47 protein-coding genes (2 of these 47 cut by a window edge) are annotated in these 57,671 nt (G+C 54.8%); 34 read left to right on the top strand and 13 right to left on the bottom strand.

Going from position 1 to position 57,671, the window contains the following annotated elements:
* The 8 genes from JIN85_RS07805 to rseP form a co-directional block, all read left to right on the top strand.
* Nucleotides 1-406, top strand: the 3' portion of a protein-coding gene (locus JIN85_RS07805; protein ID WP_200269343.1) for an SDR family NAD(P)-dependent oxidoreductase. 320 nt of this gene lie to the left of the window's left edge; 406 of the gene's 726 nt are visible here — the last part of the coding sequence; the start codon falls outside the window, past its left edge; it ends in the stop codon at nt 404-406.
* A complete protein-coding gene (locus JIN85_RS07800) occupies nt 406-1,173 on the top strand; it encodes a carboxylesterase family protein (protein WP_200269341.1) in 768 nt (255 codons plus the stop codon). Before JIN85_RS07805 ends, JIN85_RS07800 begins: the two co-directional genes overlap by 1 nt.
* Entirely contained in the window at nt 1,149-2,192 is a 1,044-nt protein-coding gene (locus tag JIN85_RS07795) for a glycoside hydrolase family 5 protein (protein WP_200269339.1), read from the top strand. The genes JIN85_RS07800 and JIN85_RS07795 overlap by 25 nt, the downstream gene beginning before the upstream one ends.
* Nucleotides 2,161-3,693, top strand: a complete 1,533-nt coding sequence (locus JIN85_RS07790) for an NfeD family protein (RefSeq protein WP_200269337.1) — start codon at nt 2,161-2,163, stop codon at nt 3,691-3,693. Before JIN85_RS07795 ends, JIN85_RS07790 begins: the two co-directional genes overlap by 32 nt.
* Nucleotides 3,690-4,169, top strand: coding sequence for an NfeD family protein (locus JIN85_RS07785; RefSeq protein WP_200269335.1), 480 nt, complete (start codon nt 3,690-3,692; stop codon nt 4,167-4,169). Before JIN85_RS07790 ends, JIN85_RS07785 begins: the two co-directional genes overlap by 4 nt.
* Entirely contained in the window at nt 4,166-5,170 is a 1,005-nt protein-coding gene (gene floA, locus JIN85_RS07780; RefSeq protein ID WP_200269333.1) for a flotillin-like protein FloA, read from the top strand. Before JIN85_RS07785 ends, floA begins: the two co-directional genes overlap by 4 nt.
* Nucleotides 5,171-5,181: 11 nt before the next feature.
* Nucleotides 5,182-5,724, top strand: coding sequence for a hypothetical protein (locus JIN85_RS07775; protein ID WP_200269331.1), 543 nt, complete (start codon nt 5,182-5,184; stop codon nt 5,722-5,724).
* A gap of 85 nt (nt 5,725-5,809) precedes the next feature.
* Nucleotides 5,810-7,228, top strand: coding sequence for an RIP metalloprotease RseP (rseP, locus tag JIN85_RS07770; RefSeq protein ID WP_200269329.1), 1,419 nt, complete (start codon nt 5,810-5,812; stop codon nt 7,226-7,228).
* 54 nt (nt 7,229-7,282) lie between these two features.
* Here rseP and JIN85_RS07765 read toward each other — a convergent pair whose 3' ends face one another.
* Entirely contained in the window at nt 7,283-8,185 is a 903-nt protein-coding gene (locus tag JIN85_RS07765; RefSeq protein WP_200269327.1) for a helix-turn-helix transcriptional regulator, read from the bottom strand.
* Between the two features lie 55 nt (nt 8,186-8,240).
* On the opposite strand from JIN85_RS07765, the gene JIN85_RS07760 reads away from it, so the two are divergent.
* Both JIN85_RS07760 and JIN85_RS07755 read left to right on the top strand, forming a co-directional pair.
* A complete protein-coding gene (locus JIN85_RS07760; protein WP_200269325.1) occupies nt 8,241-9,092 on the top strand; it encodes an oxidoreductase in 852 nt (283 codons plus the stop codon).
* 33 nt (nt 9,093-9,125) lie between these two features.
* Nucleotides 9,126-9,896, top strand: coding sequence for an SDR family oxidoreductase (locus JIN85_RS07755; protein WP_200269324.1), 771 nt, complete (start codon nt 9,126-9,128; stop codon nt 9,894-9,896).
* On the opposite strand, the gene JIN85_RS07750 is transcribed toward JIN85_RS07755, so the two are convergent.
* From JIN85_RS07750 to JIN85_RS07740, 3 genes are read right to left on the bottom strand one after another with little or no spacing between them, the layout of a single operon-like run.
* Nucleotides 9,897-10,373 carry a tRNA (cytidine(34)-2'-O)-methyltransferase gene (locus JIN85_RS07750; protein ID WP_234047301.1) on the bottom strand — a complete coding sequence of 159 codons (477 nt, stop codon included), beginning with the start codon at nt 10,371-10,373 and terminating at the stop codon, nt 9,897-9,899.
* Nucleotides 10,374-10,429: 56 nt separating this feature from the next.
* Complete coding sequence (locus JIN85_RS07745) at nt 10,430-11,680, bottom strand: SGNH/GDSL hydrolase family protein (RefSeq protein ID WP_200269322.1); 1,251 nt, start codon at nt 11,678-11,680, stop codon at nt 10,430-10,432.
* A gap of 47 nt (nt 11,681-11,727) precedes the next feature.
* On the bottom strand, nt 11,728-12,510 hold the full coding sequence (locus tag JIN85_RS07740) for a hypothetical protein (protein WP_200269320.1): 783 nt from the start codon (nt 12,508-12,510) through the stop codon (nt 11,728-11,730).
* Between the two features lie 77 nt (nt 12,511-12,587).
* On the opposite strand from JIN85_RS07740, the gene nth reads away from it, so the two are divergent.
* A complete protein-coding gene (nth, locus tag JIN85_RS07735) occupies nt 12,588-13,214 on the top strand; it encodes an endonuclease III (RefSeq protein ID WP_200269408.1) in 627 nt (208 codons plus the stop codon).
* Nucleotides 13,215-13,246: 32 nt separating this feature from the next.
* Entirely contained in the window at nt 13,247-14,212 is a 966-nt protein-coding gene (locus tag JIN85_RS07730) for an SMP-30/gluconolactonase/LRE family protein (RefSeq protein WP_200269318.1), read from the top strand.
* Nucleotides 14,213-14,215: 3 nt separating this feature from the next.
* Here the strand turns inward: JIN85_RS07730 and JIN85_RS07725 are convergent, their stop codons facing one another.
* The 3 genes from JIN85_RS07725 to JIN85_RS07715 all read right to left on the bottom strand — a co-directional run bounded on the left by JIN85_RS07725 (nt 14,216) and on the right by JIN85_RS07715 (nt 16,211).
* Nucleotides 14,216-15,046 carry a hypothetical protein gene (locus tag JIN85_RS07725; protein ID WP_200269316.1) on the bottom strand — a complete coding sequence of 277 codons (831 nt, stop codon included), beginning with the start codon at nt 15,044-15,046 and terminating at the stop codon, nt 14,216-14,218.
* Between the two features lie 100 nt (nt 15,047-15,146).
* On the bottom strand, nt 15,147-15,815 hold the full coding sequence (locus JIN85_RS07720; RefSeq protein ID WP_200269314.1) for a hypothetical protein: 669 nt from the start codon (nt 15,813-15,815) through the stop codon (nt 15,147-15,149).
* 186 nt (nt 15,816-16,001) lie between these two features.
* On the bottom strand, nt 16,002-16,211 hold the full coding sequence (locus JIN85_RS07715; protein WP_200269312.1) for a DUF4339 domain-containing protein: 210 nt from the start codon (nt 16,209-16,211) through the stop codon (nt 16,002-16,004).
* A gap of 95 nt (nt 16,212-16,306) precedes the next feature.
* Here JIN85_RS07715 and rlmN point away from each other — a divergent pair, with 95 nt between their 5' ends.
* The 3 genes from rlmN to JIN85_RS07700 all read left to right on the top strand — a co-directional run bounded on the left by rlmN (nt 16,307) and on the right by JIN85_RS07700 (nt 18,741).
* Nucleotides 16,307-17,398 carry a dual-specificity RNA methyltransferase RlmN gene (gene rlmN / locus JIN85_RS07710; RefSeq protein ID WP_200269310.1) on the top strand — a complete coding sequence of 364 codons (1,092 nt, stop codon included), beginning with the start codon at nt 16,307-16,309 and terminating at the stop codon, nt 17,396-17,398.
* A complete protein-coding gene (locus JIN85_RS07705; protein WP_200269308.1) occupies nt 17,395-18,123 on the top strand; it encodes a lysophospholipid acyltransferase family protein in 729 nt (242 codons plus the stop codon). The genes rlmN and JIN85_RS07705 overlap by 4 nt, the downstream gene beginning before the upstream one ends.
* Before the next feature lie 84 nt (nt 18,124-18,207).
* A complete protein-coding gene (locus JIN85_RS07700) occupies nt 18,208-18,741 on the top strand; it encodes a hypothetical protein (protein WP_200269306.1) in 534 nt (177 codons plus the stop codon).
* 5 nt (nt 18,742-18,746) lie between these two features.
* Here JIN85_RS07700 and JIN85_RS07695 read toward each other — a convergent pair whose 3' ends face one another.
* Both JIN85_RS07695 and JIN85_RS07690 read right to left on the bottom strand, forming a co-directional pair.
* Nucleotides 18,747-19,565 carry a hypothetical protein gene (locus JIN85_RS07695; protein ID WP_200269304.1) on the bottom strand — a complete coding sequence of 273 codons (819 nt, stop codon included), beginning with the start codon at nt 19,563-19,565 and terminating at the stop codon, nt 18,747-18,749.
* Nucleotides 19,566-19,628: 63 nt separating this feature from the next.
* Nucleotides 19,629-20,843, bottom strand: coding sequence for a M29 family metallopeptidase (locus JIN85_RS07690; RefSeq protein ID WP_234047299.1), 1,215 nt, complete (start codon nt 20,841-20,843; stop codon nt 19,629-19,631).
* A 173-nt stretch (nt 20,844-21,016) separates the two neighbouring features.
* Here JIN85_RS07690 and JIN85_RS07685 point away from each other — a divergent pair, with 173 nt between their 5' ends.
* Together JIN85_RS07685 and JIN85_RS07680 are read left to right on the top strand one after the other, a co-directional pair.
* On the top strand, nt 21,017-21,415 hold the full coding sequence (locus JIN85_RS07685; RefSeq protein ID WP_200269302.1) for an ArsR/SmtB family transcription factor: 399 nt from the start codon (nt 21,017-21,019) through the stop codon (nt 21,413-21,415).
* The gene (locus JIN85_RS07680; protein ID WP_200269300.1) at nt 21,412-21,900 is read left to right on the top strand and encodes a DUF6428 family protein; all 489 of its coding nucleotides are present in this window, start codon (nt 21,412-21,414) and stop codon (nt 21,898-21,900) included. Before JIN85_RS07685 ends, JIN85_RS07680 begins: the two co-directional genes overlap by 4 nt.
* A gap of 14 nt (nt 21,901-21,914) precedes the next feature.
* Here the strand turns inward: JIN85_RS07680 and JIN85_RS07675 are convergent, their stop codons facing one another.
* Nucleotides 21,915-22,778, bottom strand: a complete 864-nt coding sequence (locus JIN85_RS07675) for an MYG1 family protein (protein ID WP_200269298.1) — start codon at nt 22,776-22,778, stop codon at nt 21,915-21,917.
* A gap of 181 nt (nt 22,779-22,959) precedes the next feature.
* Between JIN85_RS07675 and JIN85_RS07670 the strand changes: the two genes are divergently transcribed.
* From JIN85_RS07670 to JIN85_RS07600, 15 genes are all read left to right on the top strand, one after another.
* Nucleotides 22,960-27,804: a lamin tail domain-containing protein gene (locus tag JIN85_RS07670; RefSeq protein ID WP_267906632.1), complete on the top strand. Its 4,845-nt coding sequence runs from the start codon at nt 22,960-22,962 to the stop codon at nt 27,802-27,804.
* Between the two features lie 118 nt (nt 27,805-27,922).
* The gene (locus tag JIN85_RS07665) at nt 27,923-32,746 is read left to right on the top strand and encodes a lamin tail domain-containing protein (protein WP_200269294.1); all 4,824 of its coding nucleotides are present in this window, start codon (nt 27,923-27,925) and stop codon (nt 32,744-32,746) included.
* Nucleotides 32,747-32,879: 133 nt separating this feature from the next.
* Nucleotides 32,880-34,727: a translational GTPase TypA gene (typA, locus tag JIN85_RS07660; protein ID WP_200269292.1), complete on the top strand. Its 1,848-nt coding sequence runs from the start codon at nt 32,880-32,882 to the stop codon at nt 34,725-34,727.
* Between the two features lie 166 nt (nt 34,728-34,893).
* Complete coding sequence (locus JIN85_RS07655; protein ID WP_200269290.1) at nt 34,894-36,165, top strand: hydroxymethylglutaryl-CoA reductase; 1,272 nt, start codon at nt 34,894-34,896, stop codon at nt 36,163-36,165.
* A 20-nt stretch (nt 36,166-36,185) separates the two neighbouring features.
* Nucleotides 36,186-37,085, top strand: a complete 900-nt coding sequence (locus JIN85_RS07650) for a UbiA family prenyltransferase (RefSeq protein ID WP_200269288.1) — start codon at nt 36,186-36,188, stop codon at nt 37,083-37,085.
* Nucleotides 37,086-37,088: 3 nt separating this feature from the next.
* Nucleotides 37,089-39,530: a PEP/pyruvate-binding domain-containing protein gene (locus JIN85_RS07645; RefSeq protein ID WP_200269286.1), complete on the top strand. Its 2,442-nt coding sequence runs from the start codon at nt 37,089-37,091 to the stop codon at nt 39,528-39,530.
* On the top strand, nt 39,527-40,633 hold the full coding sequence (locus JIN85_RS07640) for a BtaA family protein (protein WP_200269284.1): 1,107 nt from the start codon (nt 39,527-39,529) through the stop codon (nt 40,631-40,633). The genes JIN85_RS07645 and JIN85_RS07640 overlap by 4 nt, the downstream gene beginning before the upstream one ends.
* A 53-nt stretch (nt 40,634-40,686) precedes the next feature.
* Nucleotides 40,687-41,952, top strand: a complete 1,266-nt coding sequence (locus tag JIN85_RS07635; RefSeq protein ID WP_200269282.1) for a diacylglycerol/polyprenol kinase family protein — start codon at nt 40,687-40,689, stop codon at nt 41,950-41,952.
* Nucleotides 41,949-42,935, top strand: coding sequence for a GNAT family N-acetyltransferase (locus tag JIN85_RS07630; protein ID WP_200269280.1), 987 nt, complete (start codon nt 41,949-41,951; stop codon nt 42,933-42,935). The genes JIN85_RS07635 and JIN85_RS07630 overlap by 4 nt, the downstream gene beginning before the upstream one ends.
* A gap of 2 nt (nt 42,936-42,937) precedes the next feature.
* A complete protein-coding gene (locus JIN85_RS07625; protein WP_200269278.1) occupies nt 42,938-44,509 on the top strand; it encodes an AMP-binding protein in 1,572 nt (523 codons plus the stop codon).
* Between the two features lie 106 nt (nt 44,510-44,615).
* Nucleotides 44,616-47,897 (top strand): Ig-like domain-containing protein, encoded by a 3,282-nt coding sequence (locus tag JIN85_RS07620; RefSeq protein ID WP_234047305.1) that lies wholly within the window; start codon nt 44,616-44,618, stop codon nt 47,895-47,897.
* A gap of 11 nt (nt 47,898-47,908) precedes the next feature.
* Nucleotides 47,909-48,739, top strand: a complete 831-nt coding sequence (locus tag JIN85_RS07615) for a tetratricopeptide repeat protein (protein WP_200269274.1) — start codon at nt 47,909-47,911, stop codon at nt 48,737-48,739.
* 141 nt (nt 48,740-48,880) lie between these two features.
* Nucleotides 48,881-49,411, top strand: a complete 531-nt coding sequence (locus JIN85_RS07610) for an Hcp family type VI secretion system effector (protein WP_200269272.1) — start codon at nt 48,881-48,883, stop codon at nt 49,409-49,411.
* A gap of 1 nt (nt 49,412) precedes the next feature.
* On the top strand, nt 49,413-50,312 hold the full coding sequence (locus tag JIN85_RS07605) for an Hcp family type VI secretion system effector (protein ID WP_200269270.1): 900 nt from the start codon (nt 49,413-49,415) through the stop codon (nt 50,310-50,312).
* The gene (locus tag JIN85_RS07600; RefSeq protein ID WP_200269268.1) at nt 50,309-51,787 is read left to right on the top strand and encodes a methyltransferase; all 1,479 of its coding nucleotides are present in this window, start codon (nt 50,309-50,311) and stop codon (nt 51,785-51,787) included. Before JIN85_RS07605 ends, JIN85_RS07600 begins: the two co-directional genes overlap by 4 nt.
* A gap of 12 nt (nt 51,788-51,799) precedes the next feature.
* On the opposite strand, the gene JIN85_RS07595 is transcribed toward JIN85_RS07600, so the two are convergent.
* Together JIN85_RS07595 and JIN85_RS07590 are read right to left on the bottom strand one after the other, a co-directional pair.
* The gene (locus JIN85_RS07595) at nt 51,800-53,182 is read right to left on the bottom strand and encodes a hypothetical protein (RefSeq protein ID WP_200269266.1); all 1,383 of its coding nucleotides are present in this window, start codon (nt 53,180-53,182) and stop codon (nt 51,800-51,802) included.
* A 9-nt stretch (nt 53,183-53,191) separates the two neighbouring features.
* Nucleotides 53,192-54,952, bottom strand: a complete 1,761-nt coding sequence (locus tag JIN85_RS07590; RefSeq protein ID WP_200269264.1) for a hypothetical protein — start codon at nt 54,950-54,952, stop codon at nt 53,192-53,194.
* Between the two features lie 485 nt (nt 54,953-55,437).
* On the opposite strand from JIN85_RS07590, the gene JIN85_RS07585 reads away from it, so the two are divergent.
* Both JIN85_RS07585 and JIN85_RS07580 read left to right on the top strand, forming a co-directional pair.
* The gene (locus JIN85_RS07585) at nt 55,438-56,109 is read left to right on the top strand and encodes a PEP-CTERM sorting domain-containing protein (protein ID WP_200269262.1); all 672 of its coding nucleotides are present in this window, start codon (nt 55,438-55,440) and stop codon (nt 56,107-56,109) included.
* A gap of 144 nt (nt 56,110-56,253) precedes the next feature.
* Nucleotides 56,254-57,630, top strand: coding sequence for a Gfo/Idh/MocA family protein (locus JIN85_RS07580; protein ID WP_200269260.1), 1,377 nt, complete (start codon nt 56,254-56,256; stop codon nt 57,628-57,630).
* A gap of 3 nt (nt 57,631-57,633) precedes the next feature.
* On the opposite strand, the gene JIN85_RS07575 is transcribed toward JIN85_RS07580, so the two are convergent.
* Nucleotides 57,634-57,671: the 3' portion of an aminotransferase-like domain-containing protein gene (locus JIN85_RS07575; protein WP_200269258.1), read on the bottom strand. 1,393 nt of this gene lie beyond the right edge of the window; the window shows 38 of its 1,431 coding nt (coding positions 1,394-1,431); the start codon falls outside the window, past its right edge — the gene reads right to left on this strand; its stop codon occupies nt 57,634-57,636.

Genomic DNA, 57,671 nt, shown 5'->3' with positions numbered 1-57,671 from the left:
TCGGATCAACCTGAGCGCTTCCTTGGCCTGCGCACGCGCTGCCATCGCTGGAATGCTGCAGAACGAGATTCAGGGTCAGGTGGTCTTCATCTCATCGTATTCGGCGATTCACCCGCCCATCGGCCAGGTAGCGTACGCAACGGCGAAAGCAGCCTTGCTGGGTGCGACGAAGGACCTTGCGGCGGAATTTGGTGCCAAAGGCATCCGTGTGAACTCGATTTTGCCCGGATTTCTGGAAACACCGATGACGGCAAGCGTTTCTCCCAGCCGTCGGGAGCAAGTTCTTGCGGAGCATCAGCTGGGCGCTTTCAACGATTGCGAGGCAGTTGCGGGATTTATTCGGTTTTTGCATGAAAACCTCCCTCACACGTCCGGGCAGATTTTCCAACTCGACAGCCGCCTTTGATGGCTCAACCTCATGGGATGCGCACGATAGGTTTACTTCTGATCACCACCATGATTTCACAGGTCAAAGCAGAGGAATTGAAAGCGGAAGTCTGGAAAGCACCGAATGATGCCACGGTGCCTTATCGCTGGCATGAGCCAGAATCACTCGCTCCCGGCAAATTGTATCCATTGGTTCTGTTTCTCCACGGTGCGGGCGAAAAAGGCGACGATAACCAGGCTCAGCTCAAACACGGCGTGATGGCGATTCTTCGTGAAGCTGCGAAAATCAACGAGCCATGCTATTTGATCGCTCCTCAATGCCCGAAACAAGGATATTGGGCACCCTACAACTCTGAGACAAAGAAACTTGCCGAGGAAGACGGACTCTACAAACGACTGGATGCCGCTTGGGCATTGGTCGAAAAATTCGAGAAGCAGTACCCGGTGGATCCAGACAGGATCTACGTCACAGGCATTTCCATGGGTGGATTCGGCACTTGGGGACTCTTGGGTCGCGAAGGAAAGCACATCGCTGCAGCAGTTCCAATTTGTGGTGGCGGCAACCCAGATATCGCAAAAAAATTCAAGAATGTCCCGATTTGGACCTTCCATGGCGAAGCGGATCCTACGGTAAGCGTCGATCTCACACGTCAAATGGTTGCTGCGCTTGAAAAGGCAGGCGGAAAACCAAAAGTCACTTACTATCCCGGGGTTGGGCACGATTCCTGGACTCAGACTTACGATAATCCGGAAGTCACCAAATGGCTGTTCGAACAAAAAAAATAAGCCGATCCTTCGGATTTCTTGTTTGGCTGGCGGCTATCCTCCCTGCCTTGGGAGCACCGCCGCTTCCTTACACCGGGGTTTCCCTTTCCGGTGCCGAATTTGGCAGCAAACGCCCCGGTATTTACGGCAAGGATTACATTTATCCGAGTCTCAAAGATGCCTCCTATTTCCTCGAGAAAGGGATGAACACCCTGCGTGTTCCTTTTCTCTGGGAACGGCTGCAACCAGAGCTTGAGAAAGATCTTGATCCTGCGGAAATCAAACGGCTGCGGTCTCTGATCGAGGGAATCACCGCAAAAGGTGGTTACGCGATTTTGGACGTCCATAATTACGCCAAATATCGCGGAAGCTTCATCGGTTCCACCGAAGTTCCGTTCACGGCGTTTGCCGATTTATGGCAGCGATTGGCAACCGAATTTGGCAACGACCCGCATGTCTTTTTCGGCCTCATGAACGAGCCGCATGGCTTACCCACCGAGCAATGGCGAGACGCCGCCAATGCCGGAATCCAGGCGATACGAAAAACCGGCGCGAAAAATCTGATTCTGGTCTGCGGCAATGGTTTTTCCGGCGGTCATAGCTGGAATTCCGACTGGTATGGCACGCCGAACGCCAAAGTGATGCTGGAAATCGTCGATCCTGCGGATCATTTCGCGTTCGAGATCCATCAATATCTCGATTCGAACTTCTCAGGTTCCTCGCCAAAGCCCGTAAGTGCCACCATTGGCTCCGAAAAATTGAAAGGCGTCACGAAATGGCTCCATGAGCACGGAAAAAAGGGCTTTCTCGGTGAGTTTGGCGGTGCAAACGATCCCGTTTCATTAGCCGCCATTGATGACCAGCTCGGGTTTCTCGATGATCACGCCGACGTCTGGCTAGGCTGGACCTGGTGGGCTGCGGGACCTTGGTGGGGCGATGATTATTTCATGCTGCTTCGCCCCGCCAAAGATGGGCAGGATCGTGCTCAGATGGCGCCATTGTTGAAGCATGTTGCGCCGGTTTCTGAAGGAACTCACTGAGTTTAGGCGGTCCAAAATCCAGCGCTGTTTCCAATCGGTGCGTGAAAACTTGCGGGTGCTGCCTGAATGCGTCAGCTTGTGTCCGGTGAAAGCCCATTTCACATTTCTGCTAGCTCTGATTTTCTCGCTTCTCGCCCTCCCAGGACGGGCAGAACCAACTACCGTGCCTCATACCGAATCGGGAAAAGCCAAAGTGATGGTGATTCCCGTCCATGGAGAAATCAACTGGCCGACGCTCTACATCGTCCGCAGCGGACTGAAGGATGCAATCGATCAAGGAATCAAAACCGTCGTTCTGGATATCAACACACCCGGCGGTGCAGGTGATGTCACTTTTGAAATTCTCAAAGCTTTGGATAAATATCCGGGCCTGACAATTTCCTACGTTGATAACGAAGCCGGCTCGGCTGGCGCGTTGATTTGCGCAGGAACCGATGAAATTCATTTCGCGCCTGACGCCGTGATCGGCGCAGCTGCTCCCGTACTATCCGGTGGCCAGGATTTGGGGGAAACCATGCGGCTGAAGGTCGTTAGCTTCATCAATGCAAAAGTTCGCGCGGTTACCGAAGGTCGAGGCTATCGCGGCGAGGTGCTGGCGGCGATGATCGACAAAGACAAGGAGCTCAAAATCGATGACGAGGTCATCAAGGAGAAGGGCAGCCTGCTTTCTCTAACAGCTACGGAGGCGATGAAAACCTACGGAAATCCTCCGGAAACGTTGTTAGGTGCCGGGATTTCCAACAATTTGGCCGAACTGCTCGATCAGAAATTCGGACACGGGAACTGGACCTCGACGCAACTGGAAATCACCTGGTCTAAAGAACTCGCGAGCTTTTTACAAAAGATCACCCCGGTGTTGTTAGGGCTGGGTCTCTTGCTGCTGTTCATCGAGTTCAAAACCCCTGGTTTCGGCATTTTTGGAATCTCAGGTTCGGTTCTGATCGGCGTGTTTTTCTTCGCTCAATTTAACGCCGGTCTTTCGGGTCATGAACCTGCCCTGTTCTTTGCCATCGGGGTGATCCTTTTGCTGGTGGAACTGTTTTTCCTGCCGGGGACCGCAGTCTGTGCGATACTCGGTGTGGCCTTGATGCTTGGTTCGTTGATCTGGTCGATGACCGACATCTGGCCGCAACAACTGATCGCGCTTGCACCGGAAACGTTCCTCTGGCCGCTGATCAACGTCGCTACCGGCGTGCTTCTTGCCGTGGTGATTTTCCTGTTGATGCTGAAGTTTCTGCCGCATCAAGGACCATGGGGCGGGATGGTTTTGCAGGCGGCCGTGAAGGGCGAACCGGTGCATTACATCCACCCGGTCGATGTTGAGCATCCTCTTGTCGGCAAAGCTGGTGTGGCGGTGACTTCTCTTTTTCCGAGTGGTCAGGTGGAAGTCGAAGGCCAGCGATATGAAGCAAAACTCGCTTTTGGTTATGCCGATGTCGGCACTCCGGTGATCATTAAGAAACAAGGCGAGTTCAGCCTGGTAGTGGAGGTGATGTCATGATGATGGTCTCAATCCTGTTTTTGTTAGGAATTGTTGCTTTGGTGGTCGAAGTGATCATTCCGGGTGGCATTTTAGGAGCGATTGGAGCTCTGCTGATGCTGATCGGTTGCGGTGTCGCTTTCTCGACCTTTGGCGCACTCGGCGGTTTGGTGGCAATCTTCACGGCCATTCTGTTAGCCGGGATCACGTTCTACTTGGAGTTCCGGGTTTTGCCGAAAACCAAGATTGGCCGCCGCGCATTCCTTTCGAGTGAAGTCCGCGGTGTCAGCGCTGCGTTCGGCACGGAAGCCCGCGAGTTGATCGGTAAAACCGCCGAAGCTCTAACACTCCTTTCTCCCAGTGGCTATGTCCGCATTGACGGCCAGCGCTACGAAGCATTCTGCCAATCGGGACAGGCCCCCGTTGGATCGGCTCTCGAAGTGATCGACGCCGATAATTTCCGCCTGATCGTTAAAAAACAAAGTATCCTCTCATGACTGGTTTTGTTGTCGTCGTTTTAGTCGTTCTTGGAATCCTCGCCCTCCTGCTGATCGGGATTATCATTTCGTTCTTCAGCGTTTGGTTGCGCGCATGGTTGGCGGGTGCCTACGTCGGATTCACCGATCTCATCGCCATGCGCTTGCGTCAGGTTCCGTACGGCCCGGTGGTCAATGCACGCATCACCGCGAAAAAAGCCGGCATCGATATCCCGATCGATGACATTGAAGCGCATTTCCTCGCTGGCGGTAACGTGTTGCCAACGATTCAGGCTCTGATCGCAGCGCAAAAGGCTGGCATCACGCTCGATTGGAATCGCGCCTGCGCCATCGATCTCGCGACCAAGGGTTCCGGCAAAAGCGTGGTCGAAGCGGTTCGCACTTCCGTTGACCCGAAGGTCATCGATTGCCCGAATCCAGCCAGTGGCCGCAGCACCATCGACGGGGTTTCCAAAGACGGCATCCAAGTGAAAGTCCGCGCCCGCGTGACAGTCCGCACCAACCTCGACCGCTTTGTCGGCGGTGCGAAGGAAGAAACGATCATCGCCCGCGTCGGCGAGGGCATCGTCACCACCATTGGCTCAGCCGAAACCTACAAAGTCGTTCTTGAATCTCCGGATTCGATTTCAAAAGTCGTGCTTCATCGCGGTTTGGACGTTGGGACCGCCTTCGAAATCCTCTCGATCGACATTGCGGACGTCGATGTCGGCGAAAACGTCGGCGCCCAGCTCCAGGAAGCACAGGCTGAGGCCAACAAGAACATGGCCCAAGCTGAAGCGGAAATCCGCCGCGCTGCCGCTGTCGCCCTCGAACAGGAAATGGTTGCCCGCGTCGCAGAGATGAAAGCCAAGGTCGTTGAAGCCGAAGCTCAAGTTCCACTTGCTCTCGCAGAAGCATTCCGCAGCGGAAATCTGGGGGTAATGGACTATTACCGCATGCAAAACGTGAAGTCGGATACGCAAATGCGCGAAAGCATCGCCAAGCCGGATCAATCGAACTGAACCTCACGCTGATGTTTGATTTTATCTTCGATCACCCACAGCTGCTGATCTTGATCGGCGGTGGCACGATCTTTCTTTTCAACAAGTACCGTGAACTGAAAGAGAGTCAGGAAGCAAACGAGGAGATCGAAGAAATCAACCGTCGCGAGCGCGAAGCTGCAGGCGAGTCCGCTGAGTACGAATATCGTTTCCCGCCAGCAAACGAGGTTCCCGACACTCCACCTCCGCTGCCCTATGTTCCACCACCGTTGAAGACATCTAACAAAACCGTGGTTCGCGGGAAAACGCGCATGCCGGAGCCACCCCCATTACCTTCCAAGATGGGAGTGGATAGGACGGAATTGGAGCGCCAGCAGCAGCTCCAGGCAAAGCTTCGGGAAATTCGTAAGTCAAAACCTGTCAGCTTGCCAATGGCCAGGACAACCAAAACCGTTGCGGTTACATCAACGGTTTCAGCGAAAGACTCCGTGCGTTCACGGCTGCGCAACAAGAGCGAGCTACGCCGCGCCATCATCATGCGTGAAATTTTGGACCCACCCGTTGGACTGCGTTAATCATCACCCCGAATTCCGACGTTTTTAATGAACTTGCCCGGTAGTCTTGTATCGCTAGATTCCGGAGCTAGCCGCTCATCCGCTCATGGCCGTTCTCACATCCATTCTCTACACCATCCTGTTGATTGGCGTCGTTCTGATGCTTTTCAACATCATCATTTTCGTTCACGAACTCGGCCATTTCCTCGCCGGACGTTGGAGGGGGCTTCAAATCGACCGCTTTCAAATCTGGTTCGGTAAGCCGATCTGGAAAAAAACCATCAACGGCGTTCAGTACGGTCTCGGCTGGATTCCTGCGGGTGGCTTTGTTGCCTTGCCACAGATGGCTCCGATGGAGTCGATCGAGGGCGGCAACCTCAGCGAGAAACCGCTACCACCGATTTCCCCGCTGGATAAAATCATCGTCGCCTTTGCTGGGCCATTGTTTTCCATCATGCTGGCTTTTGTGGCTGCTTGTGTCGTCTGGGGAGTCGGCAAGCCAAAGGACGTCGTTCCGAGCCAGATTGTTGGGCGGCTCGAGGAAAAAGGTCCTGCCGCCCGAGCGGGGATCAAGCTGGGCGATAAAATCATCGCGATCAACGGAACTCCGGTGGATGGATTCCAAGGAACGCTCAACAGCATTCAGGAAAACATCGTTCTGAGCGAAGGTAACGAAATCGTGTTCACGGTTTTGCGCGATGGAAACCCGGAGCCACTTAAAATTACCTCCCGATTCGAGACAGAACCAACCAAGTGGTTTCAACGCGCTGGTTTGCGGCAAGTCGGCATTGGCCCGGAAGCTGACCACATCGAAGTCGCGTCGATCACTCCCGGAAGTCCGGGTGAAAAAGCAGGATTCAAATCAGGCGACAAGCTTCTCACGATCAACGGACGCGAATTCAAATCAAGCCAGCCAGCGATCGCTTATATCAACGAAATCGGTGCCCATCCGATGGAATTTGTGGTGCTTCGCGATAAAGCGGAGGTTCAGTTGACCGCTACCCCACAAGTGCCTGTGGAGCCAAAGGGTAAGGGGCCAATGCTGGGGATCCTTTTCTCTGAAATTCCTGATGTAAACTTCGACATCGTTCACCCCAGCCCGATTTCACAGATCTCCGACACGGTAAAAATGATGTGGACCACCATCACCAGCGTGGCTTCAAGGAAATCCAGCATCGGTGTCCAGCATCTCAGCGGACCGGTCGGCATCGCGACACTTCAATACCACCTGCTGCAAACCGATGAAGGCTGGCGGCGCATTCTTTCCTTCATGGTGTTGTTCAACGTGAACCTCGCCATTCTCAACATGCTGCCCCTGCCCGTCCTCGACGGCGGCCACATCACCCTGGCCATACTGGAAAAAATTTGCGGGCGTCCGGTCCAAGCGAAACCCCTTGAAATCATCCAGACAGGTTGCGCGCTGGCCCTGATCAGCTTGATGCTCTACGTCACAAGCAAAGACATTGGCGACAATTTCGGCAACGACGGTCCCACAGGCGTGGAGAAGATTGTTTTTCCTGAATAGGTAAGTTGGCGGTTCTTCAGGGATCCATTCTGGCTTGATTCACCTCTAAGGACTTTAGGTGCCACTGATTTTGGATTGAGCGGAACGGTTATCAGCTGCTTGATCTGAAAGCAGTTGATCCAGCTTTGTAGCGGTTTTCTCGCAGCTCGGAATCTTGATGATGATCCGCACGGGAATGTCGCCTTCGTAGCGCAGCGTTTTGGGCTCGAACGTCATTCTGCCGACGGTGGGGTGATCGAATTCCTTTGGGCCGCCGTGAGAAGCCCGAATCTCGTGCTGTGGCCACCAGGTTCGGAATTCCTCGTTAACTTCCGAGACTTCTTCAACCAGTTTGCGGTGCCAATCCTCGCCGATGTTTTGGGCGGTGCTTGCACGGAAAAGGGCTAGCGTATCTTTTGCCTGCTGCTCCCAATTTACGATGATTCGGCGGTGCACAGGATCCGCAAAGACGAGCTTGAGGGTGTTGAGCGGGCCGTCTGGATCGACTGACTGATCAAAGAAAACCAGCCTGGCGACGCGGTTTGCAGCAACAATGGTCCAATCGTTGAGCGACGCGTAGGCGGGGAACGAGATCGCATCCAATATTTGCTGCAGCTGTGGGTCAACCGACCAAGAATTCTCATTCACATCGTTGGGCGGGTGTCCCCGTGCAAGGAGGTAAAGATGTTCACGCTCTGCGCGATCAAGCCGGAGTCCACGGCAAAGCCGGTCGAGTACATCTGCGGAGGCTCTAACCGGTCTTCCCTGCTCCAGAAACGTATACCACGCCAAACTGACAAACGAGAGCTGGGCCACCTCCTCCCGCCGCAATCCCGGGGTCCGGCGGCGAGCTCCGATTTGGAATCCAAAATCGGCTGGGTTGGCTCGTTGCCGCCTCGTGCGGAGAAACTCGGCGAGTTCGGCGCGATGCGGTTCACTGCTGATCGACTCGACTGGTTCTTGAGGGTGGTAGTTCATATCCTAGGATAATGCGTCATATTGTTCCGCGATTGGGGCTTCTTAAGCTGGGTTCATGTCACCAAAAAACAAAACATGGTTGATCACTGGCTGCTCGACGGGATTCGGACGAGAATTGGCAAAGGCCGTTTTAGCGGAAGGTCATCAGGTTGCTATCACCGCTCGCGATCCAAAGCAAATCGAGTCGCTCGCTCAAGGGTATGAAGATCGCGCGCTGGTGCTCACCTTGGATGTCACCCTTTCCGAACAAATCGCGGAAGCAGTTCGTAAAACTGAAAAGCATTTCGGCGGAATTGACGTTCTCGTCAACAATGCGGGCATCGGCTATTTTGCCGGAGTCGAGGAAAGCGAGGAACCTGAAATCCGCCGCATGTTTGAGATCAATTTCTTTGGTCTCGCAGCAATGATCCATGCGGTGCTGCCCGGCATGCGTGCCCGGCGGTCCGGCCACATCGTCAATATTTCCTCGATTGGCGGGCTGACCACTTTTCCGAGTGTCGTTTACTACAATGCTAGTAAATTCGCCGTCGAGGGCTTGTCCGAAGGTTTGGCCAAGGAGGTCGCGCCCCTTGGCATCCGAGTGACCCTGGTAGAACCCAGTGGTTTTCGCACCGATTGGGCGGGTCGCTCCGCAAAGGAAAGTCCGATTGAAATTGAAGATTACGCCGAAACCGTCGGGGAGTTTCGCCGGACGATGAGGCAGGCGAGCGGGAATCAACCAGGCGATCCGGCTCGCGCCGCCGATGCAATCATTCGTGCGGTTGAGGTTGAGGATTCCCCGTTGCATCTGTTGCTGGGAAACGACGCGGTTCAATTGGCCCACGAAAAACTGGATAGCCTGCGCAGGGATTTTAAAGCGTGGGAGGAAATATCAATCGGAGCGGATTTTCCGAACGACGAAGCTTGAGTTGAGAGCCTCAACCTAAAAACCGAAATTAATATGGATAAAACTCTCAAAGTGCTCATCACCGGAGGTTCGTCTGGAATCGGTCTGGCAATTGCCACCCAGCTTGTCCAGGCAGGCGCAGATGTGGTCAGCCTTTCACGTTCCGGATCCAAAAAACCAAACGTCGGTGTGAGACAAGTCCGCTGCGACATCACGGATAAGAAAGAAACGCACAACGTGGTCGAAGAGCTGCGTGCAAACGGCTGGATTCCCGATGTTCTCATCAACAATGCAGGCATTGCTCTCGGCGCGCCCCATGCATTTTGGGAGCAGCCGATTGATGACATTCATCAAGTCATCGGTGTGAACGTCCTCGGTGTTGTCAATGCGACCCACGCGGTGCTGCGTTCAATGTGGATCCCGAACGGAAAAGGAACGATCGTCAATGTTTCCTCCGTCACGGGTTTGGAAGTTCCCATCAAGGGAATGGGTGAAGTGAGCTACCATTCCTCGAAGGCATTTCTCGAGGGATTCTCCAATGCGTTACGCAATGAAATGCTTGGCACCGACATACGGGTATTGGCGGTGCGGCCAGGCTTTGTACGCACCAATTTCCATTTTGATCGCGTGGGGCGGAAGGATGACAAGTTCGAGAAAGTCTTCGAGGGCATGACGCCACTTTCTGCCGATGATGTGGCTGATGCGGTAGTTTGGGCGATCTCAAAACCGGAACGAATCAGCATCAAGGCTCTCGACATCGTGCCGACACCTCAGCGCAGCCTCACCCAAAACGATCGTGAGTGGAACGCCCGGCACCCGTTGTGATCACCACCCCGGATCCTGCTGGCGGGCGGCTTCGTAGAGGACGATCGCTACGGCAGTGGAAAGATTGAGGCTGCGTGTCCCGCCCGGGGCCATGGGGATGCGGAGCGCTTGGTCGCCAGCGGCGAAGACGACGGATTCCGGCAGGCCTTTGGTTTCGCGGCCGAAGACGAGGAAATCCCCGGGTTGAAATTCGGCGGTCCATGGCGATTGCTTGGCTTTGGTGCTGAGGAACCACATTCTGCCATCCGCGTTGGCGGCGCAGAATTCGTCGTAGGATTCCCAAACCTTGAGCTTCACGTCCTGCCAGTAATCCAGCCCGGTGCGGCGGACGTGCTTGTCTTCCAAGGAAAACCCGAGCGGCTTCACCAAGTGCAGGGTCGAGTCGGTCGCGAGAGCCAATCGCCCGGCGGCGCCGGCATTGTGAGGGATTTCAGGCTCGACCAGGACGATGTTGAACATGCCGCCGAGCTTCGGCATGGCGGGCTCAATTCCAATCTGAAATTCGCCCGCCCGCCGAATTCGTCGCAGCGATCTCAGCTATCGTCAGCGACTTTGCTGATCACGAAGTGATAGGGCCGGGGTTTGGCAACTTCACGTTGGTTTTCGATGAGTTGCTTTTCCAGCGCACCAATATGTTTGGTTGCTTCGGACAGATTCGGTTGTTCCATCGGATATTGTTCCTCGGTGTGCTGCGCCATGAACAGCCGGTCGCGAGCTTCCACCAGCTGCATTTCGACATTCGATTGGACGTCCCATGGACCGCCGGGTTCCCAGCCGTTGCCGGTCATGGAGGAAAGATTGATGCCAGCCGCCAGATCCTGCGCGGAAGCGGTCCCCAGCGGACGTCCTCCGGCTTTGATTTCGTATTTTCCAGCGGCGAGGTTTGCGATTTTCAAGCGATAGCCATTGATGCCATCGGGAATCGGCACCCATTGGTATTTCAGCTGTGAAAGCGGCCCGAAGTTAACCGGCAGACCTTCGTCGAGCCGGGTAAATTCCAATTCTCCGGGCTGGTGGGCAACTTCGCTGATTTTACAACCGGAACTGCTGACGATCTTGCCGGTATCCGCATCAATGGTGGCGGTGGAAACTTCCTCCGGCGCACCGAGACCCTTGATGATCGAGTAGGCCATGGCCAGATCTCCCAGTTCCGCCAGGTGAATGCCGTCCTTGATGTGCAGGTGATCGTGCTCCTCTGCGTTCGCCTTGGAGGCATTGGTGTTGAGGACGCGGCGCTGGATTTCCCGCATCGTGCGTTGGACATCCACGGTTTCCGCGCCCAGTGAACGCGCCAGTTCGAGGCCTTCGTCCATCATGCCTTGGAGGTAGCCCTTCTCTGCGGTGTCCGGATCTTCCGCCGTGATGGCGGCGGAGCAGATGATGGGGCGGACGTGATGTTCCTTGCAACGGGCGATGATGGTGCGGATGCCGTCGAGGTAGGCCTTGCGGTGTTCATCGTCGGCTTTGGTTCCCCAGCCGATGTCGTTGATGCCGAAGGCGACCGTGACCACGGTGGCACCGCGATCGAAGACATCACGATCGAGCCGTTTCAGGCAGCCCGATGCGGTATCGCCGCCGACACCGGCATTCACGAAGGTGATTTTGCGATCGGGAAACCGCATCAGCGTGTAATGCTCAATGATTTTGGTGTATCCGCGCGCAGCGGTGATGCTGTCGCCCAGAAATGCGACCCGATCGCCGTCGCGGAACGCATAGTCCGCCCGGGCAAGCGGAGTCACGAGCACGAGCAGCGAAACAATACGGAGTGATAAATGCCTCATCATGGGGATTCTTCTTACGCTCGGAATTCCGCAAGTCTTCGCTAAATCCTTCAGGTGCCGTGAACTGCGATCGGATTGCCTTCCAGCCACTGCCGGATCAGGTCGGGATCCGCTGTTAGATTTCCCAGCATGCGCCAGTTGGAAAGCTTGACCACCAGGGCCTCGTCGCGGCTTTGCTCAACCACGCACCAAGGTCTTCGCCCGGAGGAATGGATGAAGCGGAAGCCACTTGGATCGATCAGAAGAAATCCCACATGGGTATCCAGACCCAGCACGTAAATCCCCGGTTCGAGGGACGAGATGTCGTCAGTGAAGTGGTCGTAACTGACGCCGATCTTGAGCAGACAGGAATCTTTGGAGAGAAAGGTGCGCAGGATGTTTTCAGACGGCTGCTGCGCCAAACGGTAACGATTGACGCGGAATCCAGCGTCTTTCAGCACCGTGGCGACGAAGTAGCCGCAAGCAATCTTGTCCGAGCCTGGTGCGGACGCGGTGCCATTGAAATCATAGGGCGTTCCGAGCCAGCAACGCATCATGGCGGGCATTGCTTTTTCCAGAAGCATCCTCGCATCGGACACAACTTGCGCGCGCTCTTCCGGCGATGGTGCGTTTGCATAGCGGGTGGCGAGATCGGTCCGCCAGCGTTCGACTTCGCGGGTCAACACCGCATATTCTTCCGGATTTGGCACCAGTTTGGGGGTGTTGGTGAGGCGGATTCCTTGCAAACTCTCCTCGGCATGCCGCACCCAGCCTGAAATCGGTGTCCAGAACAACCAGCCCAGTTCTCCGAAAAGGAGAAGCAAGGCGAGGAGTAGGGAACGATACCGGCGCATGACGCGACCTTAGACGAATGAACTGCCCGGACAAGTCACCTGGCTTGCAACTTTTTTTCCGGCCCGGACAATGGGCCATGACCAAGCAGCAACGCGCGGCGCATTTATTGCAGCGTCTCAACGAACTTTACCCGGAGACGCCGATCCCGCTGGACCATACGGATGCCTACACACTGCTGGTCGCGGTTTTGCTATCCGCCCAATGCACCGACATTCGTGTAAACCAGATCACCCCTGCCCTGTTTGCCCTGGCAAACAACCCCCACGACATGATGAAGGTCCCGGTCGCTGAAATTCAGGCGATTATCCGGCCTTGCGGGCTGTCCCCGCGCAAGGCGGCGGCGATTTCCGGTCTGTCGAAGATCCTGGTGGAGAAATACGGCGGTGAGGTTCCTGCGGACTTTGCGGCACTGGAAGAACTGCCGGGCGTCGGCCACAAAACCGCTTCGGTGGTGATGGCGCAGGCGTTTGGAGTGCCGGCCTTTCCCGTCGATACGCACATCCACCGGTTGGCGACCCGTTGGAAATTGACCACCGGGAAAAACGTGGAACAAACCGAGCGCGATCTGAAAAAGCTGTTTCCCCGCGAATCCTGGAACCGGCTGCACTTGCAGATCATTTTTTACGGCCGCGAACACTGCAAAGCCCGCGGCTGTGATGGAAAAAGCTGCCTGCTGTGTCGTGAGCTTTTCGTAAAGCCTTGATAAATCATGAGTCCAAGGTGCTTATAAACGGGATGAAATGGATCTCAGCATGGTTTTTTTCGCTCGCAATGATGGCAGCTGCTCAGGAGGACCCGACGATTGAGCGGATTGATCCCGCGCTCGACCAATTGGTGCCGAAGGACGCGGCCATCGAGGTCCTGGCAACCGGATTCAAGTGGGCGGAAGGCCCGGTTTGGGATGAAAAATCAGGCGAGCTGCTGTTTTCCGACATCCCGAACAATGTGATCCACGCCTGGAATCCAGAGACTGGGTTACGCGATTTCATGAAACCGTCTGGCTACACGGGTATCGCGGATTACGGCCGCGAGCCGGGTTCGAACGGGCTGACCTTTGATGCCGCAGGCAGGCTGCTTTGCGCGGAACATGGCGATCGGAGAATTTCTGCCCTGACCCCAAACGGAGGGAAAATCACCCTTGCGGATCGGTTTGAGGGCAAGCGTCTGAATAGTCCGAATGACTTGGTGGTGCACCCCAGCGGCGCGATTTACTTCACCGATCCGGTGTATGGTCTGCCGGGCCAAGCCGATGACCCGCATCGTGAACTGGATTTTTGCGGTGTGTTCCGGATCGATCCAGACGACGGAGCGGTGAGTTTGATATCCAAGGAGTTCAATCGCCCCAACGGGATCGCGCTTTCTTCGGATGGGAAGACGCTTTTCGTCGGCAGCTCGGATGGTTCGGACCCGCGAATTTACGCTTATCCGATCCGTGAAGAGGGTGGTGTTGGCGAGCGCCGGGTGTTTTTCGACATGTCGAAAATCGAAAAAGGCGGCGGAGCGGATGGTTTCAAGGTGGATGCGGATGGAAACGTCTGGACCACCGGTTCCGGCGGATTGCTGATCATTTCAGCTGAGGGAAAATTGCTAGGTCGCGTGTGGGCTCATCGGCCGACCGCCAACATCGCGTTTGGCGGTGCAGACGGCAAATCCGTGTTCATCACGGCAGGCGATCGATTGCTGCGGTTCCCGCGCTTGTGATCCTTAAGATTTGGACGTGACCTGAGTGGAAGAAAGCATCGGAATCTTCGTGCCGGGATGGTCCAATAGCGCTCGATCGCCATATTGGAGCCAGCGGTAGGCTGCGGCGTTGGCAAGAATGGCAACCGGATAAGTGAACAAAATGCCAAAATAAATGGCCATGATCCCTACAGCAATCACCGCAACGGATGCCATCCATAGAATGAAGACATTCGGCCGGTTAAAGGTGGTGATTTTTGCACTGTATCGAAGTGATTCTAGCACTCCCATATTTCGATCGATGATCGCATAGGTGAAGAAACCGTATGGAATATAAAAGCCTAAGATAAGTAGCAGGATGATCCAATATAGTATCATCGGAACTGGCAAATACTTTAAACTATCAAAAACCGCAAAAACGGGCGCGATGAGGAGTGAGATTTTCAGGTATCGTGGGACACCGAAGCTGAGTACCTGGTGAAGTCGAATCACTCGCCCGGAGACAGCATTTAGACATACCTTTTTGATACATAGAGTAAAATAAAGAACGATCAGCTGAATTGCGAATGTGCCAAGTAAACCATGGTTTCTTAGAAAGTGATGACTAACCAGATAAATGATAAAGATTACCGAGATCGTCAAAATCAGTGTTAGATAATTTCGTTTCGTCAATTTGAACCCACGTTTCACGCAAAGCCATACGTTGAGAGGATCGCTGCCAGGTGGAATTTCTTGAAGCGCTTCACCTAACGGCGCGGGTTCCGGCTCGGCGAAACTGCTATCAGGTGCCGCATAAGGATTGGTGGAGGCAGTCTTCTTCATGGAGCCATTGTTGCCTGAATGCCAATCGCTCATGAGACCATTTTTGAGAGTCCGGTGGATGGCGGACTGGCTGGAGTAAGGCCAGTCCGCTCGATGATTTCGCGCATTGCGTAATCCGATCGAACGCGAGCAATCACTCGATGGAAGAAAGCATCGGAATCTCCGTGCCGGGGTGGTCCATCGCGGCGCGGTGGCCGTATTGCATCCAGCGATAGGCTACCGATGACATGATGAAAAGCATCGGAATTGCGAACAGAACGCCGACACATAAAGCGATTGCTCCAAGAATAAGGATGCCAATGGACGCCATCCACAAGACGAAAAGGTTTAGTCGATTGTTTGTTGTGATCTTTGCGCTGTATTTTAGTGCCTCCAATGGATTCATATCTCGATCGATAATCGCATGGATAAAATACCCATAACGAACCATTAATGTGATTGTAATAATGAGTATGGGTAATACTAAAATGAGAGGATTGACTAATGAGTAGGCTATATCTACGAGTAAATAAAATGGATAAAGAACTAGTATTGACTTGAAGAAATGCGAAACATTTGGACATATGAACTTTAAGCCACTCTTTTTGCCGGATACTATAGGCAAACTCAGCGATACTAGACCTATCGCTAAAAAGGCGCTTACGAATTGTGATAAAAGGGTATTAGGCAGACTCGGTTGCCTTGTGTGAATTGGAGGACGCGGGTAGCTTGGGTGCGATGGCGATGATGGGAAGCTACTGGAACTTGAATTAAATAATGTTGGAACTTCGACATTCTTTCCCCAACCGAATGCTTCATCCATCTTTTTAAATCCGAAATTACAGATCAGGGTTACTACGAGATAAATGATTGCGGCGAGCAGCGCGATTACGACATTCCGCTTGGTCAATGTGAAACCTCGGGAGATGCACTTTCCGATTTGAACTGGATCACCTCCAGGGACGATCTCAGATAACGACTCTCCTTGCACAAGTGGCTCAGGGTCGGTTCAGGAACTTGGAGGTGTCGCATAGGGACTGAACGAACTGGTTCCATTGAAAATACCAGACACCGACGAAGCCGGTAGCCAGTCTTTCATGGATTGATTCCAGACCAAATCGCCAGGCATCAGGCCACCACTTGTTGCGAGCGCCTGTAGCTCTTCAAATGTCACTGGGCCCATTTGTTGGCCGCCTTTCGCGTAGTACCATTGGATCATTGAAGCAGTGAACTATCAGTTGCTTGAGAATTCGGCAAGGTCGAGGTATGGCAGATCGGGCTTGATCGTTGGCGTTGCAGCGGTTGGATTGCGCCATGAGCTACACGGTCCGGCGATCGCTGCATGATTTCGGTTTTTCCGAAATCAGCGCTTTGCTGGAAAGTGATGGTGTCAATGCACACCACGCGAAGGCGTTGTGGCGGGCGATTCATCGCGAAGGTGAAGTGAATCTCGCAGCTCGCGCGGATTTATCCCCTCCCCTGCTGCGATGGGTTGAGTCGAACGTTGGCGATGGCAAGGCTTACTCACTCGATGTTCCGGAAGTGGTCGAGGAAATCCGCAGCAGCGATGGGCTGACGCAGAAGTTCCTGCTGCGGCTGACGGATGGCCAGACCATTGAAACCGTTCTGATGGGCTATGACGGCCGCCAGACCGCATGCATCAGCACCCAGGCGGGATGCGCGATGGGATGCGTGTTCTGTGCCACTGGCCAGATGGGATTTGTCCGGCATTTGCGGCCGGGTGAAATCGTGGCCCAGGTGCTGCATGTGCGCCGTGTGCTCAAGCAAACCGAGCCTGACAAGCGGTTGCGAAATCTGGTTCTCATGGGCATGGGCGAACCGCTGCACAACTACGACGCGGTGATGAAGGCGATGGACATTGTTTCCGATGTCCGGGGTGCAAGCATCGGCCCGGCTAAAATCGCCATCAGTACGGTGGGAGTCGTACCTGCGATTCTGAAAATGGCGGAGGAGGAACGACCTTACAGGTTGGCGGTGAGCTTGCATGGTGCCACCGAGGAAGAGCGCACGGCATTGGTTCCCGCAGGCAAGCGCTGGTCGCTGGAAATGCTGATCTCCGCTTGTCGGGATTATGGCCGAATTACCGGGAAACGGATCTTTTTTGGCTGGACGCTGATTGCTGGAAAAAACGACTCACCGGAAGTTGCGCGGAAATTGGTTGATCTGTTAGATGGAATTGACGCGCACGTGAATTTGATTCCGCTGAATCCAACCGGTGGTTTCGCCGGTCAGGCGGCGGCTCGTTCGGCGGGAATCGAGTTCCAGAGGATTTTGTTAGATGCAGGATTTCCCTGCACTTTCCGCCAGCGCCGTGGAATCGATGTGGCGGCGGGTTGCGGCCAGTTGAAGGCGGATAAACGCAAGCGGGTGGCGGACAATCCATGATCGGCAAATGGATTGAGGCGATCCGCTATCCCGGCGGAGTACCGGTTAAAGCGGGATCGAAGCAGCCAGCCAGCTTCTACGCCTTTTGTCGTAGTTTGTGGCGGGGCATCTTTGCCTGCACCATGCGGGTGAAGTGCGCAGGGTTGGAAACATTGAATGCAAAGGATGGCATGGTGATCGCGGTCAGCCATGTCAGCCATCTGGACCCTGTGGTGATGAGTGTGGTCACCTCACGCAAGATCAGCTGGGTTTCCCGGATCGAGTTCTACCGCTATTGGCCGATGCGGACGGTGTTGTATTTAGGCGGAGCGCTGCGGGTCGATCGGCAAGGGTCAGCGATTCCGACGATCCGTGAAGGCCTCCGCCGTCTGGCGCGGGGCGAAGCCGTGGGGATTTTCCCTGAGGGTGAATTGATGTGCGGTGAGCAATCCGTCCTGCGCGGTGCGAGGGTCAAGCAAGGCGTCTGCACCCTGGCTGCTTGGTCCGGCAAACCGGTGGTGCCGGTGATTGTGCTGGGGACGCATCGGCTGGTGAACATCGGACCGTGGTTACCCGCAAAGCGCGGTCGATTGTGGGTCTATGTGGGAGCCCCCATGTTCGCCGGGCCAGGAGCGCGGACGCATGCAGGTCGGGCAGAGTTTGCGGCAGCGCTGGAGGCGGAATACGTGCGGCTGTATGCCAAGGCGCGGGAAGCATTCAAACTGGATGAATCCATCGTGCCGTAGCACGAGAATCGCCACTTACTGGTGAGGTTTCTATATCAACGTTTGGTCTTGTGTTTCGATCTGTAAAACCTAGTGTATGCGACGATGTCGAGAACACTGAAACTTGTCGTCGGCTTGTGTGTGCTTGGTGCTGCTCTGTTTTTCTTTTGGCCCCAGCATGACCGTTCGGTTTCCAACCGGACGTCGGAGGTGTCGGCAGAACCACAGGGCAGGCTGCAAAAATCAGTCAACTCCAACGAATTGGCTGAACAATCGACAGAAATCCCTCAAAGCAATCGCCATGCGGCGGGTGGGCTCAAAGCGGAGAAACAGCGCCGCTCGATCCGGCTCAAGGAGCAGTTGGAAAAGTTACACCATCTCGAAGGAGACGAATTGTTGTCATTCGCGGAAGGGCTCAAGTCATCCGATCACTCGCTCTTTTCCAACTACTTGGCGGCGAAAAGAAAAGTCGCCGAGCTGGAGGCTGATGGCTTGGGAGTGGTTCACCCAAGCGTCAAAAGCGCAATGGAAAATCGGGATGAACTGAAGGCCGAGCTGGAGACAGAAGTGGCTGATTTGAGCAACGATTTACAAGATCAAATCCACCACCTGGATAGCGAAATTGGCGGAAATCCATAGCAGTTCTAACAAAGCCGGATCATGTCCTTGACGAACTGGCCCCAGAGAAAAATCATACCACGGCCTGAGTATTTGAAATGATGGCCGTCCGGAGTGAGGCGGATGATTCCGGCTTCCAGATTGTGTTCCACTTGCCGGCGCATCTCTTTTTCGATGCTGTCTTCGATTTCTTCAGGATCCGGGACGCGGAGTTTCGCATCGAGCTTGTTTTTCGTAAGATACTCCCGGTGGTTTTGCAGAATCTGGTGAAAGCAGCTGCGCTCGCACGGGACGTGATTCCAGCGAATGTACGGTGGACATCGTAGTGTCGGCGCGAACGGGAAGTTGGTGGTGCGCCAGATGTTGCCCGAGCAATCGTAGGAGGTGATCGAAATGAAGGCGAATGCGACATCACATTGCTCGCAAAGGCAGACTGCGGCGACGGCGCGTTCTTCCGGGTGCCAGTAGAGGCGGAAAAACTGCTTCATGCCGGCCCATTCCCAACCGCAATCGGAAACGTGCTCAAAGCCGTCCTCCTCCATCGCAGCAGCGGATTCCGGGGCATTCGGGAAAAACGATGGATCCGGCGGTGCACGATGGCTGAGCCGGTTGTTCAACGGCAGGCGCATCCGGCGAACGCGAGTGAGCAGCTCGATCCATGGCAGCAGAAACCACATCCCCGCACCAAGGACTCCCACACCGATCATCCCGGTAGGAAAATAGAACAGGAAGAACGTGGCAGTTAGAAACAGAACCGCGCCGAGCTTTCTCACCGAGTTGCGGCAAGAGCTGCGGAGTGCCACGGCCACCACGAAGAGGCCGATGACGGTTAGTGTTTCACGCATGAACGAGGGATGAAAAAGTTGCCCCGCCCGGTTTAAGCCTGCGGGGCGTTTGGAATGAACACATCAGTGACCGGCAGCGAGGGCATCCATGACGAAGCGGGACGGACGGAAATTCTCGATCAGGATTTCCTTTTGTTCACCGCGGATCATCCGCACTTGGCTGATGTTGAAATTGGGAGTTTTGTGGGGGGCAAAAAGGATGTCGTCATGCGTCGAGTTCTCGTGACGCTTGAACATGTCCGGTAAAATGTCACCGCCGAGATGGTCGTCGCGACCGGTGGCCAGGTGGCAGGTGCCGAGCACTTTCTCATCCTGAATGTCGGCACCGGAAACTGGCAGCACTTGTGTGCCAAAACCGAGCTCACCGAGTGTCCCGGTCATCGGGTCATCCTGCAGGCGTGCGTTGTGGGCGTCGATGGTGGCTTGATTGCCTTCGATCAAGGTCGAGTGGACAATGCAACGATCTTCCACCTCAAGCACTCCAAGGGTGCCGTCCTCGTACTTCATCGGGAACTGGCCTCGCGCATCGGTTGGCACGAAGTAAACTTCACCCGCAGGGAGGTTCGCAATGTCTGGCTTGCTGCCGTTGCAAAGGCCGTGGGATTTCTGCGCTTCCTGCCCGCCGAGGCCGAGCCAAGCGGTAAGAACCCTGCCGTCTTCCAGTTCAAAGTCGATCTCGATGGAGTCCGCCTTGGTCAAGGCGAGACGGATTTTTTCAGCATCTTCGGAGACTCGATGATAATCCACGGCGAGGCCGGAATTGAGAATGATGTCGTTCAGCCCGTGCAGGGTCGCACCACGGAAGTTGAACTCCTTGCACTTGGCGGTGAGTGGTGCCGTGGCAGAGAAAGTTGAGATGCAGAGAACGAGATCGTATTTTGAATAAATATCCGCATCCAGGGAAAGATGATTGCCGTCCGTATCCCAGACATCGTCCTCTAAATCGAGATTGGAGCCGTAGGTGCAGCGATAGGCGTACATTTCACCGCCAGTCATTTGCAGCTTTTCCATCACGCCGTTTTTCAAGCCGAGGTAGAAGTGCTCGTAAGCGTTTTTTTGCACCGGGAAGCCTGGCTGATCCAAAAACGCGAAATTTTGAATCAGCTCCGCTGGCTCATCGAAATCGATCAAAATGCAAACGCGGCAATCTTTCGTAGGCTCAAAAACGGTGCCCAGAAGGCGGCTCAGATCGAATGGCGGAAACTTCCGATTTTCGGGATGAAGAAGAATTTCCTCGCGAAGATAATCAGGCAAAGAGGGAGCGGCGAGCGATGACATAGTTGTCTAACTTATGAACAATGAGGGGTCCCGCAAGGGATGTTTTTTGTAGAGGGGAGGTTGAATCTTCAAGCGCTTGCATCCACGCGCGAGGACTCTGAGCGAATTATTCCCGATTATGCCATCGATTTTTGATTGTTATAACGAAATATTCCGTTACGAGAATCGTTGTCATGCCAGACGTGGTCCAGTTTTCTAGGGCAATCGCCGATTCGACGCGGTGGCGCATCGCCAAGCTCGTGCTTCGTGAAGCATTGTGCGTCTGCGAGTTGGCGGATATTCTGGAAATGAGGCAATCCACTGTTTCCAGCCATGTTCAAATTCTTCGTAAGGCGGATTTGTTCGAGAGTGAAAAATGCGAAAAATGGACCTACTTTCGCATCCGATCCGAGTATCGCCCCTTAATTCTGGCGCTTGATCAGTTCTTCGCAGAGCAGGCTAACGAGGCTTGGAGCCACGATGCTCCACGTGCCGCAGCACGGCTTTTGCAGCGTGAACAAAGCTGCTGTCCCGGTCCGCGCAAACTCATTTCCACAACACGAGATACGACCCTGACCTTAAAAATCCGATGATCCTTTCCGAACTCAAATCCCTGCTCTCCAGCCATGCCGACCGCGCATTCCGCATCAGTTTGCCGGACGGCTCCGCAGTGCCGGTTTCCTTCCACGTGACCGAGGTTGGGCGTGTTCAGAAGACATTTCTCGACTGCGGCGGCAAGCTGCGGGAGACGGTGACGTGTCAGTTGCAAATCTGGGTCGGACCAGATTTCGAACATCGCCTCGAGACCGGGAAAATGGCGTCGATCCTGAACCTGGCGTCCGCTTACTTGCCGGACGAATCGATTCCAGTGGAAATCGAATACGAAAATGAGGTGATCTCCCAATACACCATTTCCAGCCATGAGCTGACGGATGAGGCGGTGGTCTTAAAACTGGCCAACAAGCATACGGAATGCCTTGCGCCTGAACTGTGCGGGCTTCCGCCTGGCTTGCCTCCCCTTCCGGGATCGAGAAAAAGCAGCTCCGGCTCCTGCTGTGGGCCCGCCGGATGCTGCTAATCGAGCGATCTGTCTCAAACCCAGGACTGGCGCAGCAGATCCTTGAGACGATCCGGCTCGGTTGCGGAAGTTTTTGCAACGAACCCGCGGGCATGGGCGAAATGAACGTCCTCAGCCTCTTGGATGCGGGTGAAATCCAAGCCCGGGTGGTCGTTGTGGCGTGATAACGCGAAGCCGTTTCCGCGGCGATCCGGGTAGACCAAGGCCGCTACTGATTGCTCGGGCGGTAGGTTTTGGACATAGCGGCCGATGCCTGCCGATGGTTCGTCCGGAAGAGGTTCGGTGCGGGGCAGAAACAACGCGCGCCACGGGCCGGTTGGGCCGTCGAGTTCCCAAATTTCCGAGTTTAACTCAATGTGATTCAGCCGGTCGCGAAGATTTCTGAGGTAGAAGAGCAGATCTTCACCGATCCAGCGCATGACTTCCCACAAGGTATCGCCCGGGTTCAATTCCGAGCAGCTGGCGAAACGACGCAGCAAGGTGATGTCGATCGGTGAGTTCAATTTCGCGAGAGTTTCGCGGTCCACGCCAAGCCAGCGGCCGGTTTCGATTGGTCCGCGCGTGTCGAACCACTCCGCGGGTTCGAGCCAATCGCAAAAGACCCGTGCATCTTCATAAACACCAAGGTGTTGCAGGACCAAGCTGAGAGAGCAAGTTGGCGTGTAATCTTTGGGAAACTGGTGATGATCGAAATTCGATCGCTCTGGCGAGTGCTCGCCCCCTACATCGACCACTGCGATGGAGCTATCAGCCAGGTCAGCATCCGTTGGTTCACGGCGGACCAAAGAAACCGGGCTTTCCGCGAGAAGAAGGCAGCAGGCGAGAAACTCGTCCTTATGCGAGCCGCCGGGGTGTGTGAGAATCAAAGAAAAGCTCATGGTAGTAAGGGTTGGGCGACCGGATCATCAATCGCTGGGGGAGCACCTTACGAGCGATGCTCCGAATGGAAAGCGATTAGAATGCGGCGGGTCGGGAGAGGCGATTTCGGCTTGGCCATGCTGCATTCCGCCTTCGAATTAGATGCTGACAGCCAGAGGGTAACCGGCTTAGGTTTCGACAATGCGAGTTACGTTTTTTTCGCTTTTTGTCGGAATTTGTTCTATTGCGTTCGCTGCTGCCGAGCCGGTGATCAGTGAATTCATGGCGGACAATGAGTCGACGATTGCCGATGAAGACGGGGATTTTTCAGATTGGATCGAGATTCATAATCCCACTTCTGATCCGATTTCACTGGCGAATTGGTCACTCACCGATAAGCCCGGGAATCTGACGCAGTGGAAGTTTCCGGCGGTGACGCTGCAGCCGGGAGAGTTTTTGGTGGTTTGGGCTTCTGGCAAAAATCGACGTTCGGTGAGCGGTCCGTTGCATACGAATTTCGCGTTGTCGAAGGACGGTGAGTTTCTCGCGCTGGTCCGTCCGGACGGCTCGACGGCGCAGTCCTTTGATCCGGAGTTTCCGGCTCTGGCGGAAGATGAATCGTTCGGCCTGCGGTTCGAATCGACGGCGCTGCTTTCGGAGACGGCGCTTGGCCGCTATCGAGCACCTGCAAGCGCGACAGACCCGGGTGATGGGTGGAATCAGCCGTCGTTTTCCGACAGTAGTTGGACCAGTGGCCAAAGCGGGTTTGGCTTCGGCATCACGGTGCCGGGAATCACCGTTCGGCAAATTTCAAAGAACGGCTCAGTCACGGGTCTCACGGATGCGCTGAATCTGATCACCTTATCGGAAGACGATCCCCTGGTGCTTGCCGCGACTTCGAAGGTGTATGATTGGGTGAACTTTTTGGGCGAAGGCGCGGAGGGGAACTATGCATTCAATGAAGTTCCCCCGGGCGGTGGTGGCGAAAACTACGTTTTGGAAGCCACGGGTTTCGTCACCATTCCAACTGCAGGCACTTACACCTTCGGCCTCAACTCGGACGACGGCGGCCGTATCCTGATCGATGGCACGGAAATCATGCGCGACGATTCGTTTCATGGACCGACAGACCATTTCGGCACGATTTCACTCACTGCGGGTGAGCATTCGTTCCAGGTCGTGATGTTTGAGGGAAACAGCGGTGACTGTCTGGAATTCTTCGCGGCGTCCGGCGCGCGATCGACCTTCGACGCCAGTGTTTTTCATCTGGTGGGTGATGTGGCAAGCGGCGGGCTGGCGGCGAGCACGAATCCACCGGGCACGGGCGGTTTGATCGGCACGGATTTGTCGCGAGTGATGGCATCTCGGCCGAGTGTTTACTTGAGAATGCCATTCACGGCTCCGGTAGCGGAAAATGCCACTGTGATGTCGCTGGTGATGCGCTACAACGATGGCTTTGCGGCGTGGTTGGATGGCGCGAAAGTCGCGACGGCAAATGCACCTGCATCACCCGCGTGGAACTCGGTGGCAACAGCAAGCCGGACCAATCCAGCCAGCCTGCGAGCGCAGGGATTTAATCTCACATCGAGCTTGTCGACGCTCCATTCCGGATCGCACTTGCTCGCGATCCAGGGGCTGAAGAGCTCCTCTGCGGACACGAGTTTTCTGGCCTTGCCAGAGGTGATTGTGGGGAATTTGAACTCGGGCCTTGATCCGGTGAAATACGGCGGTGGCCTTGCGACCCCTGGTTGGATCAACGGCACGCCAAGCTCTCTTGGGACGGTGGCAGACACCCAGTTCAGCGTGGATCGGGGATTTTTCAGCAGCCCGTTCAGTGTCGAAATCACCAGCGCCACGCCAGGCGCCATCATCCGTTACACGACCGATGGCTCCGAGCCGAGCGAAACGAATGGCCTGACCTACGCGGAGCCGATCCAAATTTCATCAACGACCGTGCTGCGCGCTCAGGCAACTCTGGACGGTTGGGAGCCGACGAACATCGATACGCAAACTTATTTGTTTCTCGATGATGTGCTGGGGCAATCGGCCGACGGTTCGGCGCCTCCGGGCTGGCCAGCAAGCAGCGGCACCTCTCAGGTGCTCGATTTCGGGATGGACCCTGAAATCGTCAACAACCGGGACCCGGAAATTGGCGGACCTGAGGAAATCAAGGCCGCCTTGTTGGCACTTCCCACCGTTTCGATCACGACGGACCTCGGCAATTTGCTGAACATCGATGGCTCGCAGGGCATTTACTCGAACCCGGGGAGCCGCGGGTTTGCCTGGGAACGACCGGTATCCATGGAATGGATCGATCCGCCGGACGATTCGCATCCGAATGGTAAGGGGGAATTCCAAATCAATGCCGGCGTGCGGATCCGTGGTGGTTCATCGCGCGATACCAATAATCCGAAGCATGCATTCCGGTTCTTTTTCCGGGACGACTATGGCGATACCAAATTGCGCTACCCCTTGTTCGGCGCGGATGCCGCTCAGGAGTTCGACAAGATCGATTTGCGCACCGCGCAGAACTACTCCTGGTCGTATGGAGGAGATTCTCGGAATACATTTCTCCGCGAAGAATCGTCGCGTCAGGCGTTGTTAGATATGGGTCAGCCAGGGTCGCATGTGCGATATGTCCACCTTTATCTGAATGGCCAATATTGGGGACTCTACAACCTGGACGAGCGGACTGAGGCGGCCTTTTCCGAAAGTTATTTCGGTGGCGACAAGGAGGAATATGACGTGGTCAAGGCCGAGCAGGAAACCGATTACACAGTAGGCGCAACCGATGGCAGCCTCGACGCATGGCGGCAGCTTTGGGATGAAAGCAAGGCACACCGGGCGTCGCCCACGAATGCCAATTATTTCAAAATGATGGGGCTGGCGGCGGATGGAGTGACCCCGACGGACGATCCGGTTTTGTTAGATGATGGGAATTTGATCGACTACCTGTTGCTAACGTTCTGGACCGGAAATCTGGATGGCTCGGTGTCCTATTTCCTCGGCAGCGACAAGAGCAACAACTGGTTCGGCAGTCGGCGCCGTGAAAACAATCCGGGCCAGGGATTCCAGTTTTTCGTCCACGATTTTGAGCACACGATGCTGGACGTGAACGAAGATCGCACCGGTCCGTTTCCAAGCGCGAACGAGTCGAACTTTGCCTACTCCAGCCCGATGTTTCTGCATCAGGACCTGATTGGAAACGCCGAATACCGGCTGCGTTGGGCGGACCATGTGCAGAAATTCATGTTCAACAACGGGGCTCTAACAGGCAACGCCTGGCAGAACCGGATCAGCAAATTGGCGGAATCCGTCGATGGCTCAATCGCCGCTGAAAGCGCGCGCTGGGGCGATGCCAAACGGGATACTCCCTACACCCGGGTGGACTGGATGAACGCACGCGATCAGCTTGTGGCTCTCACCTCACAGCGCAATCAGGTGGTGCTGAATCAGCTTCGTGCCGACGGGCTCTATCCATCGATCGATGCGCCAATTTTGTCGCCGTTTGGTGGTCACCAACCGACCGGAGTTCAAGTTTCCGTGCAAGGCCCGACAGGAGCCACGGTGTATTACATGCCGGATGGCAGTGACCCGCGCGAGATCGGTGGAGCGGTCAAATCGGGAGCACGGGTTTACAGCTCGACCACGACCCAGGCGGATCTGATTCCATGGTCGGCATCCGGCTGGAAATTCCTAGGCGATGGCAGCGATCTGGGCACGGCTTGGCGTGAGCCGGAGTACGATGATGCTTTGTGGTCGACCGGAAAGGCTGAACTTGGCTACGGCGATGGCGATGAATCGACGCTGGTGCCGATCGTCGATGTAGATCCATCAACTGGTGGCGTGCAAAAGGCCGCGACTTGTTATTTCCGCAGGGATTTCAACCTCTCTAACAAAAACGAGATCACGAGTTTGACCTTATCGGTCGAGTATGACGACGCCTACGCGGTTTACTTGAACGGAACCCGCATCGCCGGCAATCTTCCGCAGAATCCGGCTTACGATTACTACTCGGGAAATGTCATCGAGGATACCATTGAGACCACGACCCTGACTGCGGCGTCGTTGCGGGAGGGAACCAATACTCTTGCGGTGGAAATTCACCAATCGGTCCCGGACAGCAGCGATCTGAGCATGAATTTGCAGCTCAATGCAGTGCGATCGACAACGAGTACGCCGTTGATTTTATCCGAGGTTGGCCCGGTGACGTTGAGATTCCGCGCCAAGAGTGGCGATACGTGGAGCGCCCTGGCGGAATCGACCTATCAAATCGGTGCCGCCTTGCCGGTGGCGGGTGAGTTGGTGGTTTCGGAAATTTTCTATCATCCGCAAGATCCGAATGGTGATGCTGAGTTTCTCGAATTGATGAATGTCGGCAGCAACGCGCTCGATGTTTCAGGGGCCAGGTTTACCGAGGGCATCGATTACACCTTCCCGGATGGGACCGTGATCGACGTCGGTCAACGGGTGCTGCTGGTGCGCAGTCTGGCTGCGTTCGAGGCATTGTTCGGCAGCGGAAAGCCCGTGTTCGGCGAATTTGCCAACGACACCGCACTTTCTAACAGCGGCGAACGGCTCAAGCTGGAATCGGTGGATGGTAACACTCTGTTAGATTTCACCTATGGCACCGCTTTCCCCTGGCCGGAATCGGCCGATGGATCGGGCACGAGCCTGGTGTTGTTAGATCAAATGAATCCGGATGATCCAAGATCCTGGCGGGCAAGTGCGGTGGCCGATGGGACGCCGGGTGGGACGGATTCCATCGCGCTCGCACCGGGGCAGGATTTGTTAGATTATGCCTTGATGGACAGACCAGCGCTGGATCCGGCAAGTGGCCAGTTTTCCGTGAAGCGCAAACTGGGAGCGGACGATGCGAGTGTGACCGCCGAGTGGTCGTCAGACCTGGTCAATTGGTCAGCTGAATCAATTTCCCTGATTTCTGAAATACCGGATGGGGAAGGAAACTCCACCCTCACCTGGCAGCTCGATCCCCTACCGCCTGGCAAGGCTTTCTTTCGCCTGCGAGTCGATGAAAACCGTTAGATCCATTTTTCGGAGAATTGCTGATGGTATGGAACTTGTGTGAACTGCGCATGACCGAAATTGAGTGCTGACAGGTCCCGGTCCGGGCGAATAGATAACTAGAATGCGTGTGACGTTTTTGTCAGGTATTCTCGGATTTTCCCTTATTTCCGGTGGGTTTGCCCAGCCGGTGATCACGGAATTCATGGCGGATAACGAAACCACGATTCCTGACGAAGACGGCGATTACTCGGACTGGATCGAGATTCACAACCCAACCACCAGTTCGATTTCGTTGGCAAATTGGTGCCTGACGGACAAGTCCAGCAACTTGACCCAATGGAAATTTCCGGCCGTTTCCCTGGCACCGGGCGAGTTCCTCGTTGTCTGGGCATCCGGGAAAAATCGCCGCACGGCCGGATCGCCATTGCACACCAATTTCTCGCTTTCGAAGGGGGGCGAATTCCTCGCCTTGGTCCGGCCTGATGAGTCTATTGAGCAATCATTTGATCCGGGATTTCCCGCTCAGGCGCCTGATGAATCCTATGGTTTGCGCTTTCAATCGACCGCTGTTTTGGCTGAGGGGGCGACGGGAAAATACCAGGTGCCAACCCGCAATAAAGACCCGAGCTCGGACTGGATACAGGCAGCTTATGATGATTCCGCCTGGGCGTCCGGCCCGAGTGGTTTCGGCTACGGCATCACGGTTCCCGGCATCACGGTGCGCCAGGTTTCCAAAAATGGCAGCATCGGCGGGCTGAGTGACGCGCTGAATGTGTTGGCTCAGCCGGAGGGCAGTTCGTTGGTTTATTCTTCCACAAGCGGGGTCTATTCCACGGTGAATTTCATGAGTGATGGCCCGGAAAGTCACTTCGCGTTCAGCAACGTTCCACCGGGCGGTGGCGGTGAGAACTACGTTTTGGAAGCGACGGGTTATGTCTACATTCCGACGGCCGGTCTCTACACGTTTGGCCAGAATACCGACGATGGCGGGCGCATTTTGATCGATGGCTCGGAAATCATGCGTGACGACATGTTTCACAGCCCGGCGGATCGGTTTGGCGTGGTTTCGTTGACGGCAGGTTACCACTCGTTCCAAAGCGTGATGTTCGAGGGCGGTGGCGGCGATTGCCTGGAGTTCTTTGCCGCACCGGGCAGTCACACCAGCTTTGACGAAAGCGTATTTCGCTTGGTCGGCGATGTTGCGAATGGTGGCCTCGCCGCTACCACGACGCCTGCCGGGACCAGCACGTTGATCGGCACGGATGTGAGTTCGGTGATGTCGGGCAAGCCCGGTGTTTATTTACGCATGCCGTTTTCCTCTGAAGTCGCCTCGGCGACGGCTGCGTCTCTGGTGATGCGTTATGATGATGGATTCGTTGCCTGGCTGGACGGAGTCAAAATGGCCTCCGGAAATGCGCCGACAAGCCCGGCTTGGAATTCGCTGGCATCTGCCACGCGCGGCAGCGGTGACGCATTGCGTCGCAGCGGCTACAATTTCACGGCAGGGCTGCCCGCCTTGCAGTCGGGCTCGCACGTTTTGGCCATCCAAGGTCTGAAATCATCCACCACCGATGGCAGTTTTCTGGCGTTGCCGGAGTTGATTTTGGGAAACCTGGATCAGACTTTGGCTCCGGCGGCTTATGGGGATGGCTTGGCGACTCCGGGCTGGATCAACGGCTCGCCAAGTTCGCTTGGAACGGTCGAGCCGGTGGAATTCAGTGTGGATCGGGGGATTTTCGATGCGCCATTTAATCTCCAGATCAGCACGCCAACTCCCGGAGCGGTGATTCGCTACACGACCAATGGCTCCATCCCGGACGAAACCAACGGAGTTACCTACACCGGGCCGCTCTCGGTTTCTGCGACGACGGTGCTGCGGGTGCGCGCGATTCTCACCGATTGGGAACCGACGGAGGTGGTGACGCAGACTTACGTTTTTCCAGCAGATGTCATCCGCCAGTCGCCGACAGGTTCAACCCCGCGAAATTGGCCAAACACTAGTGGGACAGATCAGGTTTTGGACTACGGCATGGACCCGGAAATCGTGGATCATACCAATCCTGACATTGGCGGCGAGGAAACGATCAAGGCGGCCTTGAAGGCGATTCCGACGGTGTCGCTGACGACGGAGATGTCGAATCTGTTCAACATCAATGGCTCACAAGGCATTTATTCAAATCCGGGAAGCCGGGGGTTTGCTTGGGAACGCCCGGCCTCGATCGAATGGATCAACCCGCCGGATGAGACGCATCCGAACGGGACCAGTGAATTTCAGGTCAATGCCGGCCTGCGCATCCGCGGCGGCTACTCGCGCTCGACGGACAACCCGAAGCATTCGTTCCGGTTGTTCTTCCGCGAGGACTATGGCCCCACGAAGCTGGAGTATCCGCTGTTTGGGGATGAGGCGGCGCAGGAATTTGACAAAATCGATCTGCGTACGGCGCAAAACTACTCCTGGTCGTTCGAGGGTGATACGCGAAACACGTTTTTACGCGAAGAGTCATCCCGTCAGGCGATTTTCGACATGGGGCAACCGGGGTCGCACGTGCGTTACTTTCATCTCTATTTGAACGGCCAGTATTGGGGGCTTTACGATTTGGATGAGCGGACCGAGGCGGCATTCTCCGAAACTTATTTCGGTGGCGATAAGGATGAATATGACGTGGTGAAATCGGATTCGGATAACGGCTGGATCATCAGTGCGACCGACGGCAGCCTGGAGGCGTGGCAGGATCTTTGGGATGCCAGCAAGGCCCATGCGGCATCACCCACCAACGCGAATTATTTCAAAATGATGGGGCTGGCAGCCGATGGCGTCACGCCGACCGATGATCCGGTGCTTTTGGATGACGACAATCTGATCGATTACATGCTGCTGACGTTTTGGATGGGAAATCGCGACGGTAGTTTGATGGCGGGTGAAAATGGTCGTAGCAACAACTGGTTCGCCAGCCGCCAGCGCGAGAACAATCCGGGCCAGGGATTCCAGTTTTTCGTGCACGATTTCGAGCACTCGATGTTGAGTTTGAGCGAAGATCGGACCGGGCCGTTTCACAGCGATTTCGAGACGAATTTTGACTACAGCAGCCCGTATTTCCTGCATCAGGATCTGACGGGAAATGCGGAATACCGCATGCGCTGGGCGGACCATGTGCAGCAATTCATGTTCAACAGCGGAGCGCTGACGGGGGAAGCGTGGCAAAATCGATTCAGCAAACTGAGCGCCTTCGTCGATACCTCGATCGCGGCGGAAAGCGCGCGTTGGGGCGATGCACAGAGCTCCACCCCATTGACCCGTAACAATTGGGTGAGCGCACAAAACGAGCTGGTGACCTACGCGGCCCAGCGGAATGCGATCGTGCTGAGCCAACTGAAAGCCGATGGACTCTATCCAGCGCTCGATGCGCCGATTTTGTTCCCGTTTGGCGGCACCCAGCCGTTGGGCACAGAGGTGACGATCCAGGGGGCTGCAGGCGCGACGATTTATTACATGCCGGACGGAAGTGATCCCCGCGCGATCGGCGGCGGGTTGAAGACGGGCGCACAGATTTACACCGCCTCCACCACCAGCGAATTCCTGATTCCCTGGTCATCGGGAGAATGGAGCTATCTTTCGGATGGCAGCAATCAGGGAACCGCCTGGCGATCTGCTTCCTTTGACTCAAGAACCTGGGCCAAAGGTTACACCGAAATTGGCTATGGCGATGGCGACGAAGCCACGGTTTTACCCATTGTCGATGCGGACCCGGCTACCGCTGGCACCCAGAAAGTGGCGACTTACTATTTCCGCAAAACTTTCGACATGGCGGATGCCGCATCGGCGACCGCACTTTCCCTCACCATCGAATACGACGATGCCTACGCGGTTTACCTCAATGGAAGCCGGATTGCGGGGAATCTTCCACTTGATCCGGCATTCGATTATTACACCAACAGCGCCATTGAGGACACCATCGAGACCCTAAGCATTCCACCTAGCCTGCTGCTCGAAGGTCGCAATACCATCGCGGTGGAAATCCATCAGGCCAATGCTTCCAGCAGTGACCTCAGCATGAATCTTTCACTGGCTGCAGTCCGCTCCGCCACGGCGACACCGATCTATTTGTCAGAGGTCGGCCAGAAAACGCTGCGCATTCGGGCCAAAAACGACACCGAATGGAGTGCCTTGGTGGTCGCTGATTATCAGGTGGGAACTGCCCTGCCGCAGCCAGGCCAGCTGGTGATTTCGGAAATTTCGTATCATCCACAAGACCCGCATGATGAGGCGGAGTTTCTGGAAATTCTCAACGTCGGCGGCTCCGCACTGGATCTTTCTGGGGCGACTTTCACCGATGGGATCGATTTCACCTTCCCACAAGGCAGCACGATCGACGTCGATGAGCGAATGGTTCTGGTGCGCAATGCAGACGCCTTTGCCGAGCTTTACGGCAGCGTGCCGGTTGCCGGGGTGTTCGAAAATGACACGGCTCTGTCGAATGGTGGCGAGCGGCTGATTCTGGAATCGGCCGACGGAGTGACTTTGCTGGATTTTGAATTCGGCACGGAATTCCCCTGGCCTCTCTCAGCAGATGGCTTAGGGCGTAGCCTGGTGTTGACGGATGTTTCCTCTCCTGGCGATCCACGATCCTGGCGACCCAGCCGCGAAGCAAATGGCAGCCCTGGCAGCTCCGATTCGTTCTCACGCGCGCCCGGTCAGGATCTGCTCGACTACGCTTTGGCGGAGCCGACGCCGCAGTTGAATCCGGCAAATGGTGAGTTTTCCATTTCCCGGAAACTCGGGGCCGATGAGGTCATTCTTTTCCCCGAGTGGTCTGCCGATTTGCTCAACTGGTCGAGCGCTTCCGTTTCTCTGATCGCGGAAACGCCGGATGCATCTGGCAATTCGACTTTGACCTGGAAGCTGGAGCCGTTGCCGTCAGGACAGGGCTTTTTCCGCCTCCGGGTGGTTGAAAAGCAGTGATTTTGATCGGTTTTTCAGGGCGGAAGTTTCAAAAAACTGCCGAATTTAGGCGAATCCCGCCTTGCCACAGGCGGAAAAACCGTGCATAGCCCCGCACCGCTGCCCGGAAAGTCAATCCGTACCTCCACTTCTCATGTCTCTGAAAATTCGCAACCTCGCCATCATCGCCCACGTTGACCACGGCAAGACCACCCTTGTCGATCAGCTGCTTCAGGCTGGCGGAACATACCGTGAGAACCAAGCGACGCAGGAGCGCGCAATGGATTCGATGGACCTTGAAAAAGAAAAGGGCATCACCATCAAGGCGAAGAACACCGCCATTCTTTGGAACGATTACACCATCAACATCGTCGACACCCCGGGCCACGCCGACTTCGGCGCGGAGGTGGAGCGCGTGATGAAAATGGTCGACGGCGTGCTGCTCGTGGTGGACGCGTCCGGCGGTCCTCAAGCGCAAACCCGCTTCGTGCTGCGGAAGGCGATGCAGGAAGGCCTCAAGCCGATCGTGGTGATCAACAAGATCGACCGCCCGCTCGCCACTCCTGAAAAAGTCCGCGACCAGGTTCTTGAGCTGCTGCTCGATCTGGACGCCGATGAAGATCAATTCAACGCACCTTTCGTTTACGGCTCCGCCCGCGATGGCTACTTCATGGACAGCCCGGACGGTGAGCGCAAAGACTGCATTCCTTTGCTGGAAAAGATCGTCGAGCACATCCCTGAGCCAAAAGCTGACCCGGAAGCCCCTTTTCTCATGCTCGTCTCGAACATCGAGTGGGACGACTACGTGGGCCGTGTTGCCATCGGCAAGGTCCTCGGCGGCAGCGTGAAAAAAGGCGACACCGTTTACCTCCTCCGCGAGGACGGCACCAAAGTTCAATCGAAGGTGATGAAAACCTTCACCTACTCCGGCCTCGCAACAGCGGACTCGGAAGGTTGTAGCGCAGGCGGCATCGTCGGCGTTGCCGCTGGTATCGAAGACGTCGCCATCGGTGAAACCCTCGCAGGTTCCGTCGAACAAGAGCCGCTTCCTTTCGTTGCGATCGATCCTCCGACCGTTTCGATGCAGTTCTCGATCAACGACGGCCCGCTGGCCGGCAAGGAAGGCAAGCACGTGACTTCCCGTGCGATTCGCGATCGCCTGATGCGCGAGCTGAAGACCAACATTTCGATCACCGTGGAAGATACCGACCAATCCGGTGTGTTCGACGTTTCCGCCCGTGGCTCGATGCAGATCGCCGTTTTGGTGGAGCAAATGCGCCGCGAAGGTTTCGAGGTGCTGGTTTCCCGACCTGTCGTGATTTTCCGCCGCGATGCAGGTGGCCAATTGCTTGAGCCTTTCGAAACACTCTATGTTGAGGCTCCAGGCGATTACACCCAGGGCATCCTCAAGATCTTGATGAACCGCAAAGGCATGATGGAAAACATGGACACCGAGGCATCCGGCCGTGTGTTCATCCAAGCCACCATCCCAACCCGCGGTTTGATCGGCTTCGAAACCGAGCTCGTGAACCTGACTTCCGGTCACGGCATCATGTCCCACCTTTTCAAGGAATACGCACCGCACGCCGGTGAAATCCAGAACCGCACCACCGGCACCCTGGTTTCGATGGAAGCCGGCGCTGCCACCCCGTTCTCGCTGCAATCCCTCGAAGATCGCGGCATCCTGTTCGTTGCCCCTGGCGACGCGGTTTACGGCGGCATGTTGGTGGGTGAAAACCCACGGGTCGGCGACCTTCCGGTCAACCCTGTGAAGGAAAAGCACCTCGATAACATGCGTTCCTCCGGTAAGGACAAAACTTCCAAGCTCACCCCTCCGGTGCGATTCTCGCTTGAGCGTGCGATCGAATACATCGACGCGGACGAGCTGGTGGAAGCGACCCCGCAAAACATCCGCCTGCGCAAGCGCATCCTCGATGCCAACGCCCGCAAGCGCGCTGCCAAAGTCGGCGCAGGCGCCGAAGACCGCAGCAACCGCGGCTGATCCGGTATCGGAAGTTCTGCTTCCACCCCAATCAATTCCAAAAAGCCCCACGGGAAACCGCGGGGCTTTTTGTGGTTTTTAGCGGTATATTCCAACCGAATAGGATACAAATTCCTGCGATCGAAATGTCGTTGACTCAGGGCAGCCTCACACGATGGTTCCCACCATGGCAGGAAAGAGAGATCTCACCCGGTTGCATGCGGAGAGGATGTTGGGCCCGGATGATTTGGCCAGTGCGGCCCAGAGGTTGATGCCCGATTTGGATGGATTGCCGGAGGTTTCTCAGGGAACGGCAAAGGTCTCCCGCGAGCGGATGAGCCGATGGTGGGAGAAATCCGGAGCCAAGCCGGATTTGCGCAAGATCTTGTTAGACTCGGTGACGGATGATGTAACTGCCTATCAGGGCAATATTGAAAATGCGATCGGCTTCCTTCGTTTGCCGATTGGTATCGCAGGCCCGCTGCGGGTGAACGGTTTGGCTGCAAAAGGAGACTTTTTGATCCCTCTGGCAACGACGGAAGCTGCCTTGGTTGCGAGTTATCATCGAGGTTGCCGGGTTCTAACAAGTGCCGGTGGATGCTCGACTCTGGTTCTTTATGAAAATGTAAATCGTGCACCAGCTTTCGTTTTCAAAACCACTTCCGAAGCCTGCCAGTTCGTCGTTTGGGCGATGTCGATGTTTGAGGAGTTCGAACGAATTGCAGCGACGACGACCTCTCATGGGAAACTGGTCGACATCGGCTGCACGGTTGAAGGGAATCACGTTTACCTGAACTTCGAATTCACCACGGGAGATGCTTCCGGCCAGAATATGGTCACCTTGGCGACTCAGGCGATATGCGATCAGATCATGGCGACGGCGCCGGTCACACCACTTCGCTTTTACGTGGAATCCAATCTTTCCGGCGATAAAAAAGCCAGCGCCCGTGCATACCATTCGACTCGTGGGAAAAAAGTGACGGCTGAGGCGATCATCCCAGCCGAATTGGTCGCGAAACTTTTGCATACGACACCGAAGGCCATGGTCGAATATTGGCAAATGTCAGCGATCGGAGGAGTTCTTAGCGGCACGATAGGTGTCCACGGCCATTTCGCAAACGGGCTGGCGGCGCTGTATCTGGCCACGGGCCAGGACGCGGCATGCGTTGCAGAATCCGCGACCGGAGTGACCCGGTTTGAAGTCACGGAAGATGGCAATCTTTACGCGACGGTGACCCTTCCGGGTATCATGATTGGCACCGTCGGTGGTGGCACCGGATTACCCAGCCAAAAGGCGTGCCTGGAACTGATGGGCCTGGCGGGAGCGGGAAAAGCCCGGGCTTTATCAGAAGTCTGCGCAGCCCTGCTTCTGGCAGGTGAGCTTTCCATCATCGCAGCCTTGTGTGCCGGACATTTTTCCCGAGCTCACCGGAAACTCGCGCGCACTGGCAAGTCGTAGATCCATCGTACTATCTCATCATGAAACGTTGGTGGATCTATCAAAAGGAGCGGTTTCCGGTCGTGGCTCATGCGCCATTGATCGCCGCCTTCAGTGCCTGCGCGGTTTCATTTTCAAGTTTGATTCGCGGCGCTGCCCCGCCAGGACCGGCGACCTATGGCGTGGCCTTCTTGGTTTGTCTGTTGATGTTTTTGCAATTGAGAATTGCGGATGAGTTCAAGGACGCGGATGAGGATGCGCGGTGGCGGCCGTACCGCCCGGTGCCACGGGGGTTGGTGAAGCTTTCCGAGTTGCGTTTGGTTTTCATTGCTGCTGCCATTTCTCAGCTCGCTCTGGCTCTTTGGCTGGATCCGAGGCTGCTATGGGTCCTGGCGATTGCCTGGTCCTATCTGGCTTTGATGAGTGTTGAGTTTTTCTGCAGAAATTGGCTGAAAAAACGGCCGGTGATTTACCTGCTGACTCACATGGGAATCATGCCGCTGGTCGATTTTTTTGCGACCGCCTGCGATTGGATGCCTCGATCGGGACATGCTCCGCATGGTTTGGGATGGTTTCTAACAGCCAGCTTTTGCAATGGCGTGGTGATCGAAATCGGCCGGAAGCTTCGGCAGCCTGAGGACGAGGAAGAAGGAGTGGAGACCTACAGTCGGCTTTGGGGAAAACGAGGGGGCGTTCTTGTCTGGCTTGCCGCGTTGTTAGGCACACTTGTTAGTGCGGCGCTCGCTGCACGTGAGACCGGCCATGTCTTACTTCTATCCATTCCGTTGGGCCTGGCCTTTATCGGCTCCATTCCATTGGCGATCCAGTATGTCACGAATTCAACGCATGGTCGGCGAATCGAACATTTTTCAGCAATCTGGACTTTGATGCTCTATCTTCTCTTGGGACTGATCCCACTTGCCATCCATCACTTGATCTAACCGATGCCTGAATTTCCCGATCAATCCCACCGTTTTGGCGGCAAAGGCAATGCGCTGGCTGACTTGCAAAGCGCTGACTTCCCTGTTCCCGACTGGTTTGCGATCTTACCGCAGGAGTCGATCGATCCTGGTGCAATCACCGATGCCCTGAAGAAAATAGGCGGGGTCCAATTCGCGGTGCGATCCTCGGGCTTGGCAGAAGATGGTGCTGCTCATTCCTTTGCCGGCCAGTTCGACACGTTTCTTCATGTGGAAAAACCAGAGGTGGTGGAGAAAATCGAAGCGGTTCGCAGTTCGGCGCGAAGTGAATCCGTGATTTCATACTGTTGGGAGCAAGGAATTGATCCACCGGGTGCACCTGCAGTCATTGTTCAGCGAATGATCAATCCAAAGGCCGCTGGTGTCGCCTTCAGCGCGGACCCGGTCCGTGGTGAACGCGGCCTGTCAGTCATCGCAGCAGTCCAAGGGACGGGTGAAAAATTGGTTTCTGGCGAAGTCGATGGAGAAACCTGGGAAATCGATCGTCTGGGAAATGTTAGGGCCCGACCGGATCAATCCATTCTAACAGAAGCCGAAGGGCTCGCAGTCGCGAAGCTTTCAGCGGATTGTGAACTCCACTTCGGGCGCCCCCAGGATATCGAATGGGCTGTCGATGCATCCGGCAAGTTATGGCTGTTGCAATCCCGGCCGATAACAACTTTGGCGAAGCAGCCAGACCCGACGGATCTATTGCGGGTTTGGGACAACAGCAACATTGCCGAAAGTTATGGCGGAGTGACCACGCCTCTCACCTTTTCGTTTGCCCGCAGAATCTATGAATCCGTTTACCGCGAGTTCTGCAGGCTCATGTCGGTGCCTGCTTCACGGATTGCCAGAGCAGACGACGTTTTTCCTCAAATGCTCGGGCTGATCCGTGGTCGAACGTACTACAATCTTGGTAGTTGGTATCGGGTTCTCGCGCTTTTGCCGGGCTTTCAGGTGAATCGTAATTTCATGGAACAAATGATGGGAGTGAAAGAGCCGCTTCCGGGTTCACTGGTCCAGTCGATCATTGAGGAATCGAAAACCAATCGGATTTCGGATACTCTCGCCCTGATTCGGACTTGTTTCGGCCTCATCCGGCGTCAGCTCGGTTTACCCAGGCAAGTTCGTGAGTTTCAGCATCGACTCAATCGATCGTTAGCAGCCCCACCCATCGCGCTCAGCCGGATGAGCGGCGAGGAATTGGTCGCGCATTATCGGGAATTGGAGCGGCAACTTCTGAAGCGGTGGGATGCGCCACTGGTGAATGATTTCTTCGCCATGATCTTCTACGGAGTTCTCCGTGGTCTCTGCGGGAAATGGATCGGTGATCAGGCAGGGACGCTGCAAAACGAACTCCTGGCAAATACTGGAGGGATCATCAGTGCTGAGCCGCCGCGCCGGATCATCCGAATGGCCAAGTTAGCGGCAGATTCTCCGGAGCTTGCCACGCTACTGGCGAGTCCGACAGCGGGCGAGCGCGAGAAGCTCGCTGCTCTCAAGAAGCATGAGAAATTGCAGCAGGAATTCGAAAGCTATCTGAACGAATTCGGTGATCGATGCCTTGAGGAGCTCAAATTGGAAAGCCCGACTGTCCGCGATCATTCCGCGACCTTACTTTCATCGATCGGCGCGCTTGCATTGCGCGGGACATTTCCAGCGGAATCGATCATTTCACAGACAGAGGCTCCGCGGATCGAAAACCCGCTCAAACGCTGGATCTTCCACTATGTCCTGAACCAAACTCGGGAAAAAGTCCGGTGCCGTGAGAACTTGCGCTTCGAGCGAACCCGTCTTTTTGGTCGTGTCCGTTCGATCCTGCGAGAGTTAGGAAAACGCCTTTATGCCGATGGGCAGTTGAATGCGCCTGAAGATGTTTTCTATCTGGAATTGCAGGAAATCCTCGCAGCCTGGGAGGGAACCGGGACGGTGCTCGATTATGCGAAACTTGCCGACCAACGGCGTGCTGAGTTCAAGATCTATCAACTGGAAAGTCCTCCACCCGATCGATTTCAGACTCATGGCCCCGCCCATCGATACCGCGAATTCGTGGCATCCTCGGGTTCACCTGAAATCCCCGTCTATGACGGCAGCAGCCTGAAAGGAACCGGAGCTTGTCCTGGCATCCGAACGGGAAAAGTGCGTGTGGTGTTAGATCCGAAAACAGCGCGCTTGGAATCAGGAGAGATTCTGGTGGCACTGCAGACGGATCCAGGATGGGTTGTGCTTTTCCCTGCGGCTTCAGGGTTGCTGGTCGAGCGAGGCAGCCTGCTGTCGCATTCGGCGATTGTTTCGCGGGAGCTTCGATTGCCCTGCATTGTTTCCCTCCCAAATATCACCGGGATTTTAAAAACCGGTGACGTCGTTCAAATGGACGGCTCCACCGGTGAGGTCAAAATTTTAGAACGTGCTGATGCATCATGAAGCAATCCGAGATTCAAAATCGTGCCGATTTTTCAAATGTGCGATACGCCCAGTGTTGGGAAGACTCCAAGCTGTTAGTCGGCGCGCTGGATCCTGCGGGGAGGGATTGCCTGAGCATTGGTTCCGCAGGCGACAATAGTTTCGCGCTCCTGGCAGCTGGAGCGGCGCATGTGACGGCCGTTGAAATGAACCCGGCACAGATTGCCTGCATCCAGCTACGACGCGAGGCATACTTGCATCTAACCCACGTGGAATTTCTGGAGCTGATAGGTTCGAGACCCTGCAACCATCGATTCGATTTATACCGACGCTGCCGCGGCGGTTTGGAGCCCGATGTCCAGGCATTTTGGGATGCGAAGAAAGAAATCATCGAGAATGGCATCGGCGGTTGTGGAAAGTTTGAGAATTATTTCCGATTGTTCCGAAATTATGTGCTGCCTCTGGCGCATCGAAAATCGCGAGTGAATCAATTGCTCATACCTCGGGATCATGGAGGTCGAATTCAATTTTACGACAAGGTCTGGAACCACTGGCGGTGGCGGGCAATCTTCCAGTTGTTTTTCTCGCGCAAGACAATGGGAGCTTTGGGCAGAGATCGTGAGTTTTTCAAATACGTCGAAGGCTCCGTGGCGGATCGCATCCTTGCCAGAACGAAGCATGCCTTGGTGGAGTTGGAACCGTCAGCAAATCCCTATCTGCATTGGATTCTAACAGGCACTCACGGTTCCCACCTGCCCGAGGCTCTTGAGGAGAAGAACTTTCATTTGATACGTAGTGCTCTCGAACAAGGCAGATTTAGAATCCTCAATCAACCGATCGAAGCGCTTTTCGAGCAGGAGCCGGAACGGAGGTATGATGCCTACAATTTGAGCGATATCTTCGAATACATGAACGAAGAGAATACCGGATCATTGTTAGAAAAGATTGTTGAGGTCTCGAACCCGGGAGCGCGTCTGGCTTATTGGAATATGCTGGCTCCGCGATCCAGGCCCGAGCGACTGTCTAACAAGTTGAAATTGTTGCCGGAACTGGCTGAGCAGCTTTTCCAACAGGATCGCGCCTTTTTCTACAGTCGCTTTGTGGTCGAGGAGGTTGTTCGATGAGTTTGCGGGACTGGCCTTCGGTCTTCGCCGTGCTTTTCGGATTGCTGGCTGGTATGCCACTGATCCGATTTCTAACGGTTCAGCTTGGCGCCAGTCCTGAGGTAGCGAGGAAATCGGTCCATGTGATGATGGGATTGCTGTGCGCGGCATTTCCATGGATCTTTGATGGGCCGGTTCCGGTGTGGGTGTTGGCGGCGATGGCTACCGTTCCGCTTACGGTTTTGAGGCTCGTGCCAAAGTGGAAGGCCGGGATTGGAGCTGCATTGCACGGGGTCGGCAGGCCATCTTATGGCGAAGTCTTGTTTGCTCCTTCGGTGGCGTTGGTTTTCCAGTTGGCTGCCGGGCGGGCCTTGCTGCATGTCATTCCGATCGGGATTCTAACCATCGCAGATGCCGCAGGTGCATTGGCCGGAACCAAATGGGGAAAGCGGCGCTACGGATGCGGTGATGGGTGGAAGACCATCGAAGGGTCACTTGTTTTTTTGGTAGCAGCTTTCTTTTGCGTTTCCATGCCACTCATCATCCTGGGCGGATATTACTGGCTCAACGCCACTTGGATCGCACTGATTTTGGCGATACTTGCCATGATGGCGGAAGGGCTGGCGGATCGTGGCTTTGACAACCTGATCATCCCTCTAGGGGCGTTTTTTGTGCTGAATCGAATGCTGCCCTTGGACCACGCTGCCTTGCTTGCACGATCCATCGCACTGATTGCCATGTTGACTTTGGTATTAGGTACATCGAAGTGGTCCACTCTGAATGGAGGGGCTTTGTTAGGTGCTGCTTTACTCGGATATGGTTGTGCGATTCTGGCGGATTTTCGATTCGCGCTGCCTCTGATCGCGGTTTTCGTATGTCATATTATCACCACCAGAAAAAACCGGCTGCTCGGTGTTTTTGATCATCGCCTGGATGCGATACTTGCTCACGCGATCAGCTGCTTGCCATGGGTGATTTTGGTTGAACGAGGCATCATCAGTCATCAATCGGGCCTGGCTGGCGTGTCCTTTGCCATCGCATCCCTCCTGGGAATCATGGACATGGCGACAAAATGGTGGCTGCATGACCGACCTTCCACCCTGGCACATTCGATGACGAAAGGCTGGGTGCTTGGGGCGCTGCCAGGATTGGTTTGGTTGTGGCCTGAAATGTCCGAGCTGCTGGTGCCGTTCTTGATCGCGTTGATCGGGTCCGCGTGTGTGATTCTGATTTTCCGCAAAGTGCGACCACAGGTTTACCATCATCCAACACGTCTCTGGTTGATCAAAGGGATCACCGCATTGCTGTCATCCATTCCCGCACTGTTAATCAAATCATGAACCATTCAGATATCCGCTTTTATCCGTCATCGGATATACCTCCCCTTCCTTTGTTAGAAGGTTTGCCTTCTCCAGACGAACTCGCGCCGATGTCCGAAATGCCGGATGGCCGGATTTTTTTGCTGAATGCTCAGGGTCAGGCGGTAGCTCACACGGCCTTGTGGTGGAATCACACCCCATGCCTCGAGGGCAATGAGGTTGGTGCGATCGGGGGATTTGCGGCCCTTGGCGAAATTGAAGCGGTTGCGTTACTTGAAGCTGCGGTCAAGGAATTGCAGGCGCAGGGCGTGCAAAAAGTGGTAGGCCCTATGAATGGCAATACCTGGAGACGCTATCGCTACATCGCCGAAAGCACAGGGCGCGGGCCGTTTTTGTTAGAGCCACGGAATCCGGCATCGTATCCGGAGTGGTGGAGGGCGGCAGGATTTCATGAAATAGCGGCTTATTCGTCATCGACGATTTTATTGGATGGCCAACCGACGGTCGCTGATGCGCTGAAAAAGCGCCTTTTGAAATCAGGACTTACGATCCGCCCGATCGACTTGAATCGATATGAGGAGGAGCTCCGGGCGATTTATACGATTTGCTTGAAGAGCTTCGCTTCGAATTTTCTCTACACCCCATTGTCTGAGGAAGGGTTTTTGGGAGCGTATCGAAAGCTAAAAGACCGCATCGACGCAGAGCTGGTAAAAATTGTAGAGCGAGACGGTGTCGCTTGTGGATTCGTGTTTGCGATTGCGGACCTCGAAGCCGCGGCGCGTGGGGAGAAGCCTGCTTTGATCATCAAAACCCTTGCCGTCGATCCCGAAGCAAGATGCCCCGGACTTGGCAGTGTGTTAGTCGATGAAGTTCAGATGTTAGGCTATCAGAAGGGATTTTCCACAGCACTTCATGTGTTGCAGTTTGATGATAACAATGTGCGGCGAATCACCACACGCCATCATGGTGAAACGTTCCGGCGCTATTCACTTTTCGCTCGATAAAAATGAATCTGGTTAAGCTGTTAGAGGACCGGGCGAGAAAACATCCAGACCAGCCAGCATTGGTTGATGTCAAAGGTGGAGCCGACCGCGTGGTTTCTTTTCGAGATCTAGGGAAACGAGTCGCGGCAGGTGCGGCTCTGTTAGACCGCATTGGGTTGAAGCGTGGACAAGTCATCTTGGTTTTCCAGCCGGTATCCATCGAGCTGTATGAGTTTCTTCTGGCTGCCTTTCATGCCGGGCTTCGCGTCATGCTGGCTGATCCATCGGCGGGAAAGCATTTCCTATCGTTATGTTGCCAGCGATTGCAGCCGGATGCGTTTTTTGGTTCTTGGAAAGCCCAGTGCCTCAGAATGTCGGTTCCCGAATTGCGACGGATTCCCATTGCGATTCGGTCTGGTGCGTGGTTTCCACGGACCCGGGCATGGCGGACGGACCTCGGGAATTTACCCTTGTTGGATGTCCCGGATGACGAACCTGCCTTGATCACTTTCACCAGTGGCAGCACCGGACTCCCGAAGGCTGCGATGCGGACTCATGGTTTTTTGATGGCCCAGCACCGGGCATTATCAGAGGCTCTGGACTTTCAAGAAGGCGAGGTCGACCTGATCACGTTGCCGGTTTTCGTCCTGGCGAATCTGGCATCGGGTCTAACAAGTGTGCTTGCTGCAACCAACTTGGCCAAACCAGGTGAGCCGGATATCGAAGCGATCCAATCGCAGGTAAAGCGGCAGCAAGTGACCCGTTGTGCCGGTTCTCCTGCATTTTTCGACGCCTTACAACGCGCTGGAGCACTGCCGGAATTTAGAAAATTATACACCGGTGGTGCACCTGTTTTTCCGGATTTATTGCGCCGCTTGCGAGCGGATCTAACCGATGCGGTGATTGATTCGGTCTACGGTTCCACCGAGGCCGAGCCCATGGCACATTTCTCTGCGGATGATGTTGAATGCTCCGCCGAGCTGACTCGGAAGGGCGGCGGGTTGTGCTCTGGAAAGCCTGTGAATCTGATTCAGCTGCGGGTCATCCGCGATCATTGGGGGACGCCCTTGGGCCCATTGCGGCAGGCTGAATTTGATGATCTGCAAGTCGATTCCGGCCAGGCGGGTGAAATCATGGTCACTGGCGAGCACGTGTTGAAAAGCTATCTCGGCGGAATCGGCGATGAAGAAACCAAGGTCCATGTGGATGGTGCGGTGTGGCATCGTACGGGCGATGCGGGTTGGTTCGATGCGGAGGGACGAATCTGGTTGTTAGGCAGATGCTCGGAGAAACTTCCAATGTTTCCGGCGCCTACGGATTTGCCGGCTGAAGCGATGCGTTACCCGTTTGCTATCGAATGCGCATTTCGTGAGAAATTTCCAACGATCCGGATCGCCGCAATGGCTTGGAATGACCAGCGACTATTAGTGATCGGCCAATCGCAGGAATTCGCCCCCACCGTTGAGATCGAAACTTTGGCGGCAGATTTCGGGATGTCGAAAATCGTTTATTTGCCTGCGATTCCGCTGGATCGGAGGCACAACGCCAAAATCGATTACCCTGAGTTGCGGAGACAGCTCCGGTTGGCTGAATGAGCAGCGGATCAGGCTCACCAGGATTTATCAAAATTCGCGTCACGCTTTCTTCACAAATCAGCCCTTTTTGATAGGATGGCCGGAGGCTGAGAGTCTGCCCCTTGTGATGAACGCTGCAGATCTAACCCATACCCATCGTTTTTGCGCCATTTCCACTCTCGCCCTGGCGATGACCTGCGGGCTGGGTGCTGCGGAGCAACCAACAGTCGCAGACTTGTCACCGGCCAATGATGCCATCCGGGTACCCGTGGATGCCACGTTGTCGGTTGCCGCTTCTGATGCAGATGCGGGCGAACTGACCGTGAAGTTTTTTGGCCGTCGGGTTGGCTCGGCAGATCCTGCTGATGAATTTTCGGTCATCGCGCTGCCGGATACCCAGTTTTATTCTGAGAACAAAAATGGCGATCGCGCTGCGATATTCTCCGCGCAGACGGATTGGATTGTCGCCGAGAGAGATGCACTGAACATCGGCTTTGTGCTCCACCTCGGGGATGTCAGTCAAAATGGTGACCGGGTGGACACGGCTCCGGAACAATGGAAAAACGCATCGGACGCGATGTATCGTTTGGAAGATCCAGACACCACCGAGCGAAACGAAGGAGTCCCCTATGTCATGGCGGTTGGAAACCATGACCAGACTCCAATTGGTGACGCGGATGGCACCACGATCGGCTTCAATACCTGGTTCGGCGTGCATCCGGAAACGCACATCAACCACTTCGCTGGAAAGTCTTACTATGGCGGAACTTCGGAACCGAGCACTGCCGATAACAACTTCTGTCTGTTCACTGCGGGTGGCATGGATTTCATCGTGATCAGCCTGGAGTATGACACCACTCCCGATGCCGCGGATTTGCAGTGGGCGGATGATCTTCTCAAAGCTTACCCGGGCAGACGAGGGATCGTCATCACGCACCATTTGGTGAACACTGGGAATCCAGCCGCCTTCAGTCCATTGGGGGCAGCCATTTATGAGAAGTTAAAATCGAATCCGAATTTGATTCTCATGCACGGCGGGCATGTCGACGGCGAAGGTCAGCGAACGGATTACTATGAAGGTCGTGCCATCCATTCGCTGCTCGCGGACTATCAAGGGAGAACGAATGGAGGCGATGGCTGGCTGCGCATCATGAAATTCCGGCCGCTCTTGAATCGGATCGATGTGCAAACCTATTCGCCATCGCTGGATCGATATGAAACGGACGAAGACAGCCAGTTTTCGTTAGATGTGAATCTCAAAGGAGGCATGGGGCCATTTACGGAAATCGCCACTGTGACTGGCACTGCTGGAACCCTGTCAGGCAACTGGAATGAATTGGAGGCCGGGACTCGCTATGAATGGTATGCCACGGTAAGCGACGGCACGACCACGGTTGCCTCATCCGTGCAATCGTTCATCACAGGCGGAGTGCAATTTCCACCTGTGGTGGAGATTTCGAAACCGGGTAATGGTGCCGTGGTGGAAAGTTCGAGCAACTTGACGCTGGAAGCGACCGCAAGTGATCTGGACGGAACGATCGCCAAAGTGGAGTTTTATGACGGAACTCGGTTGATCGGTGCCGTTGATCAACCACCCTATCGCTTCGATTGGCTGGATGTCCCTACCGGCAGTCACACCGTGATTGCGAAAGCGACGGACAACGATGGTGTGGTGGGTGCATCGTTGCCGATTGCGGTGCAGGTGGTCACCAAAGCCACGCCACCTGATACTTCGACGAGTTCCACCGGATTGTTAAATCCTGGCTGGTCGATTGCAGCGACAACGCCCGCGCCGTATCAGTTTACCAGTCCCGGCAGCAACGTCGGCGATATTTCACTCCGTATCAACGGCAACCGGATTATGTTCGATTCCGGAATCATCGCAGCCTCGAATTGGGAATCTCCAGACAATGGGTCGGCGACCTCAAATGACAACATCGTAAGTCCCTATAAAAGCACGGATGGGTATGCCTGGATTAACAACTATGATAATTCCAACCCGAATGCATCTGATGCCAACCCGACTTGCACGGAAGAATCAGCAGGAACCGCCGTTGGGTTTTTCAGCTATCAGGCAGGCTGGGTCGGAGCGGCAATCAGCTCCGAGGGATCCATCATTTCGTCCAACCTCCCCGATGGCGTCTCCATCTATCATGGCGATAAAGGACTCTATCAGATTTATGGACTCTCGACGGCTGGGAACTTGTTAGCGTTCCCAAATGGCAATGGCGGACTGAGTGGAGATAACGTGATTTCAACGCGGAGTTCCGGCGGAGTTTGGACGGTGGACGTGCGCGACAACGGCTCATCAGCGCAGGATGGTGATTTCAGTTTCCTCTACATTCCCGAGGGAACGTCCGGCGTCCTCAGCGGGATCATGAAATCGGATGGAACGATTGAGCCTCTCAACGTGGATGCCGAGTCTGTCAACATCACGGGAACCAAATCCTCCACCTCTCAGGAGCTTCTTGTGGGAAACGGGAGTGTGATCCATCCCGGCAATAGCGTCCTTTTTCTAACAGGAGACAGCACGGCATCGCTGAATGTTTCCGATAACATCCATTCGTGGTCCGCGGATGGGAATCGGTTTCAGATCTTGAGTCAGGATCTACCCCAGTTGAACGGAAATCACCAAGCGGTGGATTTGCGATTCCTGATCGTTCCGTTAGAAGCCTCGCCAACCACCGTTCAAGTTGAGACAAGTGACTCGGTGGGTGGCGAGTTTCGCGAGGATGACAGATTGGCGATCATGTTTCACCGGGAAGGTCCAACGGGGGCGTCGTTACCGGTTTCGTTCACGGTGAAAGGCACTGCAACGCCAGGCCAGGACACCAAACTCATCCCAACTTCGGTGATGATCCCCGCGGGTTCAGACTCAGCGGAGCTCGAAATCACCATTTTGAATGATCAAAAGATCGAAGGAACTGAGAATCTAACATTTCAGATCGTTGGCTCGACTGGTTATCGCATCGGTGCGAAATCCTCTGCCACGGTCGAAATTCAGGATCGCCCGCTCCAGGATTATCTCCATGTGATCCAATCTGATGGTCCGCTGGCGGATCAGGACGGCGATGGGCAGCCGGACTTGATCGAATATTTTCTGGGATCAAACGCGAAAGATTCCTCAGACACCGGGGTCATTCTCGCAGAGCGACGAAACGATGGCGCTTTTGTGGTTCGGTTTCCGCATGCGAAAGTGGCGGTGGATGTCACGGCAGTCGTGGAATGGTCCACGGATTTGGCCAATTGGTTTCGGGAAGGTGAACTGAACAAATCCACCAGCGCTTCGATTCAGACAGAGGTGGTTTCGAAGGCAGAGGAAGATCCCGAGCAGCTGGTGGCGGTGCTGACCTTTACGCCTCAGCCGCCTGCTTCTTCGGTGTTCGCCCGCCTTGCTGTCACACTCTAACAACCCGAAGCATGATCAAGAAACTCACTTTCGCATTTGCTTTATCAGCGCTTCCTTTGCTCGCGCACCCATCGCCCGAGCATAAGTTGAAGGAGATTGAACAGCATTTGGTGGATCATCCCAATGATCCGGAATTACTTCGGCTCCAGGCAAACCTGTTGATCGAGAGGCGTCCTAAAAAAGCGGTAAAGATCGTCAAGCAGTTGATGAAGGCCGACCCGAACAATCGGGAGAACCGTTTGTTACAGGCACGTCTTGATGCCGTCACCGGCAAGCCGGACCAGGCTCGGAAAGAGTTGGCAGGTCTTCTGGAAGCGGACCCTGGCCTTGATCAAGCTTGGGGATTACTTTCCCAACTTCAAGAGTCCGCAGGCATGCGCGATGATGCGATCACTTCTGCGATTGCCGCGATCGAACATTCCCCCTCCCCTTCTCCATCGCGCATTCTAACATGTGCGGGATGGTTGCAAGAACGAGGCAAGACTGGCGATGCTGATACGGCGATTCGCTTGATTGATCGAGGTTTGGCACGGCTTGGCTGCCTTGCCGGATTGCACGAAATGGCGATCACCATTGAAATCGATACGGGCAAATACGATTCTGCCTTGCGGCGAGTCGATGCCATGGAGGCGCGCTATCGTCCCACCGTAGCACTATCACTACGGCGTGCCGAAATTCTCGAAAAAGCCCAGCGCTATGGTGAAGCGGCGAACGCCTGCGATGCTGCTGTCGCAATCATGGACCTGGCACCCCCTTCACGGAAGAAGAGCGAGGACTTCCAGCAACAACGTGCGGCATTGTTAGAACGTAAAGCGACTGATTCGCATAAAGCGTCTCATTGACAGCAGCTTGTCAAATTGCTACGGGTCTAACCGCAATGGAATATGGCTGATTGAATGTTCCAGGGGCTGTGTTTCATGACTCGACGTCCGGGGTGAGGTTGCATATCGTAGGGGATGCGAACGAATTTGCGGCCTTCTGCGATGTCACGAACTCTTGCGTTGATCCCGCCAACGGTTGCTCTCATGGCTCAACATGCAAACGGTGCATTTACAGGCTACCTCAAGATCGAAGACATCGATGGTGAGGTGACTGCAAATGGTTATAGCGACTGGATTAAGATCGATTCGTTATCCTGGGGGCTTGGAAGGTCCATCACAACTGGTAGCACTGGTGGCTTAACCGCATCTGCGCCAAGCTTCAGTCCCATCTCTTTGGTCAAGCCTGTGGATAGCTCGACTCCTTATTTGTTTTTGGGGGCCGTATCTGGGCAGGGTTTCTCCAGCGATGTGAAGCTTGTTATTCTCGATGAGGAGTCTGGGGTTATTCTGTATCGTCTCACCTTGTCGGGTGTTATCATTTCGTCCCAAGCTACCAGCGCCTCGACTGGTGATGCGACCCCCACTGAATCCATCAGTTTGAATTACACCCGGATTAAAGTGGAAGGGTTCAATTCTAAAGGGAATGTCGTTTATGGCGTAGGCTGGGATCTGACCAAGGGAACCACATTCTAACATGAGCGGACTTCGGTTAGTCCTCTTCGCCATTACCGCGCTGGCTTGCCTATGTCGAGGGCAGGTGCATGGCGATACGCTGGCCTGGCTCGATTTTGATGGCAAAATCCAAGGTGATGCTACGGACTCCAAGCACGCGGATTGGATTGAAATTGAGAGCTTTGGGTTCAATGCCGGCAGGGCTGGCTCCGTAGAAGGAGAAACGGGTTACCTTTCCAAGCTGAGCCTGATCAAGGCATTGGACCAGTCTTCCCCGATGTTGTTCGAGGGTGCCGTAACTGGAGAAACTTATGATGAGGTCACGATTGATTTCAATTCCGGGCCTGACGTGGCACGAGTGCGAATCGAGTTAGGAAAGGTGATCATTTCCTCGCTTTCCATGAACGCGTCTACCACTGCGCTATCACCCACGGAGACGCTTGATTTGAATTTCACGACGATCCGTTTCACGTATTACACTGCGAAGTCGAACGAGATCTATGCGAGTTATGATTCGGAAACAGACACGGGTTCTTCCGGAGAGCAGCTGAAAGATACCGATTCCGATGGGATGCCGGACAGCTGGGAGTTGCTCTATGGACTTTCTGTCGGTGTTAACGACGCGGCAAGCGATTTGGATGGTGACGGGCTATCGAATCTGGACGAATACGAACTTGGAACGGATCCCAGTTCCGGCAGTTCATTTTTCCAGGCTGTTCTAAAGGCCGATCCTTCCATTCCCGGCAATTACCTTTTATCCTGGAACAGCGTGGCCGGGAAAACGTATGTGATCGAATGGTCGCCTGACCTGAAAACCGCATTTACTACGATACGCATCGTAACTGCGACGGATACCACCACTGTCGAATCCATAACTGGAGCAGGGTCGATCGGATTTTATCGGGTTCGCCCCGAGTCATGAGTATTTCCATGGATTGTCTTTTCAAGAATCTCGACAGCTGGAATCCGGAGGGATTGCGAATGGTGTTGAACCGTGCCGGATTTCATCGGACAGCACTTCAAACCTTAGGATTGCCGGAAAATTGGCTGAGATCCGCCGCACCAAGGGCCGCGTTGTTAGGGCGCTCGGAACAAGGCTCAAATCTTGAGCTATTGCTCCGACTCTTCACGTTGGGCGATCCGCTGGATGGTGGCGTGGCGTTACAGTTATTTGGCGATGTGATTCACGGTCTGCTTGAGATTGGGTTATTGACGGCTGGAAGTGGCCAGATCCGTTCGCGATTTCAAATCAGTCCTGTGAAGGAGGGCTGGATGGCCTGTGATTTTCCCGAACGGCAGTGTGATCCTACAGGCGATTACGTGATGGGAGTGAGCCCATCGACACTGCTCTTGTCATCTCTAACACCCGTGGTCGGAAAGCGAGCACTTGAGCTGGCGAGCGGTATAGGCTGGCAATCCGGGAACTTGGTGAAAGCAGGAATGTCGGTCGTCGCCGTAGATGTGAATGCCCGTGCTCTGGAGCTGGGAAAATTCTCCGCGCGTCTTTGCGGCATTGATGGCATTGATTTCCGTTTGAGTGATGGCTTTTCAGCCGTGCAAGGAGAGACATTTGATCTCATCGTCGCAAATCCACCATACGTGCAATCGCCTGGCGGCGGCATGATTTACAAGGAAGCCCCAGTGGGTGAATCGATCTGTGCCCGTTTGCTCAAGCAGCTGCCGGATTTTCTGGAGCCTGGTGGAATTGCGGTGGTAATTCTCAATTGGTCGCATACATCAGATGATGATTGGTCGGAAGTACCGCTATCATGGGTCGCTGAGCGAGGCGTGCGCCGCTGGTTATTCCAGTCCGATTGCTCTTCGCCGGGTGATTATGCGTGGCGATGGATCTCAACCGATTTACGGTTCGCAGACGATCAGGCAATCATCGATGAAATGCGGCGCTGGCTTACCCATTATCAGCAAAATGGGATAAACCGGATTAGTGGAGGGTTTTTAGTTCTGCAAAAGTGCGAACCAGGCGACGAATGGACACGTGCAGACAGCCGTTCACCGGGGGATGTCGATGTGAGGGCGGGTCAGGATGTGCTGCGCGTCCTGAACAATCAAACCTGGCTCAACACCGATCCTGATCTTCTAACAACTCGTTATTCGGTGCCCGATGGGATTCGTTCGGAAGTCTCCATGGGCTTGGCAAAAACCGGATGGGAACGTCAGACCATCCGGCTCATCAGCCCGGCACGCCTATCCTATGATGGCCAGATTGATGAGAATATCCTGCGTTTGCTCGCCCTGGCTGCTGAAGGAAATCCGCCGTTAGCCATGGTGGAGGAAGTCCGCTCCAAGCCGGAACTGGCAGGCATCCCTGACCTTGAGGCGAGAATCACCGATCTGGTGAGGGAGCTGGTCTCTCATGGAATGCTTGTGCCTTGTTAGATCAGAAATGAATCAGGGCGAGCTTGGCTTCATTTGTTCCAATGCCTCCCGCGCCCAATCCGCGCGGTCGTTTGGCAGTTGGTTGATCCAGGCCCTACGTTGGTCTTCTTGAATGTGTCCCAGGATGTTCTGGAAAAACTTGTAGGACAGCTCTGTTGCCGGTAGCGTTGCCGCTTTGTCAGCCAGAACTTTGGGAGACTGCTGTAAAGCATCCGCAAACGATTCATTGGCGGCCCGGCGCAATGCTGGATCAGGCAGCGAGGCAGCCCATTCCCAACTTCCCGAAGGGTCAACTTTTGCATACCGGCTCGCAAGGGACGCCATGGTATCCAGTGTCTTCTCGCTCTTCGGTCCTTGGGAGAGAACCATCACGGCCGCGTCCAGATCATCGGGGGTGTTCTGGGGCAAATGGGCAATCACGTCCCGGATCGCTTGCGATTGCGCATAGGGGCTGCATCCAGCCAACAGTTCCGGGATTACACTGGCTGGGATCGCCCCGCTGGAGATCACACCCGCTAAAGCCCGATCCCGCTCGTCCGGGTCTTCAAACGAAAGCGCGGCCTGCTTCGCCGCTTGTGGGTCAACCTTGGCAGCGGCTTGGAAACCACTGGTCATCCAGTCGAGCACGCCGATCGAAAACCTTAATCGGTCATGCGGGCTTTCATGGACCATCCAATCCAGCGCTTTTTGGGGATCAACGGCGGCCCAGGCTTGAGTCGCTCTAGTCAGAAACTGGCCATATTCGCTTTTCATTTCCAACTTGGCCAAGCCGCGAGCCGCCGCTTCCGGATCCTTCTCGATCCAAGGTTGAGAGCTCCAGGAAAAGCGATTGAAATCGCCCGCCCGCCGCACCAACTCCAGGCCTTTCTCCAGATTTTCTTCCAATGCACGATCGATCACCACACGCCGAAAAGCATCTCCGGTTTCCTTATCGGTGATCGCCACCACCGCGCCCATCGCCGCATCCGGATCCTGCTTTGCCCAAGTGGTTAGCAAATCCGGTGCCCAACGATGCAGCGCGACTAAATCGTCGGATTCACGCAGGAAATTCCAGAACCCAGCTGGATCGTTGTCCGCCCACAGTTGAGCGGCCAAAGGACTCCATTCGGCCGATCCTGCATGCGCGAGGAAAAATGATGGCCATTCATGCGGCCTGAGATGGGCTGCGCGATCGATAAATGCTGCCAATTGCCGATCCTTCGTCATCGATGAATCCAGCCACGGGCGATTCGCGCGCTCTCCGCGACTGGAGGTCATCCGAGTCGATTTTCCATCGCGTTGAGCGGATTGTTGAGAACCCACGATAGGCTTGAAAGCCGAGGGTAGAAGCAAGCCGAGCGCGAACCCAGTAATGCCGATGGCGATGGCTGCTTGAGATGATTTCGTGGTGGCCATGGTCGTGATTTATTCAGATCCCTGCAGGTATTGACGCAACGCTTGGCGTTCTTTTTCCGATAAATTTGCCGTTTCCAGTTGAGCCAATGCCGCTGGTTTTCCGATGGATTTTCGCATGTCACTCAAGCTTGAGCGCAACAATCGCTCTCTTTCTTCGCCATCAAAATTCCGCAAGGATGTATCGAACACCAATTCGGGATCGTATGCTGCCGCATAACTCCGAATGGATCCCCAAGCCTTTGCACGGCTCTCCGCGTCTGGCAGCGTTTCCATCCACTCAATCGCCGATCCCGCATCATGTTTTGCCCAGGAGAAGCCGACGATGTTGCTGAATTCACTCGCTGCCAGGGTTGTCCCGTTTTCTGAGTTCATGGACTCTTCCAGTGCCAATTTTGCAGCCGATGCGGGATCAATGCGTGCCCAGGTAAGAAGTTCGATTTGGTAAGGATCTGCCTTGGAGCCAGGGTGGATCGCCACGGAGGCTGCTTGCCCGGCGAATGCAGCAGCTGGATCAGAAATCATCTGCTCCATCGTTTCATCCGAGATGGATTCCTTCAAATGTTGGGACTCGATCCCGTTCCGCTGGGCAAATTCCAATGCGGCATCTGGATCGCTTGCGACCCAAATATCGGCAATGGATCGCAGCAGGAAATCACGAATCTCGCCGGGCGGCAATGCTTCGGCTTCCCGAGCTGATGTCGCTGGGTCTGGTGTGTACCAGCCATCCGCTTCAATTGCCGGCCAATTCTGTTGAATCGGCTCTCCATCCACATGATCACCACTCAATTTTCTATAGAGCCCTTTCACATCAATGAACGGATCGGCTGCTGCAGCGAGGCGAAGCTGATTTCGGTCGCGATTCTTGAGGAGGCTCGCTGTCGGATCGGTTCCGCTCACATCGCCGTCTTGTAGTGATTCTCCAGCGGCATCTGGATCGATCTTGATCCACTGGTCGATCACAGCGTGGATTGCTTGTTGTCGTTGACTTTCGGTGAGTTGTAGCGAACGAACCCACGCGTTTGCCGCCACTGGATCGGCTGCGGCCCATCCGCCAGCGAGTGCCGCCACAAGGCCCTTGCACACATCCGGCGAAATATCACTCACCACCAAACTGTTCAACAAATCCGGCCGTTCATATCCCAGTTGGAACAGCGCGGACTGACTGGTGTCGGTGAGGTTCAAACTGATATTCCCTTTCTCAAAATACGACCAAATCTGCGGATCACGGTACTCCACCACTGCCGACAGCCGGACTTTTCGAAACATCTTGATCTCCTCCGAACTGGCGATTGCTTCCGTGTAATTTGTCGCCGCCCATGCCTGGAAAAACGAATCTGCCCAATCCGGAATCAGCAACTCAGGATCGGTGTGATTCGGATTTGGCGGCGGCCCGGCCAACTCCTTGACCCGCTCAAGTACAACGAGTGGTTTTTCAAAACTCATCCATCGGCGGAATGCCGTCTCCAATTCGATGTGACGGCTTGGATCGTGTGCTTGCAAAATCTCGACCACCACTCGCTCGCATTCCCCCGCATCCGCTTCCACGATTTCTTGCAGTCGCCGAGTTCCAGAACCCGCGTGCAGCTCACCCCGGCTTGAATTTCTTTCGGCACGCAAATGCCGCCTTGCATTCCCTTCCGCCGGTTTTCCGATTTCCGCTGAGAATTCAGCTCGTTCCGGAATGAGCTGTCGGGCTGCAACACCTAACAAGACCCCGGCAACACCGCAAATCCAAAGACGTTTTTTCAGAAATGAATCGATTTTTCGCATTTTGCCAGTGGTGAGGGTACGAGATCCGATTACTTATTATTTATCTATAGACTGAAGACGAAGGTTGAATATTCGGGGATTGTGGCAATTTTCTAAACTTGGAGTCTAATCACAAAACACATGCCCCTCATAACTGCCGCAACTATTTGCAAAATAGCGCTTCTTGCCGCAGTGGAGTTTTTTGAGGATTTCAAGTATTTGGTTTGAACAAAAATTCACCAGAAATTCCGCAGAACGCGCTAGTTAGGAGCAGCGGAATAACTTGCAAAGTGATTTGGATCACATCTCCTTCCAATCACTCCTGGCCAGCAAGATGCCAAAAATCTTATTCGTGAAATATCTGAATTCTGTTAGGAAAAAGTCCTCCGTGTTGAATTGCAGCAAGTGATAAAATATCAGATGTGAATTGACAAGTTGTTCCAATACGCATAGCAGACTGTGCATCAAAAGCGAATTTAACTAAGATCATCTTTCAAATTTCCATCATGAAGCGATTTGCCACCCTACTTTCCCTCTGTAGCTTAGTTCCTTGCGTTGCAAGTGCAGCCATCATTTATGTCGTTCCGACATCGGATAATACCCTCCCATACAATTCATCCTCTGGGCCTGAAATCAAGAATGACTTTGACATTACGACTGGTGAAGCCACACCAGACAGCGTAATTTATCCGCCAACGACTGTTGAGCCTGCTGCAGACCAAAGTTTCGGATTTTCGTTTGATAGCGTAGAAGCATTTTTGTGGCAGCAACAAAGCACTAGGAATTATATCAGTTTTGCTACTTATGTTTCGAGTCCTCCGAACGACAATGTGGTCGTTTTTGATGAAGGAATCACGATTGGTAGCACTACCGATTTTGGAAGTTGGTACAACAGCGATATTCCGATTAATGAAAACGATTTCACTCTAGGTACCAGTTTTTACGTTGCATTCACTCTACAGCAAGACACAGGTTCTGGTTCGGTGTCACTAGCTCCTGTCCAGTATGGTTGGATGGAGATATTGATCACAGATACGGAATACACGATTCTAGGTTGGGCGTATGAATCTGAGCCCGGAGTTTCAATTGTGGTAGGTGCTGTTCCTGAGCCTTCAGTTCCACTCGTTCTAGGTTTGAGTTCGATGGCTTTAGTTCTACGCAGGAAAAGGCGAGCTTGAGTGTGATCTCTTTCCGCTGAGATTTTTAATGAGTGATCCAGAATTCATCTGGATCACTCAATCTTTCTCGAAAGAACGCGGAATTGGTTTGGGTATTCAGAGGTTGTGGCAATTCGCCATGATTGGAATCTAATCGTAAAACCCATGACCTCTCTGAACCGTCGCCACTTTTTGCAAAAAACGACTATCGCCGCAGGCGGTGCCTTTTTAGGGTTCCCGGCCTTTGTTCGCGGACAAAACCTTAACAGCAAAATCCAAGTTGCCTGCATCGGCGTCGGCGGCAAGGGCTCAAGCGACGTGGATAACGCCGCCGCTTGTGGTGGCCAGATCGTTGGCTTGTGCGATGTGGATGCGCGCAACCTGAACAAGAAGGCAGAGAAATTTCCGGATGCGAAAAAGTTCGTCGATTTCCGCCAGATGTTGCGGGACATGGGCTCGAGCATCGACGCGGTAACGATTTCCACGCCGGACCACTTGCACGGCATTGCGACCTCGACGGCGATGAATCTTGGCAAGCATGTGTATTGCCAAAAACCGCTGACCCAGACGGTGTTCGAAGCTCGCGAGCTGAGACGGCTTGCCACCGAGAAGAAACTCGCCACTCAGATGGGCAATCAGGGCAGCGCGGCGGATGGTCTGCGCCGTGCGGTCGAAGTCATTCAAGCTGGAGTGATCGGGGCGCCGCGCGAGCTGCACGTTTGGAGCAATCGCCCGGTATGGCCGCAAGGAATGGCGCGTCCTGCCGGTTCGAATCCAGTGCCGGATTACCTGAACTGGGATCTTTGGCTCGGGCCAGCTGGCCAGCGCCCGTATTTGGATGGCGTCTACCACGATTTCAAATGGCGTGGCTGGAATGATTTCGGAACTGGCGCCCTCGGTGACATGGCATGCCACACGGTCAATATGCCATTTCGTGCCCTGAAACTTGGCTATCCGAGTGCGGTGGAATGCGAGATGGCTTCGCGAATTTATCCCGAAACCTATCCGCTGAGCTCACGCATCCGATTCGAGTTTCCAGAACGCGATGGCTTACCTCCGTTGAAGTTCTGGTGGTATGATGGAGCTCCCGGATCGGACTTCAAACCGCTGAGGCCTTATCCTGATATCGTTCGTGAAGTGGTGGAAATGAATGGTTCGTTACCTCCCAGTGGCTGTTTAGTCGTTGGCGATGAGGGATCTGTCTTTTCTCCAGACGATTATGGATCGAAGTTCTTCATCAAGCTCAAGGGTGACGAGAAATTCATTGCTGGCGATGATCATCCTGCTGCGAAGCCGGTGCCGGTGACGATCCCGCGTTCGCCGGGACACGATCAGGAGTGGTTTGCGATGATGAAAGACGGAACCCCGGCGTATTCGAATTTCGAGATTTCGGCATATCTAACAGAAATCATTCTTCTCGGCTGCATTGCCCTGCGCGTTGGCGAAGGAGTGAAGATGGATTGGGATGGCCCGAACATGAAATCGCCGAACTGCCCGCAAGCCGCGCAATTCGTGAAGCGGGAAAATCGCTCCGGGTGGTGATTTCTAACCGGCTTCATCCAGGCATTGCTTTGCCAGTTTCG

Source organism: Luteolibacter pohnpeiensis, assembly GCF_016595435.1.
Classification (GTDB): Bacteria; Verrucomicrobiota; Verrucomicrobiia; order Verrucomicrobiales; family Akkermansiaceae; genus Luteolibacter; species Luteolibacter pohnpeiensis.
Note: the sequence above shows the minus strand (reverse complement) of the source record. Positions and strands in the feature narration are given on the sequence as shown.

Coding starts and splice junctions, on each gene's coding strand:
- JIN85_RS07650 (WP_200269288.1), top strand. CDS start 36,186: ATGAAACGTTGGTGGATCTATCAAAAGGAGCGGTTTCCGGTCGTGGCT.
- JIN85_RS07655 (WP_200269290.1), top strand. CDS start 34,894: ATGGCAGGAAAGAGAGATCTCACCCGGTTGCATGCGGAGAGGATGTTG.
- JIN85_RS07595 (WP_200269266.1), bottom strand. CDS start 53,182: ATGGCCACCACGAAATCATCTCAAGCAGCCATCGCCATCGGCATTACT.
- JIN85_RS07705 (WP_200269308.1), top strand. CDS start 17,395: ATGATCGGCAAATGGATTGAGGCGATCCGCTATCCCGGCGGAGTACCG.
- JIN85_RS07690 (WP_234047299.1), bottom strand. CDS start 20,843: ATGTCATCGCTCGCCGCTCCCTCTTTGCCTGATTATCTTCGCGAGGAA.
- JIN85_RS07585 (WP_200269262.1), top strand. CDS start 55,438: ATGAAGCGATTTGCCACCCTACTTTCCCTCTGTAGCTTAGTTCCTTGC.
- JIN85_RS07680 (WP_200269300.1), top strand. CDS start 21,412: ATGATCCTTTCCGAACTCAAATCCCTGCTCTCCAGCCATGCCGACCGC.
- JIN85_RS07740 (WP_200269320.1), bottom strand. CDS start 12,510: ATGCGCCGGTATCGTTCCCTACTCCTCGCCTTGCTTCTCCTTTTCGGA.
- floA (WP_200269333.1), top strand. CDS start 4,166: ATGACTGGTTTTGTTGTCGTCGTTTTAGTCGTTCTTGGAATCCTCGCC.
- JIN85_RS07645 (WP_200269286.1), top strand. CDS start 37,089: ATGCCTGAATTTCCCGATCAATCCCACCGTTTTGGCGGCAAAGGCAAT.
- JIN85_RS07580 (WP_200269260.1), top strand. CDS start 56,254: ATGACCTCTCTGAACCGTCGCCACTTTTTGCAAAAAACGACTATCGCC.
- JIN85_RS07755 (WP_200269324.1), top strand. CDS start 9,126: ATGGATAAAACTCTCAAAGTGCTCATCACCGGAGGTTCGTCTGGAATC.
- typA (WP_200269292.1), top strand. CDS start 32,880: ATGTCTCTGAAAATTCGCAACCTCGCCATCATCGCCCACGTTGACCAC.
- JIN85_RS07725 (WP_200269316.1), bottom strand. CDS start 15,046: ATGAGCGATTGGCATTCAGGCAACAATGGCTCCATGAAGAAGACTGCC.
- JIN85_RS07615 (WP_200269274.1), top strand. CDS start 47,909: ATGATCAAGAAACTCACTTTCGCATTTGCTTTATCAGCGCTTCCTTTG.
- JIN85_RS07800 (WP_200269341.1), top strand. CDS start 406: ATGGCTCAACCTCATGGGATGCGCACGATAGGTTTACTTCTGATCACC.
- JIN85_RS07620 (WP_234047305.1), top strand. CDS start 44,616: ATGAACGCTGCAGATCTAACCCATACCCATCGTTTTTGCGCCATTTCC.
- JIN85_RS07715 (WP_200269312.1), bottom strand. CDS start 16,211: ATGATCCAATGGTACTACGCGAAAGGCGGCCAACAAATGGGCCCAGTG.
- JIN85_RS07730 (WP_200269318.1), top strand. CDS start 13,247: ATGAAATGGATCTCAGCATGGTTTTTTTCGCTCGCAATGATGGCAGCT.
- JIN85_RS07720 (WP_200269314.1), bottom strand. CDS start 15,815: ATGGATGAAGCATTCGGTTGGGGAAAGAATGTCGAAGTTCCAACATTA.
- JIN85_RS07610 (WP_200269272.1), top strand. CDS start 48,881: ATGTCACGAACTCTTGCGTTGATCCCGCCAACGGTTGCTCTCATGGCT.
- JIN85_RS07670 (WP_267906632.1), top strand. CDS start 22,960: ATGCGAGTTACGTTTTTTTCGCTTTTTGTCGGAATTTGTTCTATTGCG.
- JIN85_RS07590 (WP_200269264.1), bottom strand. CDS start 54,952: ATGCGAAAAATCGATTCATTTCTGAAAAAACGTCTTTGGATTTGCGGT.
- JIN85_RS07765 (WP_200269327.1), bottom strand. CDS start 8,185: ATGAACTACCACCCTCAAGAACCAGTCGAGTCGATCAGCAGTGAACCG.
- JIN85_RS07600 (WP_200269268.1), top strand. CDS start 50,309: ATGAGTATTTCCATGGATTGTCTTTTCAAGAATCTCGACAGCTGGAAT.
- JIN85_RS07760 (WP_200269325.1), top strand. CDS start 8,241: ATGTCACCAAAAAACAAAACATGGTTGATCACTGGCTGCTCGACGGGA.
- JIN85_RS07605 (WP_200269270.1), top strand. CDS start 49,413: ATGAGCGGACTTCGGTTAGTCCTCTTCGCCATTACCGCGCTGGCTTGC.
- rlmN (WP_200269310.1), top strand. CDS start 16,307: ATGAGCTACACGGTCCGGCGATCGCTGCATGATTTCGGTTTTTCCGAA.
- JIN85_RS07685 (WP_200269302.1), top strand. CDS start 21,017: ATGCCAGACGTGGTCCAGTTTTCTAGGGCAATCGCCGATTCGACGCGG.
- JIN85_RS07790 (WP_200269337.1), top strand. CDS start 2,161: ATGTTGCGCCGGTTTCTGAAGGAACTCACTGAGTTTAGGCGGTCCAAA.
- nth (WP_200269408.1), top strand. CDS start 12,588: ATGACCAAGCAGCAACGCGCGGCGCATTTATTGCAGCGTCTCAACGAA.
- JIN85_RS07625 (WP_200269278.1), top strand. CDS start 42,938: ATGAATCTGGTTAAGCTGTTAGAGGACCGGGCGAGAAAACATCCAGAC.
- JIN85_RS07675 (WP_200269298.1), bottom strand. CDS start 22,778: ATGAGCTTTTCTTTGATTCTCACACACCCCGGCGGCTCGCATAAGGAC.
- rseP (WP_200269329.1), top strand. CDS start 5,810: ATGGCCGTTCTCACATCCATTCTCTACACCATCCTGTTGATTGGCGTC.
- JIN85_RS07785 (WP_200269335.1), top strand. CDS start 3,690: ATGATGATGGTCTCAATCCTGTTTTTGTTAGGAATTGTTGCTTTGGTG.
- JIN85_RS07775 (WP_200269331.1), top strand. CDS start 5,182: ATGTTTGATTTTATCTTCGATCACCCACAGCTGCTGATCTTGATCGGC.
- JIN85_RS07635 (WP_200269282.1), top strand. CDS start 40,687: ATGCCACTGATCCGATTTCTAACGGTTCAGCTTGGCGCCAGTCCTGAG.
- JIN85_RS07630 (WP_200269280.1), top strand. CDS start 41,949: ATGAACCATTCAGATATCCGCTTTTATCCGTCATCGGATATACCTCCC.
- JIN85_RS07750 (WP_234047301.1), bottom strand. CDS start 10,373: ATGCCGAAGCTCGGCGGCATGTTCAACATCGTCCTGGTCGAGCCTGAA.
- JIN85_RS07700 (WP_200269306.1), top strand. CDS start 18,208: ATGTCGAGAACACTGAAACTTGTCGTCGGCTTGTGTGTGCTTGGTGCT.
- JIN85_RS07695 (WP_200269304.1), bottom strand. CDS start 19,565: ATGCGTGAAACACTAACCGTCATCGGCCTCTTCGTGGTGGCCGTGGCA.
- JIN85_RS07795 (WP_200269339.1), top strand. CDS start 1,149: ATGGCTGTTCGAACAAAAAAAATAAGCCGATCCTTCGGATTTCTTGTT.
- JIN85_RS07745 (WP_200269322.1), bottom strand. CDS start 11,680: ATGATGAGGCATTTATCACTCCGTATTGTTTCGCTGCTCGTGCTCGTG.
- JIN85_RS07640 (WP_200269284.1), top strand. CDS start 39,527: ATGAAGCAATCCGAGATTCAAAATCGTGCCGATTTTTCAAATGTGCGA.